The sequence below is a fragment of the Arcicella rigui genome, assembly GCF_034929435.1.
GTDB lineage: Bacteria > Bacteroidota > Bacteroidia > Cytophagales > Spirosomataceae > Arcicella > Arcicella rigui.
Window position 1 is genome coordinate 1 of the sequence record NZ_JAYFUM010000026.1, and the last position, 57,671, is coordinate 57,671.

Genomic DNA, 57,671 nt, shown 5'->3' on the forward strand with positions numbered 1-57,671 from the left:
ACAAAACCAATCCAGAACTGGGGAATTATTATCAACCAATTTTACCTTATTTTTGACCAAAGAATCAAAAACAATTGAAATTCAAAAAACAACTTACACAAAATATGGGATAGTGTCATTATTTTTGTTAAGCCTTCTCTATTACAAATAACACTATCTTTCTAATAAACAATAGGTTACATTTATATGAAAACAAATAATTGAAAGAGTCAATTCAAGTAATTATGACTTGACTCTTTTTTCTCATCCAAACCCTTATCGTAAACCTTCAATACTTCCTTGTTAGTTCACATCACAATTTTGCTGACTTACAGAGCTTCTCTTCAAGATTGCAAAAATATTTTGTAAGCTTAAAAAACTTCTTTGTAAGCTTACAGAGCCATTTTGTTGACTCAATTTTTTCAGATTAAGCTTACAAAAATATTTTGCATCCTTACAAAATTCCTTTGCAAGGATGCAATAAAATCATGTAAACTTACAATACTTTTTTGTTTGTTTACAATACTTCATTGTTGTGTTACAATGAAACATTGTAATACTACAAGAACACCTTAGAAACCTCATTTGAGGGCAGATTAAATTATCCAAGTTAAAGTAATATCAATAAATCCTTCCTTTTATTGATAATGAAATGAGCTTAAACTGAGACAAACAGCCATTGACAAAAAACCTTGCTTTTGTCTTTATCATTAAAGCTCAATATTTTGTAAATACATCTCAAGCTTGTAATATTGTAGCCATTTAAGACTTAAACTCTGAATCAATTTCCTTATGAGAATTTCTACATTCTTAGTAGCCTTCTTTTTGATTTGCCAGAACCTATTGGCACAAACTCAAAACCCAACTTTTAGTTGTGGTGTAAATGATAGTGTGTTACCAGACAGCATTATCAAAGCCATGCAAATGACTCCTTTTTGGCTACAACAAAAACAAGCCAGAAAATCTGCTGAGGAATTTTATGTTTGTAGAATTGCGGTTGAAATAGATTCGGATACTTATGAAACCTTTGGCAGAGATAGCAACTTTGTTAAACATGAAGTAATAAAAATGATTGAAAAAATCTCTAAAGTTTATGAAGCAGAGATTCAAACACAATTGGTTGTTACTTTAATTAATATTAGAAAAGACCCAAAAACAGACCCATATAGGGGTGAAAGTAATATTTACAATCTACTATCCACCTTAAAAAAAATTAAAATCAATAGTCCATACAAAGAGACAAGCTTTGATAAAGTTGTTTATTTATTTACCAAGTCTGTAGGTGGTGGAGCTGGAGGAGTAGCTTCTTTCACAGGTCATTGTATTGCTCCTTTAAGTACAGCCTATACAATAGCCCATGAAATTGGACATACTTTCGGTTCACCGCATACGCATAATTGTAATTGGCCGGGTGGTATGCTTGATTATTGTGCAGCAGATGAGGCTGGTTGTAATAAACCTTTTGCAATGGCTCGTAGCAAAGGCTCAATTATGAGTTATTGTTTTCAAGGATTTACTTTTCATCCACTTTGTCAGGCTTTAATGAATGAACACGCTAAGAACAAATTGCCTAAAATGGCTGATATTAGTAATACGCCACCAGTACTCTCAAGCACAGAAGATAACAAAGCGTACATGGTGTTCAATCCGGTAGTTTTTGCTGAAAGTTATCAATATGAAATTTCACAGTCGGCAGATTTTACCAAAATTCTTGTTTCAGATACTACTTCTCTTCCTGAAATATATTATAATAATTTCAAGAAGAACAATATTTATTATATCAGAGTAAAAGCAAAAAATAGACTGGGAGATTCGCCTTGGTCTAATATTGTTACCTTCAACATTCCCAATAATATATTAAATACTCCTGTACTGCTTACTCCTAAAAATAATTTTTTGAGCATTTCACGAGATAAAGATATTTCCCTTTCTGTTGAGCCAGTAGCAGAAGCAAAAAATTATGAAATAAGTCTTTCAACTTATCCTGAAGCTGATTGGTATGTAAATAAAACTAAAGTTTTTCCTGCAACCCAAAGTATTTTTTCGATAAATGCCAATAAAGACAATTTACAAAGTTGGATTTTTTCGTGGAAAGTAAGAGCTGTAAACGATAGTACAACAAGTAGATGGTCAGAAGCCAGAAGGGTTAATATTTTAGATAGTGAATATAATGTAGTCTTTCCTTTTGCAAACATTAATAATATGCCTCTCAACTTTCCTTTCACTTACTCGACTATTGGTTTGAGTTACGATACGAAGGTGACTGTGTCAAAAAATCAAGATTTAAGTAATCCTGTTTTTGAAAAAATCTTTGAAAAAAACATAAATGATGCTGTTAAAAAAACAGTATTCTTAGAAAGCCTTTCTCTTGATACTCAATATTACGTTAAAATAGAAACGCTTTATCCGAATGTTGATAATTTGAATGAATTACCCGAAGGTGTTGCTAAAAGTACAATAAGAACATTCAGAACAGGCAGTGACCCAGCTTTAAAGCAATTAAAAGTTTACAGCAATCTTCCGAATTTAGGAAGTTTTTCCTTTTCCACCATTCAGCCATCAAGCACTTATATTTTTGGCTATTCTGATGCTGGATTTATCAAAATCAACACTGATAGTATCAAAGCTGAACTATTTACACACCAAAAAACAAATGGAATAATGGGTGATTTTATAGAAAAAATGGATGTAGATTCTTCTGGAAATGTTCATGCTATATTCAGATTAGCCAAGTATGGTGAAGGTAGGCAAATAGCTTATGCCGATAGGACATTTGATCCAAAATCCATGAAATTGCTTTCTTCAAACGAATTTGTCCTTAATAATACTATTAGGTATATTGGTAATTTTAATGCCAACAATAATTTAATAAGCGATAATAGTAAAATAGGAAGAATTGTAAATGGAAAAGTAGAAGCTTTTTCTATGGCTGACGGCAAGAATAATTCTGGGGTATTCATAGCAAATGGTTCAAACATTTGGTTTTATTATCTCAATAATGAAACTAAAAGATATGAAATACAAGTGTATAATTTTAAAACACAAACAACAAAACTGCTGCCTACCGACGAAGACTTTACTCAGAAAATTATTTTTTATAAAATAGATAATCAAGGAAATTTGTGGGCATCGCATAGAGAAGGGATTAGCAAGTTTGATGGAAATAATTGGACAACCTATTCTTTAGAAAATCCTTGGTCTGGATATATTTCAAATTTTAACTTTGACTCACAGAATAATCTCTATGCCATTAATAGAGAATACTTTACTGGAGTAAATAAATTATTTAGATTAAAAAACAATGCCTTACAAGAGTTAATAAAACTACCCACTCTTTATTCTCATCAATTCATTATTGATAATTTAGGGAAAATATGGATAAATCATACTGATATATTACTCCGTTTTGACCCATGCAAGGAAATATCGAAACCATTAATAAGCAGTAGGACAAAAAATATTCAATATGGAGAAACGACGAGTTTAGAGGCAAAAGGATGTAGCAATGTTGTTTGGAACTGGAAAAATGCAGAAGAACAAGTACTCAATAAACTGATTACTGGAAATACTCAGCTAAAGGTTTCGCCCAAAAGTAGTACTACTTATTATGCGAGTTGCTATGACGACGGATGTGCCAGTCCCGAAGCATCTTATGACCTACGTGTAATTCCTAATCTTTATGTGAATAAAATAAATAAAACGGCAGTATGTTTGAACGATTCCCTTAGCATTAATCCATTAATTCAAGGTGGTAGCGACAGCGATACATACTCAGCCACATTGACTTCATCTGTCTCGAAAAATATTTATCCTTTCAATTTGACTAATCAGAACAAGACTTTTATTTTCAAACCAACTGCTACCATGCCTTCTGGAAATTATTGGTTAAAATTAAAAAATACAAGCTTCGGAATTGTATCTAAAGATTCCATTGAAATTACCCTAAATACCCTACCCAAAGTTGAAATCACAGGACCCAATAATATTTGTGAAACTCAGTATATAGACCTAAAAGCAACAGCTATCGCTGAGAATGAAATCGTTGAATATCAATGGGAAATTGGAGGAAAATCAATCAAAGGTAGTAATTTCAGTTCTATGGGTGTTGGTGATGCAGGTATTTATACAGCAAAGGCGATAGATAAAAATCAATGTTCTGGTACTTCAAAACCATTTGTGGTAAGTATCAGTAAAACACCAATGGTAAAAATAGAAGCTCCTAAAAGTATTTGTACAGGGCAAAAAGCCATCCTAAAAGCTATTGTTAGTGAAGGAACTTCACCCTATCAATACGAATGGGGAGGAAATAATTTACCAGCCAACACCAAAGAAAGTACTATAACGATTGCGATGGGAGGTCTTTATAATGTTACCATCATAGACTCCACAGGTTGTAAAAGTATGATGAATTTCATACAAATTAATCAATACGAATATCCTGTTATAAAATTAAGTAAAGAAGGCTCAACCGACTTATTACCTAATGCAGAAGTAATTTTTACCGTTGCCAAAGATACTGTACTCAGAAATTATCAATGGAACAAAGACAATAAAGCCATTGAAGGGGCAAATAGTAATGTATATAAAGCCACACAAGCGGGTGTTTACACGGTTTCGGTAAGTAATATCAATAATCTTGAATGTACAACGGTTTCAGATGCCATCGTGGTTAATCTGGTTACAAGTAATGAACCTAAAAGTATTGTAGATAATTTGGCTGTGAAGGTATTCCCTAACCCTAATGATGGCAACTTTACCGTTGAATTTACTTCAACTGACAATAAAGCGACCGAACTCACTATCTATGATTTATTTGGGAAAGTAATTGTGAAGAAAAGCATCAAAGTAATAGGCAAACATTCAGAAGTATTCAATCTTTCTGAACAAGCAAGCGGAGAATATTTCTTGATGATTCAGAAAGAATCGTTTAAGGAAACTTTAAAGCTGAGGAAAAAGTAAAATAAGCTTAAAATAATCTACCAATAGAATCTCTACGTTCTTGCTACTAACCTTTGGAATTGGGTTAGTAGTAGGAACTATTAGGCTTTAAAATTATTATAAATGTCTTCTTCATAAAATTGTCATTCATCTTATCAAAGGTTAATTTAGTATCAAAAAAAATACATCCCCAAAATCATAAAACACTCCTATGAAAAAACTTCTCCTTTTAGTTTTACTTGGACTAACCCAAATCAGTTTTGCACAAAAACAGTCCGTCAATTGCGGTGTAAACGAAAGCGTTTTACCCGAAAGCACTATCAAAGCAATGCAAATGGCACCTACTTGGCTTAAACAACAACAAGCACGAAAATCTGCCGATGGATTGTATGTTTGCCGAATTGCAGTAGATATAGATTCGGAGACGTACTTACATTTTGAAAAAGATACCAGTTATATCAAACAAGAGATATACAGAATGGTAGAGAGAGTTTCTAAAATATACGAAACTGAGATTAATACCCAATTGGTTGTTACTTATATTAATATTCATAAAGATACCAATACCGACCCTTACAAAGGAATGGAAAACATTTTTGGTCTCCTTGAGATATTAAATCAACAAACTAATGAAGGTTCTTTAAAAAATATAAGCTTTGATAAAGCTATATATCTTCCTACCAAACAAATTTATGGTGCAGATGGTGTGGCTGCTGAAAAAATTAATGTCTCTCCTTGGGGTAAGACCTATACATTAGCACATGAGTTGGGGCATAACTTCGGTTCACCACATACCCAAAATTGTAATTGGCCCGGAGGAGTCATTGACTATTGTTATCCTTCTGAGGGTAATTGTTATACAGGTGCATTGGAATTAGTGAAAGGTACAATTATGAGTTATTGTGGACTTAAACCCACTTTTCATCCACTTTGTAGAGCATTAATGCAGCACTATGCTGAAAATAATTTAACCAAGATTGAATCTTTATCGTCTATTAAGCTTGTTCAAAGCATTAAAACTGTTGATAATTATTTCACTTTTGCTCCTATTATTTCAGCGGAAAGCTATCTTTATGAGATTTCTGAGTCCAGTAATTTTTCAAACATCATTACTTCTGGTACATCTGATATTAATAGCATTGCTCTTCAAAAAAGACAAAAAGGAACAACTTATTATATCAGAGTTAAAGCTGTAAATAGACTCGGAACATCTGGATGGTCAAATACCGTGGCTTTCTCAATTCAAAATAGTACGCTGGCTTCTCCTTTGATTAAAAGCCCAAAAAATAATGCTTCTTTTGCAAATACTGACCCCAATTTCCGTGTTGATTTTGAACCCGTAGAAGGTGCAACAAGCTATGAAATTAGTGTAACAAGTCATGATAATATGAGTTGGGGACGCGACTATTTTACAATAACTACCAGAGTATTTTCAACATCAGATAATTATTTTTTAATTGACCATAATATTTTTGATACTGAAAGAAAATCTATTTTTTGGAAAGTAAGGGCAGTCAATAATAATACAAAAAGTACTTGGTCGGAAGGAAGGAGAGTATTTTTGACTGACTATCCAACTCAATTGGCGTTTTTCTATAGGGGCTATACATTGCCTACATCATTTCCTTTAAATTTTTACACCTTAGACAATAACTATCAATTTAAACTTACTGTTTCTGAAAATGAGGATTACAGCAATCCTGTTTTAGAAAAAATCAAAAATCCATCGGATGAATACTTTGCTTTTGAAACAATAAATATTGACAAATTATCCCCTAATAAAATATACTACTTAAAATTTGAAACGATTAATCCTGAATATGACAAATTAAATGACATTCCAGCTGGATTGATGAGTACAACGATAACGAATATCAGAACTGATCCTGAACAAGCTAAAACTCTATGGAAATTTATTAATGAAGAAAATATCCCAAACTTTGGTAAAGATTATTCTACATTACATTTTTCGGGGAATGATCTTTATAGAACAAGTGAAAAAGGCATAGTAAAAGTAAATATTAATGATTTTTCTACTAAGGTTTATAATCGTGAAAATACAAATGGAAAAATCGGAAACGTATTTATGGGTACGGGATTGGATTCGTTGGGCAATTTTTGGGCAATCAATAGAATTGCAAAGAATATTAATTATATAGGTGGGTTTCCTGCTGATATCTACACCCTAAACAATTTTGAAAAAGGGACAATGAAACTATTATCATCTCAGGAATTTGAAGCTGGTCAGGATTTTTTCGGTCCTTCTTTATTTGATCCAATCAACCAGTTTGTAGGTGATGGACTTCGTGTAGCTAAAGTTGAAAATAACACTGCAAAAGTTTTCTATACCTTTGAAATTAACGGTAAAGCTACTGGTTACACATACATGATAGCAGATAAGTCTTTTATATGGTTTAAAGCCTTTGATGGCGAAAATAATAGGCTAATTATAAAACGCTACAATATCAAAACAAAAGAAGTTGTACAGTTTGATAATACCACAAATCAAGAAATTCCATCATCTCCTTTTGGTGGAATAAAATTAGACAAAAAAGGCAACTTCTGGATTTATACTGAAAGTGAATTAGTGAAGTATGATGGAAAACAATGGATAAAATATACCCAAAATGATTTTCCTTTTGGATATATAGAGAATATAAGTTTTGATAAAAATAATATCCCCTATGTAAACTCAAGCTTCGAAGGTGCAGGTAAATTAATTAGATTAAAGAACAATATTTGGGAACTGGTAACTTTATATCCATCTCATTCTTCAAATGATATGCAAATAGATGATTTAGGTAGAATCTGGTTTATTAACCCCGGTGGTGTAATGCTTGTTGACCCATGTGCTTTGGTTACCAAACCTGAGCTTTTAAGCAACAGTGGTACTATCATAGACTATGGCAAAACGCTTAGTCTTGAGGCTAAAGGTTGCAGCAATGTAGTTTGGAATTGGAAAAATACTGAAGAACAAATTACTAATAAATTGATTTCAGGAAATAATAAATTAGAAGTTTCGCCTAAAAGCAATACTACCTATATCGCACGCTGTTATGATAATGGTTGTACTGGTGAAGAGACAACATTAACAATGTCGGTTCGACCAAATTTATTCACTAATAAAGTAGAGACAAACGAAATTTGTTTGGGCGATACCATCAAAATATCACCTAAAATTGTAGGCTCACTTGATGCTAATGTTCAATTAAATGCCACATTATCTTCGTCACAGGCTAAGTATAGCTTTGTAACTACCAAGAAAGGGACATCTATTTCTTTTGCACCAAGTAATAATTTACCAAGTGGAAAATATTGGTTAAAAATAAGTGTCAATTCTCTTCAAGCTATTTCTAAAGACTCCATAGAAATAACGATTTCTAATTTGTACACAAGTAATATTTCAGGAATAAATAATTTTTGTACTGGACAATCTACTTCAATTTCTGTCAATAATACCGATGCTACCAGTTTTCAATGGTTTGAGGGAATAAAGGCAATTGGCAGTAATTCTAAAACCTTATTGGTCAATAAAGCTGGACTATATTCAGTAGTATTAAAGAATGATAAAGGTTGTACTGCTACGTTAACGCCTTACAGTATTACTGAAAATTCATTACCAATAATCAACATCTCAGGCGATAAAAGCTTGTGTGAAGGTAGTTCTAAAATACTAAGTACCGCTGTTAAAGGTGGGCAAGCTCCTTATACTTACGAATGGGAAAAAGATGGCACAGCCATAGCTGATAAAACAAATAGCATTACCGTTTTGAAAGGAGGAGCTTATTCTGTTATTACTAAAGATGCCAAAGGATGTGTAGATACTTCGGGGATTCATTTAATCTCGGAAATCAAACTACCCAAAGTAACCATTTCCAAAAGTGGCTCAACCGACTTATTACCTAATGCAGAAGTGATTTTTACCGTTGCCAAAGATACTATCCTCAGAAATTATCAATGGAATAAAGACAATAAAGCCATTGAAGGGGCAAATAGTAATGTGTATAAAGCCACACAAGCGGGTGTTTACACGGTTTCGGTGAGTAATGTTAATAATCTTGAATGCACAACGGTTTCAGATGCCATCGTGGTCAATCTGGTTACAAGTAATGAACCTAAGAGTATTGTAGATAATTGGGCTGTGAAGGTATTCCCTAATCCTAATGATGGAAACTTTACCGTTGAATTTACTTCAACTGACAATAAAGCAACCGAACTCACTATCTATGATTTATTTGGGAAAGTAATTGTCAAGAAAAGTATCAAAGTAATAGGCAAACATTCAGAAGTATTCAATCTTTCTGAACAAGCAAGCGGAGAATATTTCTTGATGATTCAGAAAGAAAATTTCACTAAAACAATAAAGTTATATCAAACAAAAACCCCTTAAAAAGGGCTGAGATTTTGATTTTGTAGTGATACCATAAAGTAAATCGCCCATTATATTTTAAGTCAATATAATGGGCGATTTCACATTTTAGCGAACTTACCAAGAGCCGAGAATTTACAAATAATAAGTAACAATCTTAATCTTTCAAAAAAAATCAATACGCTATTCTCCAAGATAAGGGTCTTTTATTTTCTTTTTGGCATAACTGATATGCTCAAATTTCACCTTACACATTTTACCGGTGGGCGACTGAGCCAAAAAGCCTACTTGTAGATTTTTGGTAGTATCAAATTGAAAATGTCTAACTAAAAACCATTTTTTACCATTCAATGAGTAGTAGAGTGTGATTACGTTGCCAGCTTTTGCTACTTTGTAAAATACTTTATTACTGTTGATTTCAACAGAATTACAGTCATCAGAAATATTTTTGGTAACTACGCTCACGACTCTTCTTGCTCCTGTATAATCTCGTTCAAAGCAAAATTTCACCCAGTTACGACTGTCTTGTTTCAAAACAATTGCTCCTCCATCCCATTTATTAGCAAAACTATGTTCAATAGAAGCAATAAGGACAAAATCTGGGTCGGCACTAAAAAGTAATTTAGGGGCATTATCTGTATTATAGGTAACGTTGGGGTCTCTGAACATATCCGTTTTTTCACCCGCAACAATCGTCAGTCCAGATTTATCCATAAAAAATTCTTTGGGCTTATTTTCCCATTTCAATAAATGCGGAATCGACTCAATTTTTATATCACCATTTTGTTGTCCGAAACTATGTTCTACAAGCGTCAGCAAAAGTGAGCCAACTGAAAATACAATGAATAATACTCTGTGTAACATTGAAAATAAATGATTTTGGTTGTTTAATTGAAACATTGACGATGTTTTAACTTTCAATTTTCTCTATTGCAAGCTACTTAATTCTTAATTACAATACTCTCTCTTTATCCAGAAAAATACTTTTACCTTTTAATTAAGTAATCGTGCAAAATTAAATTGGACTTTAAAATAAATACTATAACAATCTAAAATTCAGTATTTTAATTCACAACTCGACACTCGCAATTCAGCACTCATACTTAAGCTATTCGCTTACCTAAAATTTTTAGTCCACATTCTTGTCCATCAAGTAAAGCTATGTTAGGTAAATTTGCCCACTCTTCAAACCCGAAATATTTGAAGAGTTTCAAGCTCGGTTCATTATGTGAAAAAATAAAACCAAGGATAGTCTTTACTCCAAAATTGGGTGCTTCGTCCAAAGAGTATTGAAGAATTTGCTTTCCCAATCCTTTTCCTCTTTGCGTTGGGTCTAAGTAAATACTTATTTCTACGGTAGCATCATAGGCAGGACGACCATAGAATGATTGAAAACTTACCCAGCCAATGATATTTTTTGCGGTATCTTCTATTACCCAAAGCGGGCGATTGGTAGCATTGTGTTCATCAAACCATTTTTGTCTGCTTTCCACCGAAACTACTTCGGTATCGGCTGTGACCATCCTTGAAGCAACCGTAGAATTATAAATAGCAACAATTACTGCTAAGTCCGATTGATTGGCTATTCTAAATATCAAATCTGCCATAAACTATAATATATAATAATGTTAAAATGCCCAAAAACATGTCAGTTTTTGGGCAAATAAGGTTTATCAACATGAATATTCAAATTTATTAAAATAATAGCCAATTATAAAAAAGTATAAGCGGAGGATAAACCAATCACCCCTACTTGTCGTAGTGTTTCACTAAGCAGTATGTTTTGAGATTTTAATAAGTCTGATTAAATTACAGACTGACGTGTGATTGGCTACTTTTCCATTTTTTTTCTCTCAGCCCGGTATAGTGGGTACTTCAATTTTAAGATTTCCTGTTCCTTTTGCAAAGGTAATATTCAAATAGAGCTTTCTTTCCTTTGTAGAAGTTGAATTCATATACTCAGCTTGCTCAAGACCTATTACTTTACTCAATTCTTTATACAATTTGTCAATTTTTAATTCTTCAATTTCAATTGCCATACTTAAAGAAATATCTGAAAAAAGATGGAAGTCAACAATGTCTCCGTATTTCGAAACTGTATTCTGAATTTTATTAATGGCAATATGTCTTTCATCATCACTAAATCCTGCCCAAAAGATATTCTTCATTATGTTAATCGTAATTTATTATTTGCTAATGGTCTTTTATGCTTAATACTAAATACAAGTATATTTTAGATTAGCCAATGGTATTATACACCTCAAAACGTATTTGAGCGTTATGCTCTTTATTGTTTTTGGGTCTTAGGAGAACCTAAGAGCAGTTGATTTGTTCCTAAAGCTAAATTGTCAGTGGAGACACTGACAACGGCAATAACACAAATGCCCAATTTATTATTAAAGTTCATCAGAAGCACAAAGCTTCAAGTTTGCACATCTGCCCGCATGACGCAAAACCCATGTTATGCCTCGTTATTTTTTCTATCGTCATTGAATTTTCAGTCTTAAATAATAGAAGTCACTTGGATTGGGTTGCCCCCTTTTATTCATATACTTGTCAACAGCAGCAACTTTTAAGATTATAGAATTGTCCGTTTCCCAAACAAAGTCCTCTGGTACCCAAATTTGCTGGTCAAGTTCAATATGCTTTGATAAAGAAATCGGTTCTACTTGATTATTTGGGTTTCTGTCAATACGCCAAACTTGAATGCCATTTGGAACTCCTTCAAGTCCATAAGTCATAGATAAATTGGCTATAAACTTGTCTGTCGGTGAAATTGTTGGCGAACTCCAAGTTACCGTTTGTCTTCCTGTTCTTTTGTCTATAAGATAATATTCAGAGTGTTCCCAAAAACTGCCACCAACAATATAAAACCCTATTTTTTCAAATTGTCCAACGTAATTATATTCCCTAACTTCAGAGTCATCTGTGTTTAACAAAGTGTCTCTAAATGTTACAAATGGCTTCCACTTTTCGTCAACTGGTAATTTGATTTCTCTGTTTACTTTTCTAAAAGTTGTCGTGTCGTATAGCGTTTTATCTACGAATGACCTTTTTGCTTTATTAAAGTCGTCTGCCGTTGCTTTTGTAATGGAAAAAGTCTGCAAACTGTCACTATATGTTGTATTGCTTTCAGTCAAATTACTATCAGCAGATTGCGAATTTTGTCCGCAAGTAACAAGTAAAAAGGTCAATATGATTGTTAGTTGTCGTGTCATTTTATAATGAGGCGTAACGAGTGTATAACCGCCATAATCCGATGTCTGTAAATACCTTATGACGGTTATATAGCATGTATCAGAACCCGTTTAGTGTTTATAATATTTAATTTTATTGCATTAAAACTAAATATTTATTTATAAAAATCAAATTTACATAAATGACTATTTATTTAGTCAAAACCTTATTTATGATGTGCATATACATTTTTATCGTCTTTAAATTATGGTATATTCTAAAAGACTTTGTCTTAAAAACTTAATAATCAAAGGTTTGTCTATTACTGGTCTTAATAGCTTTAATAGTTGCCAGAAAACACCCTCTTTAACTAATTGATATTGCCCTCTAATATTTGTATTTTGGGGTCTTTGTCAAGCTTTTTAATTAAGCTGACTTTATTTAATTTTCTTATAATTGTTTAGATTTTGTGTAGAAATAATCTTTTGCAATACCTTAAAACCAATTAACGAACTCTAATACTTTTCAAATTCTCTATAAGACCACTTTGAATAAACTATAATATTTTCTTACTATTCTATAAGACCGCTTTAGGTAAACTTTAATGCCTTCTTACTATTCTATAAGACCGCTTTGAGTAAACTATAATGCCTTCTTACCATTCTATAAGACCACTTTGAGTAAACTATAATGCTTTTTTACCATTTTATAAGACCGCTTTGGGTAAACTTTAATGCTTTTTTACTATTCTATAAGACCATTTTGGATAAACTATAAAACAATTATTTTGCTCTTTAGGTCTATTTAGAATGGTCTTGAACTATATAAAATGAGCTATCAAACAATTGCTTTGTTTGATAGCTCGGTCTTTGTTAAGTCTCTAATTCAATCAAGGTTTAGGCTTTTTCCCTCTTGGTTTTGATTGTCCAGCATAAAATTGTGCTATTCTCTTTAATACTTCCGTTACCGAACCATCCATTTTTTCAGCGGCTTTCAACAATCTATATACATCATCTGCCGCTTTCATGGCGTCTCCACTGGCAGCTTCCATAGTATCATCTACTCTATTTAATAAATCAGCAAGTTTAATTCTGATTGTCCATAGTTGATTAATTAAATCAACATCTTTTACAAATTCAGGGGTATCAAATTCGAGTGTAAGCTTAGTTGGATACTGTTTTGCCGATTCCAAACAACAGTTTACGTAATCGATACTCTTAGGCCCCATTTTTCGTTTGGGTCTTTCAGCGTCAGACAGGCTAATCAAAAAAGGCATTTTGCTTTTTACTTCATCAAGTAAAGCGAGGGCTGCGGTTTTATCTGCTTCAGGCAAAACGGCAGAAATTTTGTTTGAATTACTCATGTTACTGTAGATTTATGAATTTAAAATAGATTATAATAAGCTTTTCTAAAATAGGTAGCCTTGTATTATTGGTGTTGATAATCAGTTGCTTACTAAATACTTAGCTAATACAAACATATAAAAAAATGTGATAATTTCTAATTATTTTGCTTTCATTTCAAAAAATTAGAAATTATCACATCTGTATATGCTTACTAAAGCTTAAAAAAGGATAATACAAAATCATTTTAAAACCGTGGTGGCGGTGGTGGTGCTTGTGGGTCTCCGCCTATGCCTTGTAGTGGTCTTGGAGGATGATTTTGTGGTGACATTCTTTCTAATACTTGGTCAATCAATTTATCTAACAATACTTTTTGTTCGGCTGTACAAATGCTATTGCGTACTTTTCTAAAATGATTGAGTGTTACCATTTCTTTTTCTATCGCCAATTTAGCCAATTGTTCAGTCAAAGCTTTTTCCTTTGCTGTGTCGGCAGGTACGGCAATTAACTGAAAAAAAGCTTGTTTAGCCTCTTTAGTTTGCTCGTTAATTTCCTGAATACGCTTCCGATGTTCACCTATCAAAACGTCATATTGTTTACTTTGCTCTGCTGTAAACTTTAAGTTTTGTTCTACGAACTTTGTTAGTTCTTGTCCGCCCGAATGCGGTGGTTTACCAAACCAGACAATTCCTAATAAAACGATATTCATCACTGCCAGAATACCGATAATCCATCCATATTTTTTCATGCTTAATATACATTTTGTGTAGGCATAATACCCACAGATACGCCAAATTCTTCCATACTCAAAGTACTTGTTGAATCATCTTTAAAAAACATTTTTGAAATAGTGAAAATATTTAAACCAACAATTAGCATACAGGTAGCCACCTTTGCCCAAGTCCATTGCCAAACTTCGGTAGTTATCGAATTTTCATTTTGTTGGGCTATTCTATTTTTGATTTTAGCAAATAAAAATGGATTAGCTGGTACTTCTCTGAGTCCGTCTAAGCTATCCATTGTTTTTCGGATTTCGTCTTCAATATTTTTCATAATAACTTCTTAATTTCTTTTGTAAATTTTGTTTTGCTCTAAAAATCAATGATTCAACCGATGAAACACTCAGTTCCATTACTTCGGCAATTTCCTGATAACTCAGACCATCCACTTTGTGTAAAGTAAAAGCTACTCTTTGTCGTTCAGGCAATTCTTCCATTTTTTCAAAAAGCAAAGAAGCACGTTCTTTATTTTCTAATAAAACGCCGGGATGTTCAAAAACCGTTGCCGCAGGCGAATGAATTTGTTCTTCCATGCCAAAAATAGAAAGTAAAAAACCAAAACGCTTTTGTCGCTTTTGCTTTCTGAGGAAATCCAAAGATTTATTCACAGCGATTCTATACAAATAAGTACCCACTTTTGCCTCAGCCCTAAATGAGGCAATGGATTGATATATTTCTATAAAAACCTCCTGAGTAATATCTTCGGCTTCTTCGGTATTCCGCAGAAAACCCAGACAAGTATTGAATACTTTGTCTTGATACTTTTCTACTAAATAACGAAAGGCCAACTCATCGGCATTTTTTAACCTTTCAAACAGTTCTGTTTCTTTCATTTAGGGCAATTGAATCATTCGTTCTTTAGATGTTATCGTTGCGAAAAAACTTGCGTTGAAAGTATATTTTTTTTGATAAAGATTAAATCAATTTTGTAAATTCCCAAAAACTATGACTTCAACCCTCATTCCTTCAGCTAATTTTATGAAATATTTTAACTATTTTTTGCCCTCGTTGGAGTTATCTCCAACGAGACGAGCGTCAGCAACAAACCAACCTTCCCCTCGTTAAAATTTTATCCAACGAGACAAGTATCAGCAACAAATCAAATTTTAATACTACAAACTTAATCCTATGAATCATCACTATATACAGTTTTTTACAGCCACAATTTTATGGTGGAAGCCTTTACTCAAACCTGATAAGTATAAGCAAATTATTATTGATAGTTTGAAATTCTTGGTTGAAAATAAGCGAGTAAAAGTATATGGCTTTGTGGTTATGCCAAATCATATTCACATAGTCTGGAAAATCAATGAAAACTATTTATTAAAAGATGTACAACGAGATTTTTTGAAATACACAGCTCAACAAATCAAATTTGATTTAATAAAGAATCATCCTGCTGTTTTATCCCATTTTGAAGTAAATCTAATAGACCGACAATACCAGTTTTGGGAAAGGAATCCATTGAGTATAGACTTATACTCAAGAAAAGTCATTGAACAAAAGCTATCCTATATTCATGCTAATCCATTAAAAGGAAAGTGGCTACTGGCAAGTAGTCCTGATAAGTATTGGTTCTCATCTTATCGTTTCTATGAAATGAATATTGATGATTTTGGATTCTTAACTCATTATCTTGAGGATAGTTAATTGGCGAGTTGCTGACGCACGTCTCGTTGGAGATAACTCCAACGAGGGCGGAAAAGCCAGAGGTATTTTTTGACAAAATTATTTATTTCAATTTGCTACCAATATTTTACCCACGTTGGAGATAACTTTAACGAGGACGGTTAGTTCCGTTAGGAACGGTATATCGGTAGCATAATCTTGTATCCCCCTCTCCAGCCCCATCGGGGCGAAATATGTCGCCCCGATGGGGCTGGGAATAAACAAACAATATTCTTCTGCTACCAAGATTTTGTTCCTAACGGAACTTTTAGCCCTCGTTAGTTTCTCTCTAATATATGAAAAACGCCAACAAGGGCAAAGAGCAGAAATCTACTCAATCCAAGTAGCTCTACTTTCTTTAATAAGCCATTCTTTCCCCTTTTTCTCAAGTGTTGCCTCCCCTCCTTGATAGCCAACTCTAAATTCAACTTTTGCTTTAGTCATGGTATTGTTAAATACTATATTTCCTACACTTGGGTGCGTATCAAGATGCCAATACCCACCCCAATGTCCATGAAGTACCGGGATGAAAGAGCGTATTTTTTCATACCTCTTTTCACTATTACCTTTAGGCATTGAGGGATTCATAAGATTTCTCTCACCAAGTTCAGTAGATTCTGACCCTAAAAAATCGTTCAAAGCTTTATCGTACTCGTCTGTTAAGTACAGAACTTTACTCTTGTCCAAATCAATAGGAGGGCGAAAATTAATTATTGAATCCCGCTTTGCGAAATTCATATCTGTATCCTCTAAACTTTCAGTGATAAGTACAGCGTAGTATATTTTGTTTTGAACTGCTACAAATTTACATTTTGAATTAAGCTCATTTCCCCATTCCCAATCTCCTAACTTCAGTAAATCAAGTGGTTTATAAAGGGCTTTATAAACATTGAATACATTATTGATTGTATCATTTTGGAAAATAAAATCTAAAGAGTTTGGCTCAATTTCTTTGTTCCAATCACTAAAAAACTGGTCAAATCCATCAGATAAAGAATCTTCATCAGATGATTTTAGTCTGTCTGTAAGCTGTTTAGCTGTATAAATTGGTGTATAATTGTCATCAACTATTGTGTTAGAGATGGTATAGTCTTTGACATTAGGCTTTCCACAGGCAATAATACTAACAATAAGTGCTAAGGCTAAAAAGTGTTTCGTAGTTATTTTCATGGTAGTTCTTATTTATGAAATTGTGTTTAAGCTAAACAATTATTATGTTTTTGCAAAATACTTATTAATAAAAAAGCGGTCAAAAACTTAAATTTCTGACCGTTTTTTGATGGATTTTTATATCTGAAATATGTATTAATTAGGCTATTTTCTTTATCACTTTGGCACAAATAAAACCTCCTCCTTGAAAAGGTTTACTGGCTGATAACTTTTCAAATTCTTTTTCAGTAGGAAGACGGTACTCAATGGATTGTTTTGCTAAAGCATTCGCCGCTTTCATGGCTTTGTAGCTATTGGGTTTTGAGTGATTTTGTAAATAAGTACTCACAACACTACGCCATTCACAATAAGCCTGTGCTTGCTGAAAACTAACCCCATAAACTGCTTTCTCAGCATCAGAGGTTTTTACAGCTTTCCAATTATCGGGAAGTAATGAAATTTTGTGCTGCTGTACAAATGTGGGGTCGTTTTGTGTGAATTGAAGAAATTCCGACCAATTTTTGTTTGAAACAGGTTTACTGTCGAAAATAACTTGTGCATTCGACACAAAGGAGACAAACATGGCAAGGGCAAAGAGTGTGTATTTCATAGAGCTATTATGTTTAAAATTTACTCATTTATCAACGTTCGTTTTGCCTCCGTATTGCCATAGTTTTTCTTCTAATTTTTTATAAATCCTCCAATCGACTCAAATACATTTCAGCTTGTTGTAAAAGTTCCTTTTTTTGTTGTGCTGGCATTTTATCAAGCGTTACGTAAGCCATGCCAATGCGTGGATTTCGTTGAAGTTTACTTCGGTTGCGTTCGTAAAAATGCCAATAAAGTGAATTGAAAGGACAAGCCTTTGCTCCTGTTTTTTGTTTGTTGTCATAAAAACAAGAGCTACAATAATCACTCATTTTATCAATATAATTTGCCGAAGCAGTATAAGGTTTTGAGCCTACAATTCCACCATCGGCATATTGGCTCATGCCACGAGTATTGGTGATTTCTACCCACTCAATCGCATCAATATAAATGCCCAAATACCATTCGTCCACTTCATCGGGATTGATGCCTGCCAGTAAACAAAAATTTCCTATTACCATCAATCGCTGAATGTGATGGGCATAAGCCATATTCAATGATTGCCCAATACAATGTTTGAGACAATTCATTTTTGTTTTGCCTGTCCAGAAAAAAGAAGGTAGTGAGTTTTGATGTTCAAAGAAATTCAACTGTTGAAAAGCTGGCATTTGATGCCAATAAATGCCTCGCATATATTCTCGCCAACCAATAATTTGTCGTACAAAACCTTCAATTTGGGCAATGCTGATGCTGTCTTGGTTTGCTTGCCAATGAGCTACTGCCGTTTCTACAATTTCTAAAGGCGAAAGTAATTTAAGATTCATCGAAAAAGACAAACGGGCATGATATACCGACCAGTATTGCATCGCCATCGCATCTTCGTAAGTGCCAAAATTGGGCAAGCAATGTTCTACAAAAAAATGAAGTAATTGCAAAGATTCACTTCGGGTAACTGGCCAAAAAAAATGTTTGGCATCCACCGAACCAATGGTTTGAATACCTTGCTTTTGTAAAAGTACTTCAATATCCGACACATCTCTATCGAACAAAAGTGGCTCAACAGGACGGTGATTTTTAGGAAGTTTTTTACGATTATCTGCATCATAATTCCATTGTCCCGTAAGCGGTTCTTTGCCATCCATCAAAATACCGTATTTTTTACGCATCATGCGATAAAAACTTTCCATCAGAAAAGTCTTTTTACCTTCGAAAAAATCGGCTAATTCATTTCTACTACTCAAAAAATGTTCGCTGTCATATACTTTGGTCGGAATACCTAAGCTATCAGCAAACTCCTGTAATTGCTTGTCAAGACGATACTCGTCGGGCTGTTGGTATTCAAAACGACTAATGCCGTGCTGGGCAATTAGCCAAGCTAAATTTTGGGTAAGCGATTGGCTATTCTGCTCGTCGTTGAGGGATAAGTACTTTAGCTTAAAACCTTGCTGTTGAAGATTTTCGGCAAAAAGACGCATAGCCGTAAAAAAGCCCAACACCTTTTGTATATGATGCCGAACGTAGTCGGTTTCTTGTCGCATTTCCATCATGACGTACAGTACATCATGTTTTTCCTCTTGAAACCAAGTATGTTTTTCATTGAGTTGGTCGCCCAGAATGAGTCGAAGAACCATATTGTTTTGATTAATATTTTATGATTTTAACTCTGTGCAGGCTGTATTGTTTGGAAATAAAACTCCCATTCAAGCAATTACTTGAATGGGAGTTTATGAGTATCAGCTAAAAACAACTAAAACGACAAAGGCGGGCCTACTACTTTCATATCGTGGTCAGCAAATATTTTTGCTCCTTGTTCGGGCGTTGGTGGGGCGGTCAAACTTCCGAGTACTCTGAAAAAATCTTCCATTTTACCCGATGGCTGAAAAAGAAAAAACATTTTCCCTTTTTCTGATAACTGAGCAAAAGTATGGGGAATGGTTCTTGGTAAAAAGATAGTATCGCCAGTGGTTAAAGTATGTTTATCTTCGCCAACTTGAAAAAGATAAGTACCTTCAACGATAAAAAATATTTCGTCTTGATTGGGGTGAACGTGCAATGGTGGGCCTCCTTTTTCATTGCCTATATATTCAAAAACCGTCAAATCACTATCAGTATCTTTCTGCGAAACCTTGATATTATTTGGGCTTTTGCCTCCTACCAATGTTTTTTCGCCAAATCTACTTTCGCTTGCTTTTACCACAAAACCTTTTTTAGGTCGCTCTGATTTCTGTGCATTTACGGTATTATTTACCAAGAGAGCAGGAATTGCCGTAGCGGTTGTTAATAAAAATTGCTTTCTTTTCATGTTTGTATTGTTTAATGTTACAATACAAATCTCAGCCGAACAGCCCATTTTTTAGTGGTAAAAAAACGACATTTTAATAAGTGTCTGATTCTCCAAACTTTCTTTCAGGCGATGCACTATCAAGTAAGTGAAAACCCGTGGGCGTTTGATTGGTAAACGCTTTGTAGTCTTTTACTAAGTGTTGGTAATCATAGTAGCCACAACGCAAGGCAATAGAAAGCCAGTCTAAGTGAGGCTCTTTATTTTTGATTCTAAAAGCGTTTTCAAAGCGAGCAATTTTACTAAAATAACGGGGTGAAATGCCCATTCGCTCTATAAATTTTCGTTCATACTGGCGTAAACTCAAGCAGGATTCTTTGGCGAGCCATTCTATATTTAACGTTTTTTCTGACTTTAATATCAGATTACTTACTTGGTCTAAACGATGAAAATCTCTGATTCCTTTGTTTACTTGTTTCCATAAAAAAGACTCAACTATTTGAATCATCTGGTTGAATCCAGCGGCATCACTTAGTCTATCGTTTACTTCTTTTAGTGAATTGCCAAAAATGGTTTCGGCATCGACATAACAATTATTAAGTTCTTGAGCAGGAATTCCTGTTAAACGATACAATCCGCCCGGACTGAAAACTACTTGAAAAACTAAAAAGTCTTTTCCCACAAATCTATTGGTTACTTCACTTTGCTGACCAATCAAGACCGTTTTTAAGTTGTTGATTTTAGTACCAGTATTAGCATATTCTACCGTTTCGGTATCTCGTGGATAAAAACTCAAGCAATGCTCTGGCTTAGGCGGATAAGGTTTGTAAGGAATGTTGGTAATATCTTTAAATACAAAATGAACGATTCTATATACACGAACAAAATCGCATAAACTCGGACTTGGAGCAAATTGATAGAGTACCATAGCATTTTTTGTATTATCATAGTTGGGTCTATGAGTAAAAGTACAAAAAAATGGAATTGGTTGAGGAAATATTTACCTGAAAATCAACTACTAATGAATTAGTAAATGCAGTTTACTTGATATTTTTTAGCAATAATTATTTTATTACGTAATATCATTGCATTCTAATCATAATCAACTCATTTTAAAATAGTTAAAAGGATTTTTATTATTTTACTTGTTCATTATTTTTGCTTTTTGGGTTAGAATTAGTTTGTCTTCCTTAAAAATTGAAAACCCTGCTACGGTAGAATATTCTTTACCCATGACTTCTATATAACATTCATAAGTATATTTTCCATTCTTGAATTGATAACTATGATTACCACCACTTCCATCAGGTATAAATTCACCTTTTAGAATTAAAAGGTCTGGTTTATCACTCATTTTGCTCCCTAATTTCCATGAAGCATAGCGATATATACCATCTTTTACTTCGTCTATTCTTATCAGAAATTTTGATGTTTGGAGAATATAAATAGGACTTTTGAAATCTTTGATGGATTCATGAAGTTGTTTTTTGTCTTGATTAATTAACTCTTCCTTAATTTTAGCTTCTGCTTTTGATTGATAATTAATGGCAATCAGTTTCCCTTCATAGCTTAACCATAAATCGCCATTTAATAACATTATACCACGCCAACCCACGGGTGACCAATCCTTTGAAGGATTAGAGTTGAGAATAATTTTCGTTAGATTATCATCAAAAACCTCCTTATACCTACTTATAAACTCCTGTCTGTTTTTGATAGGAGGAATTGGCGTTTCTCTAACTATCGGAAATGAGATTTTAGAAATTAACTTTTCTGTTTTATGATTTTTAATACAATCAATAAAATCGTTTACAACCTTGAGTTCTTCTTTAGTCATATCTTGACCAATAGCAGTAAGAATATTCAAAGTCAGAAAAAATGTAAGTATGACTTGCTTCATTTGAGTTTAAATTGTTTTTAGATATTTGATAATCATCACACACTTAACTTACACTACTATTCCAACTATTTTTTGTAACAACAATACCAAGTACAGCACTTAACAGTCCGCCAATCATACCGCCATTAATTGAGCCACCGACCCAAGCAAATCTCAGCATTTCAGTCTTGTCTGATGGAGCAAGTGGAATGTGAGCCATAAAAAAATCGGGACTTAGTAAGGCAAGAAAAATACCCATAAATCCACCTATTAACCAACAAACGAAAATGACGCATATAATTTTTAAGATTTGCCTTAAAGCAAATCTGTATGAAGCCTCTCCTTTAGTGATAAGCCCAAAACCTGTTGTAAAAATCAAGGAAAAAATCACCCCGTAAATTAGCCCTTCAAACATTCCTTGAGCAATACTTGCTGTCCAAATGTCAGGAAATTTCCAGTGCATAATTGCCTTAAAATAGTAAGGACTTACAATACCATTTATCATATTGGTAATCGCTCCAATCAATCCACCCGACAAAATACAAGTAATAGCAACAAGAAAGATTTTAAAAAAATTAGACTGTTTGGTAGTTGTTTCCATAGTTGATTTAAAGTTTGTGGTAAATCTATTTTCTTGTTTTACTTCTATTTAAGTACTCATTGAAGCATTCTCGCAATATATTGATTCAAATCATGCTATGTCCAATTTCCTAAAAGTAATCATTTATTTCTTAAAAACAGATTACAGTCAAAAGCCCATAAAAAAACAGACAGGTTTATCAAAACCTGTCTGTTTACAAAAACTACCCAAAATACTATTTATAAATCCTGATATAATCTACTTCCATACTCGACGATACAAAGTTGGGGTCTATTGCTCCGCCAAAAGTACCGCCCATGGCCACGTTCAAGATTAAAAAGAAATCTTTATTAAATGGTAAACTACTGGTGTTGGTGAATGTGTAATAAAGTTTGTCATCAACATACATTTTGATTGCCGTTGCCGACCAATCTACTGAGTAAACATGGAATTCTGAAGAAGCATTGCTAATAATGGTTGAACCGCCATCAGCATTTCCGCCTGAATGGTTCGGGTGGTGCATTGTGCCATAAATTTTGTTTGGCTCATTGCCTTTGTGTTCCATAATGTCAATTTCGCCACAAGCAGGCCAGCCCACAGTTTGTATATTACTTCCCAACATCCACAAAGCTGGCCAAGTACCTCCGCCCGTAGGCAATTTGGCACGAATATCTACTCTGCCATAAGTGAATGAGAATTTATTCATCGACAACATTCTGCTCGAAGTATAATTAAAACCGTTGTAGGTTTCTTTTTGTGCCGTAATTTTCAATACACCGTCTTTGACAATTACATTTTCAGGACGATTGGTATAATATTGTTTTTCGGCATTACCCCAACCATTATCTCCATTACCAAGGTCGAAGCCCCAAACGGCTGCGTTTGGCGTTCCATCTTTGTCAAATTCTTCCGACCAAAACAATTTTTTCTCTGTCGTTGGGCCTTCGGCTTGTTTTGGTTTCAATTTCATAAACCAAGCGTTTCCGTCTGCACCGATACTTCTCAAAGTCATACTATTAGCAGAAATCGACAAAATCTCATAAGTATTTCCGCCAGTCGCAAAGTTTACGATACCATTGCCCGGCACTGAAAATTGAATACGAGTAGAATTTTGTGCCGTCGAAGCCGAAGTGGCATTCATAAAAGTAAGATTTTTTGTCCCTGCCGTGCTGATGTCATAACAGCCATCCGCTCCGCTCAAACCGTAATAAGCCATCGCCGCAGCAATGAAAGAAGACTGACCTTTATTATCCACCGTCAGTGTAACGCCATTTCCTGCTTTAGCAAAAGTAATTTCGTCATCATACAAACAAGCTGGACGAGTATTAGGGTCAGCAGCGTACCAAATAGGCGAAAAAGCGTCTGCTGGGCCTACGCCAACATGCCCTAAAGCGTCTTTGTCGTTCACCCAAACTTTTGAAGCATTATTAGTCAATAGCGTAATAAGATCCGTAGGAATTTCAAAAGCTACATACACTTTTACTTTTTTACTAATGGTTGAAACTTCACCGCCCGTACCGATGGCACTTACAGTAATGGTATATTCAGAAGTACCGGGATTGGCATATTTATAAGTAATTGAACCCGTAGGAACAACTTCTGTTTTGCCGTCGCCAAAATCTATTTTATAAGTAAGAGCATTGTTGGCGGTTGTCGTAACTATGACACTACCTGTACCATTTCCGTTTGGATTGTTGGCATCTACGCCAACTACCGATGTTGCTAATGTTAAGTTGGAAGGAGCAACCAATGCCCCAAATGAATATTCTGCCTGTTTGCAAGCACTAATGCCGATAGCGGTTGCAAGAAAGACAAAGAAAAGAGATGTTATATTTTTATACATGATTTCAAATATTAAAATTAATTAAGAGAAATATCATCAAACAAATAAGTGAAATTGGCAGTACCGTCGCCCATAATGCCTAAATCAAAAATCAAGACTACTTTTTGATATGATTTACCAGCATTGATAGCACTGAAATCAAAAGTCAGTTCTTCCCAAGCGTTGGCTTTTGTAGTAGTAACTTCTTTTTCAAAACTGATACCTCCGTCTGTAAGATTTTCTACTTTCAATAATACCTTCGCTCCTACTCTTGGCGAAAACACTTTCATTTTAAAAGTCTTTTTCGATGAAAAATCAATCGGATTATCTAAAGTAAGGAATGAACCTCCCCAAGGCTGTCCTGCGTTTTTCACCATCTGAGCTACTTTTGAAGAAGTATTAATACCACTTAATTTCGGGTTGTCGATAACTGTAACACTTCCGCCATCAAAATTCAAAAATTCATACTTCAAACTTGCTGATTCAAAACTTAAAGGAAGTGCCAAAGTATTGTTGGTGGTTGTTGCAGTTGCCAATTGTACATCGTCCCAATAAAATACTTTGCCGTTGCCTGCCGTTCCGAAGTCGAAGAAAATAGAGGCTTTTTGATAAGTATTGGCTAAATTCAAAGCACTTGTTCCTGTGGCTTGTTTTGAAAAATCAAATACCAATTCTTCCCAAGCTTTTGCAGACTTAGTCAGTACTTCTGTTTCTACCGAAATATTCGGATTGGCACGGTCTTCAATTTTTAATCTAATAGGAATACCTGCCGCTGGCGAATATACTTTGATACTCATTTTAGGATTCGCAGCCGTCAATTTTATTGCCGATGCAAAACCGTCTGGCGTTCCAATTGTCGTTCCTGCCCAAGTTTCAGCACCTGCTGGTTTGGTGGTTATTTTTACTTTATTGCTACTGTTTGTAGGGTCTGTTCCGTCGATAGTACTGTTATTTCCAAAATCCGTTACGGTATAATTTACGCCTGATTCATCAAAAGTAACAGGTAAATTAATTTGCGAAAGCACGGATACTTTGCCCAATTTGATGTCATCAAAATAGAAAGTAAAGTTATTTGAGCCATCGCCCATTGTTCCTAAATCAAAAATCAACACGATATTTTGATAAGTATTGCTGGTATTAATTGCCGAATAATCGAAGGTTAAAGTTTCCCATTCGTTAGCTTTGGTAGTGGCTACTTCTTTTTCAAAATTCAATGCACCGTTTGAAGCATTTTCTACTTTTAATAATACTTTCGCTCCTACTCTTGGAGAAAGTACTTTCATCGTAAAGGTTTTATTGACTGAAAAATCCATCGAACCGCCCAAAGTAATTAAGCTACCTCCCCAAGGCTGACCTGCATTTTTAACCATTTTACCCACTTTAGCAGAAGTATTGATGCCTCCTGATTTTGGATTACTCACAACCGTTACATTTCCACCGTCAAAATTGCTGAAAGTATAAGTTTGTCCTGCTGTTTCAAAATCTAAAGGTAATAATACTGGATTCACGAGTACCATGGTTTTGCTTACTTCTGCCGTGGCAATTCCTCCGCCTACTGCTACTACTTTAATAGTATAATTACCCGCAGTGGCATAAACGTGACTAATAGTTTCGCCTTCTAAAAACGACTGCGGTACTTCTTTATCTACATCGCCAAAATAGACTTTGAAAACCGTTTCGTTGGTAGCTTTTGCAGTCACATTTACTTTCAATGGATTTGCTGGGTCGATAGTAGTAGTTACTTCTAAATTTTCTGGTCCTTTAAATGAAACCGTTAATTGCTGTGTAGCTTCACTGGTTTTTCCAGTAACACTTTTGCCTACAATTTTTACATTATAAACCCCTTCGGCATATTTATGCTTGATACTTCCGCCCGACTCTACGGTTACGGGCGTAGCAGTGGCATCGCCAAAGTAAATATCAAAAGTAGCAACGCCTTCGCCATTGGGCGTGATAGTTACCAAACCGGTATTGTCTTGTGTAATATCAAATAATGCCGAAAGTTTGGCAGGTGCTGAGGCACTTTCTATAAAAGATATGTCGTCGTAAATCTTGCCATTACAGCCGAGCATAACAGCCAAGCAAGCGACGATTGAAAATATTTTATGTATTGTTTTCATAAGAATTTCTTTTGGGATTTTGAGCGAATAAACTCGCTTTGTACTTAATAACCAGCATTTTGCGTTAAACCAGACACATCAATTTCTGTCTGTGGAATCGGGAACACTTCGTTTTTCCCTGCTACAAAACCTTTTAGTTTACTGCTGGCTTGTCCTGTTCTTACTAAATCAAAAAAGCGGTCGCCTTCCATGCCAAGCTCCAATCTACGTTCTGCCCAAATCGCTTCTTTCAAAGTATTTCCTGTGGCAGCAATGTTATGATTATTGTCGCCAAATGCTCTTTGACGTACTTTATTCAAATAAATTTGAGCCGTTGCATCATCAGGACTTGCCTTTCTATTCAAAGCTTCGGCATACATCAAATAAACATCCGCCAAACGAATGATTCGCTGATTATTCAAATAATTCAATTCTATTTGTCCGCTACTTTCGCCTTTTCTTGGCAAGTATTTTTGGTTGTATAAACCTGTATTTTTAAAAGGAGCTACTTGATAAGTAATGCCAAAATTGGGGTTTGCTGCTTTGTAAGCCTCGATGTCTAAACAAGTAACATCTTTTCTTTTATCGCCATCGGTGTAAGCTTTGGCTAAATCTTGAGTTGGCAAATTCGTACTCCAACCAGCCGCATAAGGACTCGAACCTGTCAGCCCTCTGATACCGCACTGTTGTACTGCATAATTTCCTTGTCCTCTCGTAACGCCGCCCCAGTTGTAATAAGGAGAAGCATTTGAATATTGAATTTCAAAAACTGATTCAGCACCATTTTCACCAGACTGCAAGAAAATTTCACCAAAGTTCGCTACCAAAGAAAATGGCCCATCTACAACACTTTTGAGTACAGGAACAGCCTCAGCAAATTTGTTTTGATACAAATACACTTTGCCCAAAAGTGCCTGAGCAGCATATTTTGTGATTCTTCCATTCTTAGGATTTGCCGTAGTCAATGAAGCAATTGCTGTCGTTAAATCTTTTTCAATTTGGGCATATACTTCTGCTTTTGTGGCTTGTTTCAAGGTTTTTGAATCTGCAATCCCTAATTTTTTTTCAGTAAATAAAGGTACATTTCCGAATACTTTTACCAAGTTGAAATAGTAATAAGCTCTTAGAAAAGCGATTTCTCCATAAAGTGCGTCTTTGCCCGAAAATGCAATTACTTCGCCTGCTGGGTTGGCATCTTTGTACTGAAACAAATAGTTGGCACGGTTGATGCCTTCATAAGAAGCTTTCCAGATTTCTGCCAACGTACCGTTTTGAGCCGTCAGCGTAAAATCGTCAATATTCTGCAAATCAAGCACATCAGAGGCATTTTCGCCACCCGCCACCGCATTATCAGAAGCGATGTCGCCGATAGGAACTACTTGATTGAGCCATTGCATTGGCGTATAAACGCTTACCGCCATACTTTGGTAATCTGCTTCCGACTTCAAATAATCTTGGTCGGTTACTTTATAATCATCTTTGGGGCTGTAATCAACCCATTCGCTACAACTGGCAAAAGTCAAAGCCAATAGCACAAAGCCGAGAATGTTTTTTATGTTTTTCATTGATATTATTTTTTAATGCTGGAAAGCTTTAGGCTATGAGCTGTGAGCCTTGAGCTATGAGCATTTTCTATTAAAGCTACTATTACAAAAATTTCTTTACTCAAAGCTTATGGCTGTGAGTTTTGAGTGGTGAGCTATGAGCTGTAAGCCTTGAGCAATGAGTATGTTTTATTTTCAAACTACAAATACAAAAAGCTCAAATCTCATAACTAAAGGCTTATAGCTTACGGCTATTTCAAAATTTCACATCCAAACCAAACGACCAAGTTCTTGCTTGTGGATATACCCCACGGTCAACACCAGTGTCTAAAACGCCACCCGGAATTTCTGGGTCGTAGCCAGAATATTTCGTGAAAGTAAAAGCATTTTTTACCTGTGCGTACAGACGAATTTTACTGATAATGCTATTGCGGAAAACCGATTTTGGCAAAGTATAGCCAATTTGTATATTCTTGATTTTCACGAAAGAACCATCTTCAACGTAGCGGTCAGAAACACGAATATTGCTGTTGGCATCTACAAAAGTAAAGCGAGGATTATTGGCATCGTTGGTTGTGCCTTCGCCCGTCCATCTACCCAAAACCGACCTTGCTTTGTTCGAGTAAATCGCATTTCTTTCATAGGCACGGTAAACATCATTACCCACCGAAGCATAAGTAAACATATTGAAATCAAGATTTTTGAAGCTCAAGCCCAAATTCCAACCCATCGTAAAATCTGGGAACGGATTGCCAATATTAGTTTTGTCTAAATCTGTAATTTGTCCGTCGCCATTCACATCTACGAAACGAATATCGCCCGGTACTGCTCCCGTTTGTTTTGGAGCTTCAGCAATTTCTTGTGCGTTTTGAAACAAACCTGCTGTTTTGAAACCATAGAAATACCCCGGAGCAAAACCCTGCTGAAAACGAGTAGCCGACTGCGACTGTCCGTTGAAGTAATAACCACCCGGAATAATCGCTGTACCGTCTGAATTGGTAGCGGTAACCAAATTTTTAGAAGTCGTGAAAGTAACATTGGTATTCACTTTCAAATCTTTTCCAATGGTAGTATTGTAGCCCAAATTCAAGTCGATACCGCTACTTTTGGTTGAACCAATATTAGCAGTTGGAGCAGCAGCCACACCTAAGTACAAGGAAATAGAAGGCGTAAATAATAAACCATCAACGGTTTTATCGAAGTAATCAGCAGAAAGTGACCATTGATTATTGCCAAAACGTACATCAAAACCAATGTTTGATTGTATCTGTTTTTCCCAACGCAAAGTAGTATTTGAATATGACCCAACCGTAGAACCAGTCGTGAAATTATTTCCGAAAGTATAGCCATTACTGTTGGCATCGCCTGCATAACTTGGGCCGCCCGAAATAATACTTACATATTGTGGATTTACATTTTCGTTACCAATTGAACCATAACTTCCTCTGATTTTCAAATAATTTAAAAAATCAAGATGGTAGAAATCTTCATTTGAAACCACCCAACCCAATGAACCAGCATAGAAATTTGCAAATTTATTGTCGATTCCGAAAGCATAAGAACCATCACGGCGAGCCGAAAAGGATACCAAGTACTTGTCTTTGTAGTCATAGTTTACTCGACCAAAATACGATAAATTCTTTCTAAAATATTGGCTATTTCCCATGTTTACGGCATTGGTATTGGTTGCCGAATTGATGCCCGTAGCCGAAGTAATGTCTGCAAAAGTCCAAGAATTAAATGGCACATCCTGACGAGAACCATTAATTTCATCTCCTGCTACTTTTGACAGTGAAAAACCTGCCACAGTTTCAAAATTGTGAACAGCATTTACTTTAAAATTATAAGTAGCGTAGTTTTCAAAAGTGAAAGTATTGTCTGTTCTTTTCGATTCATAAACGCTATTATGACGGTCGGTAACGGTTGAGCCGTCGGCATTCATTGTATTTTCTACGTTGAGTGGGCCGTAAAAAACCAAAGGCGTAAATGATTTAAAAGTATTGTTCCAATTGGTATAACCAAAACGAGAAAACAAAGTCAAGTTTTTGATTACTTCATATTGCAACTCTAATTTTCCGTAAAATTTATTGCCATTACTCTGGTTATAATTGTTCTCTAATTTGGTTAGAGGATTAAATATTTCAGAAAGTAATAAATTACTGAATCCGTATTTTCCCACGGTATTGGGTACTGTATTCAACACCGAAACCGTTGGGTCGAAATTCAAGGCACTACCAATAATAGAATTAAAGGAGTTTTCTTGCACGCCTACACTTTTGATATTGACATAACTGGTATTGGCAAGGAATTTTAATTTAGGAGCAATATTAAAAACCAAGTTTGTGGTAAAGTTCAAACGGTTAAAATTGGAGTGGTCGCCTCCGCCTACGATACCGTCTTGCCCCAAATATCCACCCGAAAGAAAATACTGTACATTTTCGCTACCGCCTTTTACCGATACATTGTGCGATTGCAAAGGAGCATCTTTGAATACTTGTTTCTGCCAGTCTGTACCAACGCCCAATTTTGATAAATCCTTAAAAAGAATTCCACCACCAGAAACAGTACTTCCTTCGTTCAAAATCGCAGCGTACTCGGTGGCATTCAACACCCCGATGGTTCTCATTACTTGTTGTACACCATAATTGCTACTGTACGAAATCTCCGCTTTTTGATTTTTCGCTCCGCTTTTGGTTGTTACCACAATTACGCCATTACCGCCTTTTACACCATAAATAGCCGTAGTAGCGGCATCTTTCAACACGTTGATAGATTCAATATCGCCAGAATTGATGGAATTCAAATCGTTCAAAGTTTGTGGTACTCCATCAATAATTACCACGGGGTCTGTTCCCGAAAAAGAAGGAATCCCACGAATCAACACCGTAGGTTTTGAACCGGGCGAACCATTTGAAATCACCGTAACGCCCGAAGCACGTCCTTGCAAAGCATCTTCTGGTCTTACAGGTCTTAATTTTTCAATGTCCGCTCCTTTTACGGTTGAAATCGCACCCGAAACATTCGTTACTTTTTGCGTACCATAACCTACTACCACTACTTCGTTGAGGTTTTTGGTATCGGCAACTAAAGTAATATTGATAACAAAACGATTACCAACCGTAATTTCCTGACGGTCGTAACCTACTGAACTAATGATTAATACCGATTTTTCACTGGGAACAGTTAGGGTAAAATTTCCTTTGCCGTCGGTAGTTGTTCCTAAAGTAGTGCCTTTGATGGCAATACTTACACCTGCTATGGCTTCGCCTGTTTCGGCATCTGTGATTTTCCCTTTGATATTTTGTTCAACGCTCGTAATATCAAAATCTGCCATTCCTTCGATTTCGAGGGCGGAGGAACTTTTGGGCGTGGCTCTTTTGAGCAATATTTTTCGTCCAACTACTTCATAATTAATTTTTAGAGGTTGCAGTAATTCCGCCAAAACCGTAGAGAGTTTTTCTTTGTTGGCAACAATACTTACTTTACGGCTCGCCATAATCAACTGCGGGCTGTACATAAATTTTACGTGTGCCTCGGTTTCTATCTGCTCAAGAACTTTCTCGACTTCTTGAAGATTGCTATTGATACTCACCTTTTGGTCGAGTATTTCTTGTGCATTCGTAGTGGCAGCATTGGCAAACGAAATACACAAAAAAGTAATAATGGTCTGGAATAAACTGATTCGCATGATCTTAATCGGAATCTTGTTAAATTGTCGATTTTTTGACATAATTTTGGATTGTTGGTTTGACGACTGACAAAAAGAATCCCCTCATCAATAAAATTGATGATTCAAAGCCTGAGAACTTTTGGGGATGTTAGGTCGGTGATGTTGGTAGCATCATCGACTTTTTTTATGGCAATGTTTGAGGATTTTTTAAAATTGTTTTTGTTGTTTGATGTTTGTTTTTGGTTTTAAAAATTACGTTTTGAAAATCTTGCGTGACATAAAACATTTGTGTCACGCTGTCTATTTAATTTGGTTATGGTGATACTTAGTTACAGCCCTTGCCTTCTATAAAAATTTGTCCATCTTTTTCGGTATAAGTGGCTTCAATTACTTTACAGATAAGATTGATTTTTTCAAAAAGTGGCTCATCGCCCAATTCTGCCGTGAGCTGGCAAGAAGCCATCAAGTTTTTATCATAAATAATCTCTATGCCATAAGATTTTTCTAAAGTGGCAAATACTTCATTCACAGGTATTCTTTTGAAGACAAAATTCTCACGCTGAATACTTGGCAAAGCTACTATTTGTGGCACAGACAATATTTCTGGCTTGGCAAATTGCCATTTTGGACGAATAAAAGTGACTTGTTGATTGGGTAAAATCAAAATGCCTTGTAAATCTTTACGTTCTTTGTAGCTTTCTGACTTTGCATCTTTTTGAGTAAAAACCGATACTTTTCCTGATTTTACAAATACTTGTACATTTTTATCACTTTCAAAAGCTTTGATGGTAAAGCTTGTTCCTAATACTTTGGCTACTAATTCGTTGGCAAAAACAAAAAATGGTTGATTGGCATTTTTGGCTACTTCAAAAAAAGCTTCACCCGAAAGTACTACTTGGCGTTTTTCGCCTGTGAATTTTTCGGGATAGCTTAATTTACTTTTAGGTTGAAGAATAACCGTACTTCCATCCGACAAAGTAATAAGTTGAGTATGGTCTGAATTGTTTTCAGTTTCAATGATTCCATTTTTTTCACTAATCTGTGCCACTGCTTCTTGATAAATCGGCGAATCATGCTTCGTGAATTTTGCATTAATCAACCAAGCAAAAGCCGCCACCAATAGCAACGAAGCCGCAATACTTAGTCTTCTGAACAAAGGAGTACGCCAAAAATCAACTTTAAGGATTTTTCTCTCTTCGGCAGCATCAACAATTTTGGCAACCGCCTCAGCGATTTCCTCCTCACTAATTTCGTCTTGTGCATTTCTTATTGCCAAAACTATATTTTTAGCCAATTGAATTTTTTCAGTTTGGTCTGGATTTTCAGCTAACCATTTTTCCCAGAAAGCACTTAATTCAGGCGAAGGATGAAGTATCCATTTCCTGAAATCAGTATCCAAAGCGAAATCATTGGCAGTATATTTTCTGTAATCTAACATAGAAAGTTTTGCATTATTCTGTACTTATATAAAGAAATAGCCGATGGGTATGTTTACATACTCAGTTGAAGGAAGATTTTTTTTTGAAGTGGACTTGAGGACTTGAAGACTTGAGGACTATATGAATTGGAGACTTTAAGATTTAGGACTTTAGGACTCTGGATCTGAAGACTTTAGACTTAAAGATTAGAGCTATTGAAATTTAAAAGATGATAATACTTGTAATTTGATGGCAAAAAAACAAATACAAAGGTCAGAAGGCTTAAAGACCTAAAATCTTCAAATCCAGTATCCTAAAGTTCTAAAATCAAGAGTCATAAAGTCCAGAATCCTAAAGTCTTCAAGTCCATAATTCTAATTCCTAAAGTCTCCCAAAACCCAAAACAAATACAAAGCAAGAAACCAATTTTGTTTTAAATTTTGAATGGAGCGATGAAGTAGATTTGAGGCGGACTGACGATTCATTTCCATGATTTCGGCAATTTCTTCGATACTCAAACCTTCATAAAATTTTAAGAAGATAATTTCTTGTTGGCGTTTGGGTAAAGACGTAAGGATAGATTTTAGTTTTGCTTCATTTTCATAAAATAATTCTAATTCTATGATTTCCGATTCTGGATTAACGCCCTCGCTAATGGGCAAATCAGTATCCAAATCGTCAGCGATATTTCGCTTTTCTTGGTTGAGTTTTTTGAAAAGATTATTACGAAGAGATTTTAATAAATAAATCGTCACGAATGGAGACGATTGCAGTTTTTCACGATGATCCCAAAGAAAAAGAAAGAGGTCTTGGATACAATCTTTGATAAGTTCTTTGTCTTTGGTAAACTTTGTAGCATAATTATAAAGCACTCGATAATGGCTGTTTGCAAGTTGCCCAAGTGCCTGACTATCACCTTCTTTAAAGGATTTCCATAGTGCTGTATGATTGTTATTATGCTCCATTTTGAAAGAAAAGTATTGCAAAATACTGCAAAACAATCAATAAATACTACAATCTATACAAATCAACCAAAATTGATACAGGTCAAAGTAGCGTGCAGTATTAACCCAAAATGGCGTTGAATGTTTGATAAGAATTGATTTCGTTCTGAAAAAAAGCATCAAAAAGGGTTCACCTCAAATACAATTTGTGACTAAAACCCAAAATTGTATTGAAGTAAACCCGATTTATTTATTTGAAAATATATCTAATACCTAAGCCGTAGCTTAAAGAAACATTTGGACGAAAATTATAATTGAATTGATTGAAATTTCCTTCCACAGAATCGCCATTTCCAATAGTGTAATATTGATGAGTATTTCCCCAAGAATAGCCCAAACTGGCAATGTTCGCATTCAGCAGATTGGCAGTAACACTAAATCTATCGTTGACATGATACATGAATCCACCACTACCATACAAATTTAAGTTGACCGAGTTGCCCACATTTTCTGTAAATCTAATAATCCCATTGCTTTGTGGTGTTGATGTGTAATTTTTGGTATAGCTAACGCCACCCATGATTCTACCATATACCCCAAACTTTCCGAAGATACTTTTGTAATACTCTTTTCCTTTGGCAAAACTGATATTTAGAATATTGTTTTCATAGGGACTATTAGTGACTTTAATTAAATCTAAGGAAACATTCATTGAATAAATATTGGCAACATTTGGTGAGGTGTACTTTCCCCAATCTACCCCAATACCATATCTTTTTTGAGGTATAAGATCTTGCTTTAGAGGGTGATTAATGTTCAATGAACCTTGAACAAAAGTATTACCAGTACTAAATTGAGCTTTTGCGGTGATATTTGCGAAGAAGATTATCGCTAAAATTGAGAGTATTTTAATATTTGATTTCATTTTTTGGGAAGGTTTAGAAGGTTTTACCGATAGAAATTGATAATGAGTTTACATTCATAACACTGTTAAGTTGAAGTTCTGTGGCGATAGAATTACCATATCTTTTTTGATACGCTCCAACATTTATCAAAGAAGTTTGTCCATTGATGAACCACTTTTTATTGACAAAATAACGTAAACCAACATTCAAGCCTGATTCAAGCGAAAAACTATGATAGGATAAATCTTGACTACCCGTTTGGAAACCATAGCTTCCACTGGCATACACTTCTCCAAAAAGAGCAAGCGATTTGGTCAAAGGCTTAAACTTGGCTACAAAATAACCACCACCAACGGTATGATAATACGTTTTACTCTTGGTTTGTCCGCTACTGATATGATAAGTAGAAGCATCTAAATTATAATTGGCAAACCAACCTTTGGCAAGGTAATTTTCTGTAAAAACACCTCTTTTAAAACTTAGTGAAGACCTATTGCTGGAGGATTCTTCGTGATAAGAATAAGGAGTCACAATTTTGGAAGCACTTACATTTCCCGAAAATGCACCTTCGAGTTGCCAATACTTTGTACCTGTTTCATACTGAGCTTTAGAGAGGAAACTTACCATGAACATCATCATCGTAAGCAGGAAGAGTTTTTTACTGAGCATAGTGATAGAGATTTTTTAAATTATTATTGTTTTACTTAACGTCGGCGAAAGTAGTAGCCACACAGACAGCAAACAAGTAAGCAATAGCCAAAATGACTATATTTAAGAGTATTTAACACTTTTAGGTGCTGAAAATGATTTTTTACCGTAAAAAATGTTAGACAGTTTTTGTACAACCCATTTTGAACACTCTATAATCAAACAAAAAAAACGGTTGCGAATTTTACAATTTGCAACCGTTTTTTACTTATAATTTTAATAACTACACTAAAACGTAAGGTAATTTTATCATAAAAATTGTCCCAGCTTGTTCTTGACTACTGAGACTCAATTCGCCGTTGAGTTGTTGGGTAAATTCTTTTGCGATGTCTAAACCAAGACTAATATTGTGTGGTTGTAAAATATTTTTGGTTTTAGGAGAAATGGCTAATAGCTCTCTTTTTTTTGAATCGGGAATGCCAATTCCATAGTCTTTAACACTGATAAGGAAGTGATGCTCGAAATAACTTAAATGTATTTCAGGATTTTGGGCAGAATGTTCAGAAAATTTGAAGGCATTTTCGATAAGTTGGTTTAGGATTTGTCTCAAAATTAATCTATCTGAAACAATCTGTTTTTCGCTCGGAGGAAGAAAAAGTTTGATTCCTCTATCCTCATACACTTCATCAAATTCATCGGCAATTTTTTCAATAAACTTTTTAATCTGAATCATTTCTTTCTTCACAAGTAATTCGCTCTCAATTGATTCATCCAAGTTCAAGGAGTCTGTAACAATATTGGTCAATCTGTGTACTTGTGACACAATATTATTCAAATGGATAAAGGCTTTATGGCTTAACTCCGCATCGTGGGTTTGCCCAATGTACATATTGAGTAATTCTGTTGAGCTAAGAATAATGGATAGTGGTGTCCTAAATTGATGAGATACTTCTGACAAGGCATGAGACTTCATTCGATTCAAGTGTTTTTCTTTAGCCAATTGTAACTCGGTATTTTTGATAGTTTTAATGCAGGATTTCACAATGGTATTTAGGTTTATGTATGTGTGTGTTCAAAAAATGTTCATTCTTTCAATTTTTGGAAGAAACGCTTATTTCAGAAAAGCTTAATTTATATCACTCTACTAACAGTAATTTCGACATCAAACTCATTTATTCATATTTCAAGGAAGAAGCACGATTGATATTTTGATGTAAAACTTAAGCAATCATTTTTAAGTGCAAACTATACATAATAAGCGAGCTACACAATAGCTATAAGTAGTTAAATACACCCACAAATCAAATCTAATATTCATAAATGCTTGTAAGTTGTTAGCTCCAATGTTAATTTTTGCACATAAAATTGGATTGTGATAATTATTTGCTCCTTAGTTTACAAAAAATGACTCCCAATCTAAACTATTTCACTTCAAGCCTCAATAATATTACTCAAAGGTTTTACAGTATAATTATCTCAAATCATTTTATAAAATTTCAACATTTATCCAATATAAGTAAATAACAGTAATCAATATGCCACAAGAAAAGCTTTCAAAGACCCAAGTACCTCATCCCGTTGAGGACTATATGTATGCCATTAATGCAAACTATGAATTTATATTTTTCAGTAAAAGCTTTGCCGAATTGTACAAATCAATTCATTCGGAGTATCCAGAATTGCACAAAAAAAGTTTGATTTTTTCAAACCCAATCAAAGATGTAGAACTTTTATCGCTGTCAAGCCGATTAAAAAAATCATTTAAAAAGGCTTTGAATGGCAAGTCTTTTCAATTGATGAAAAAAATCAATACAAAAGTTTTTACTGAATTTTATTATCCCATTTTTGATTCAACCAACAAGGTGGTCGGATGTGTGGTGCTGGGAAATCAATTAATAGAGCATAATAAATCTAATACGGAACTACAAAAAATAGTAGTGGAGCTGAACAAAGAACTCAAAAAGGAAAAAGAGAAAAATCAGACCTACTCAAAATTGGTAAACATGACCTACCACGAAATTAAAACGCCAATTTTTTCTATTCTTTCAACCTTAGAAACCGTTGATGCTTATATTTCAAATCAACAAAATGATAGTCTAAATTTTATCAGTAAAAAAATGCGTGTAATTCAGTCGGAAACAAACAGAATTGCCAATATGATTAATCATGAACTAAGTATCGACAACAGTATTTTCCTGAAAAGAAATATTATTAAAGAAGAAGTTGACCTTTTGAAATTGATAGAGGCTATCATCGAAAGACAAAACAGGCTTCAGAAAGACAACCGAAAAGTGGAACTTAGTGTAATTGGAGAAAAAAAAAAATCTTTGCCAATCCACAGCATTTAATTCACATTATTGATAATCTTCTTTCAAATGCCTTCAAATATTCTTATAACAAACCCAATCCAAGAGTAGTGATTTCATTTCTAAAAGATGAATTTCAGATTTTGGTCTTGGATTCAGGCATTGGCATTCCGCACAATGAACAAGCATATATTTATGAACCTTTTTTTAGGGCAAAAAATGTTGGTTCGATTCAAGGCAACGGACTTGGTTTAGAAATTGTGAAAGATTTAGTTTTACTGAATAATGGCTACATCAATTTTGAAAGCAAAGAAAACCAAGGTACTTTATTTAGTGTAGGTTTTCCATACATTTAGACCTTCACGTTTGTTACACTTTAAGCATATAAAAGTCACTTCGTTTCTTACAAAATTTTGTATGCTACCCTGTTATTTTCAAGTTTTCTCATCATTTCTGTCTCTTTTTTTCCTCTAAAAAACGAAATAAAGACAGCATTGAAATTTTAATTATTATTAAAATATACAATAGGAAAAAAGCTTATTCAAAAGGAACTGCCTTGTATATAAGTATTTAGCAAATAAAATTCTAAGTATTTTTTAGTCAACGATTAACATAAATCAAATTAACTATAATTAGTAATTGTTTACTTTAAAAATAATACTGAAATTTGTGAGGCTAATAGCAGCGACTAACACACAAATTCAACATTAAAGACCATTTAATCACTATGTTAAAACAACCTGTAACCTTTTTTTTGTATAAAACTACCTGTTTTGTACAAGCCAGAAAGCTCGCCCAATTTCTCACACAATGCCCTCAAAAAACTTCTCTATTTTCCTTAAAAGCTTTACTAATGTGATTTCATAATTAACATAAAACTTTTTAGTCAATAAAGTTTTTGTCAGGAATACTGTTATCTGTCGAATCTATGTTCGATGATTTTCTGTTTTACATAAAATTCAGATAGTAGAAATTGGCAATTAAATCAAACAAGTATATGAAAATACCATTAGGAATTATCGAAGATGATATTGTACTAAGAGAAAGTATTGAATCGTTTTTCTCTGCCTACTCTCAGATAGAAATTGTATTTTCTTTAAGTAGTATCGAAAACTTTCTTTATAATGAAAAAAGGATAAAAAAAGCCCCCAATATAGTTCTGATTGACATTGCTTTATCGGGGCTATCAGGAATAGAAGGAATTAGTATTATTCGTAGTTTTTACCCCAAGACAAACATCATTATCATAAGCGGCGTATGTAACGAAACTTCAGTTTGGAAAGCCGTGATGGCGGGTGCAAATGGCTATTTGAAAAAGCCTTTTTCTCTGAAAACAATCATTGATAAAATAGAATTACTCACCAATAGTGGAACACTTATTTCGCAGGAAGTCGGTGAAGTTTTGTACTCATTTCTTTCTAACAAAAAGAAAGACAAGCAGATAGCTATTTTTGGACTTTTGACAAAAAGAGAAATTGAAGTGGTAAATTTATTACTGCTTGGATTTTCGTATAAGAAAATCGCAGACAGTTTAAATGTAAGCTATTATACCGTGAATGCCCATATCAAAAACATTTATGGAAAACTAAAAATAAATTCAAAGGATGAACTAATAATATTATTTTACCAATAACAAAGGCTTTCACTTTCTTGGTAGAGTATAAAGTTTAGAACTTCGCCTTTATAGATACTAACTAATTACTAATTATTACTAACACACACAATCATGTCAAATCTTACGCAAAATTACTTCCCTTTGTTGGGAATAATTGGTCTGTTGTTTTCTTTTCAAGTATGTATGCTAATATATTATTTTTCAAGGAAATCAGATAAAAACCAATGTCCCGTATGCAACAACAAACTGAGTGGAACAAGAGTACCAAGACCCTTTCTGGTAAAGCTATTCTTATCAATTTATATTCATGACATACGCTATTATAAATGTTTATCTTGTTACAATCATTTTTTCATTAATCCTTCAAGTCAAGAAAAAACTAAAGTTGAGCAAACTGATTCAACTCAACACAAAATTTAACCTCAGCGTTATTTTTTATTAAAATGAAATTCTATAAGTATGGCTGAATTTTCAAAAACATATAGTCAATAACGTTCTTTATCTTATCCTGTCTTTGTATGAATGTTAGGAAGTACAAATTCGTAAGCAAGAATATATAGATATTTCAAAAAAAAGAGCATGCCAACGATTGTTAGCATGCTCTTTTTTATGGGAAATTATTCCTACAATTAGCTTTGCGTGTTACTTCTGTACTTTAATATCAAAAGTAATCGACCCAGCCGTACCTACCACAATATCTGTGATTTTCACCAATCCTTTTTTACCTCTACCATTCGAGAAAGCATATACTTTATCTTTTTCAACAACAATAGATTGGTTTGTAGAAGGAATTGTTAAAGCGGCTAAAGCGGCATCATTTACAGTAGCGAAATCTACCGAAGAAGGTGCTGCCACAAAATAAGTAGCCGACCCTCCGCCTGTGTACGAGCCTGCACAATCAGTAGAAGCACCAGCAGCAGTACTTAATCCAAATGAAGTACTTCTGGCAGGGTTCGACATTAAAGTTGATTTCAAAGGAGAACCTACCGAAGCATAAGTAATATCAACATATTTAATGTTTGAATCTAAATCACATACTTTATAAACGTCACCTGTTGCCGAAGTTACTCTTGAACCAAGAGCGTTTGTTTGAGCTCCTAAAGTAATGCCTGGCCAAGAAGCGATTTGTGCTTCAGATGAAATATTTACTACCAAAGTTTTACGAGTAACGTTTGCCGAAGTGCTGTTGGCATCAGTCGATGTGTTATCATAAACATCAAAGTGAATATACACTTTACCCGAACTTGGCGAAACTGTATAATCAATCGTTTGAGTTTGTTCGTCTTTGTTTTTCAATTTGATTTCAAACAAAGGCGTAGCATTCTTAGCTCGATAGTTAGCTTGAGTTTCTACAAAAACACGTAAAATACGTGGCTTTCCGCCAGTAGGTGTTTTTTTAATCAACAAGGAAACGTTGATGTTGTCGGCGTTGGCAGCTACTACCGAAGGATTCGCATTCAAAGCTGGGTCGGTAAAAGTAACATCCAAACTTCCCGTTGCCGCAGGCAAAGAATTATCAACAGGAGTTGGTTGAACGTCTGGCGTAACACCACAAGCAGCTACAATGGCTACTAAGATAGAGAGGAACAAATAAGAAAGTTTTTTCATGATTTTAAAAAATAAAATGTAAGGGTTATTAAATAGTACTTCAAATAATACGTAGATAAAAAATTAAGTCACTCAAAAACACAAAAACCTTCTGAATAAAGCAACTGTCAGGCGAAAAATTCCAAATGATGAATCTTTATAAAATTATACTTCTGTTTGATTATTTAAGCTTTAAAAGAGAAAAATTAAAGTAATATTAAAAATTTATTAATTTACTTATTTTCAATAAATTAAAGCTATTTATCTCAACTAAAATAAAGAGCTTCTTTTGAAGTTTTAGTTGACCATGCAAAAATACAAAAAATCATATTAAGAAACAGCATTTACTTGAATTATATACTGTCGTAGCCAACGAATTCGCTACGGTAGTTAGGGAAAATTAGCCCAAGATACCTACAATAAATCCTTGTTGAATTAAAGTAAAAGTATAAATTCGTTAAAATTCAGAGTCAAAAATCTAAAATCATTATCCATTTTAGCAATCACAAAAAACGCTTTTTTTATGAACATCAACTTAAATAATTATGAAAAACAAACTTTTGATGCCATTGTAGTAGGTTCGGGAATTAGTGGCGGATGGGCTGCTAAAGAACTTACAGAGAAAGGTTTAAAAGTGTTAGTATTAGAAAGAGGAAGAAATATTGAGCATATCAAAGACTATAAAACTGCCCTAACCGACCCTTGGAATTTTGAACATGGCGGAAAACCTACTTTAGATATTATTGAAAAACATCAAATACAAAACAGAACTGGTTTTGCTATTTCGGAAGCTACGCATGAGTTTTTTGTAAACGACAAAGAAAACCCATATCTCGAAACAAAACGTTTTGACTGGATTCGTGGCTATCATGTGGGTGGGCGTTCTTTGATGTGGGGACGAGTTTCCTTGCGTTGGAGCGACCTTGATTTTGAAGCCAATTTAAAAGAAGGAATCGGCACAGATTGGCCCATTCGTTACAAAGATATTGCTCCGTGGTACGACTACGTAGAGAAGTTCGTAGGCGTTTGTGGCAACAAAGACGGCTTAGCACATTTACCTGACGGACAGTTTCAACCGCCCATCGACTTTACTTGTGCCGAAGAACATTTCTCGAAAGAAGTACATAAAAAATTCCCAAATCGTTATTTAATTCACGGTCGTGGGGCTCATATTACGCAACCAACAGCCGAACAAACAGCTTTGGGAAGAGCTTCGTGCCAGTCACGTGATATGTGTATGCGAGGCTGTCCGTTTGGGGCCTACTTTAGCTCACAATCAGCTACTTTGCCTGCGGCAAAACGTACTGGCAACCTAACGATTCGTCCACACTCTATCGTAAATTCAATTATTTATGATGAACAAAAAGGCAAAGCCAAAGGCGTAAGAGTCATTGATGAACGCACGGGCGAATGGATGGAGTTTTTTGCAAAAATCGTTTTCTTGAATGCTTCTGCTTTGGGTTCTACTTTTATTTTATTGAATTCTACTTCAAAACGTTTCCCGAATGGCATGGACGACAGCGGTCAGTTGGGGCATAATGTAATGGATCATCATTTCCGTATTGGAGCTTGGGGAGAATTAGATAAATTTCAAGATAAAGTACAAGTAGGCAGAAATCCTGTGGGCGGCTATGTACCAAGATACCGAAATATTGGTAAAGACAAACGAGATTACTTGCGTGGTTTCGGCTATGAAGGCGGAGCAAGACGTTCGAGAAAGTATGTAGACGAAGATGCTTTTGGGGCTGATTTCAAAAAACAGCAAACAGAATTTGGCAATTGGAGTATGGATTTGGGAGCTTTCGGTGAATGCTTGCCTTATTATGAAAATAAAGTAGAACTCTCGAAAGAAATTACTGACAAATGGGGACAGCCAGTATTGAAAATGGATGCGGAGTTCAAAGAAAATGAAATGAAAATGCGTGTAGATATGAAAAACGATGCCGCAGAAATGTTAGAAGCAGCAGGTTTTAAAAATATCAACACTTTCGACGACGCTACTTATCCCGGACTGGGAATCCACGAAATGGGGATGGCTCGCATGGGACATACGCCACAAAATTCGGTACTGAACAAATGGAATCAGGTTTGGGCTTGTAAGAACGTTTTCGTTACCGACGGTGCGTTTATGACTTCGGCATCTTGTGTAAATCCGTCGCTTACATATATGGCAATGACGGCACGTGCAGCCGACTATGCCGTGAAAGAATTAAAGAAAGGAAATTTATAATTAACCCAAAACAATCCAATGAAAACAATTTCATTCATCGCTACTTTATTGATAGCAATTAGTGTAGGTACTCGTGGTTTCGCACAGGACACACCCAAAAAAGGCATCCAAATTTTATCATACAATCACGTGGGTTTAGCCGTGAAAGACTTAAAAGTAAGTGCTAAATTTTACAGAGAAATCATAGGACTTTCGCCAGTGGATGTGCCTGATAATTTAGTATCTATCAGAAGATGGTTTAAAATCGCTCCCGGACAGGAACTTCACTTACTTTTGGGTAGAGAAAATCCCGTAGCCAATAACGATAAAAATGGAGCTCACTTTTCGCTTTCAATTCCTTCTAATTCTGCTGATGGCATTGAAGTATTTTTGAAAGAAAATAACATTCCATATCATCGTCAAATGCGTTTTGATGGAGCATTTCAAATTTACGTTACCGACCCAGACGGCTATGTAATAGAATTGAATGAGCCCAAAAAATAGCGTTTAGAAATTCATTTTTAGAGAATTGAATTAAAATTATTTTCAATTCTGATTTGAATATTTACTTGACAATCAATTTCTAAATTCAAAAATCAGCACTCTTAATTCAGCACTCCAAACGTAATAGTCATTAGGTTTTCTAATGACTATTTTTCTTTTAAGGATGATAAAACAAGGCAAGGCTTTCAAATCATATCTATAAATTATGGAATTAATCTTGGAAAAATACTGTTATCAAAGCTCAATCTTTTCCAAAACTCAATTATTTTAAATTTATACAATGTCAAAAAAAACATATTACTCCCTAATATTGATTTTAGGTAGCTTAACCGCCCTTGCTCCTTTTTCGATTGATATGTACTTGCCCGGCTTCCCTGCCATTGCCAAAGATTTGAATACAACTGCTGCAAAAGTATCGCTTACCTTATCAGGATTTTTTATCGGAATTTCGGCTGGACAATTACTTTACGGCCCATTATTAGACCATTTTGGTCGTAAAAAACCACTTTACTTCGGCTTAACTATCTATATTATTACTTCTATTGCTTGTATAAATGTGCATAATATTGATAGTCTGATTGTACTTAGGTGTATTCAAGCACTTGGAGCTTGTGCCGCTACTGTAGCTTCAGTAGCCATGGTGCGTGACCTTTTTCCTGTACAAGATAGTGCTAAAGTATTTTCATTATTGATGTTAGTGCTGGGCGTTTCGCCCATGATTGCCCCAACCGTTGGTGGTATGGTAACGGCTACTTTTGGTTGGCAAGCTGTCTTTATTATTCTTACTGTCATTGGTATTATTTTACTCTTGGCGGTTATTCTTTGGCTTCCCAACAGTTTTCAGCCCGACGAATCGCACTCTTTGAAACCAGAACCTATCATTCGGGATTTTATTTCTGTGATTGTAGAACCTCAATTTTATACCTATGCCATCACGGGTGCAGTGGCTTTTGCTGGATTATTTGCCTACGTTTCGGGTTCGCCGATGATTTTTATGAATGTTTTTGAGGTAAACGAACAAGTATATGGCTGGATTTTCGCCTTTCTTTCTATTGGATTTATCGGAGCGAGTCAGCTCAACAATCTTGTTTTGCGTAGATTTAAAAGTGAAAAAATCGTTCAAGTTGCCCTAACGACCCAAGTAATTGTTGGCTTTATTTTTTTATTGGCTTCCTATAACGATTGGCTCAATTTAGGATTAACTATTTTCTTATTATTCTTGTTTCTATCTTGTATTGGCTTTGCCAACCCAAACATGGCGGCTCTTTCTTTAGCTCCTTTTTCAAAAAATGCAGGAACAGCCTCCGCTTTGATGGGAGCTTTACAAATGGGAATGGGTTCTTTGATTTCGGTAGTCATCAGTATGTTCGACGAACCTTCAACTTTCCCGATGGTAGCTTCAATGGCTGGTTCGGCACTTTTAGCAAATATCATTTACTTTCTTGGCAAGAAAACCATTAAAGAAACCATAGAAATGGGCGAAAATATAGATGCGGGTTTGGTGCATTAAGAATTAAGATTTTAGCTATGAGCTGTGAGATTTGAGATTTAATTGTTAGTTATGAAGTTTTCGGATTTCAGATGTCGGATTTCGGCTTTATTAAAGGATTTTTTAAGAAGTATTTTATGAAAAACAAAGTCATTTTATCCAAAATCAGAAATCCCAAATCCAATCCTAAATAGCCTTTAAACCTTTGTACAGTACTAATGATGATTTATATCTTAAACTCTTTTTCTTGAATCTTTTATCTTGAATCATAAATCTTATTCCCAAAGTCTTGTGTCTTTTATCTTGTCTCTTTCATCTAAAAATCCTAAAGTCTTAAAGTCCACAATCCTAAAGTCTTTCACAATGAAAAAACTTTTATCCTTACTCTGCTTAATCAATTCTTTTACTTCAATTGCTCAAACAGATTCAAGTTTGAAAGTAACCGAATTACAACCTGTTGTTATCAGTTCTTCTCGCTTTGTGGGGAAAGATATTCAAACGCCATTAGCTGTTACGGTTATCGACCAATCACGCTTGCAGACTGGGCAGTCCAAACTTTCATTATTTGATGCTTTGGGAGCAGTACCGGGCGTTTTTGCCATGAATTCTGAAAACTTCGCTCAAGATTTACGCATTTCAATTCGTGGTTTTGGTGCAAGAGCTTCTTTTGGTATTCGTGGTTTGAAAGTCGTAATGGACGGCATTCCAGAATCTATTCCAGACGGCACAGCCAAAGTCGGAAATTTAGATATGGGAATTATGGAACGCATGGAAGTAATCAAAGGGCCGACAGCAGGCTTGTATGGCAATGCTTCGGGTGGAGTAATCAGCCTCTTTTCAGAAACACCCAAAACTTTTTTTGCAGAAGCTCAAGCTACTTTTGGCTCTTTTGGTTTTCAAAGATTGCAATTTAAAACGGGGCAAGAAGTAGGAAAAATTACTTACTTTTTCAATGCTTCTCGCCTGACAAGTACTGGTTATCGCAATCATAGTGCTTTAGAACGGAATTTTTTCAATGGAAAAGTGATTTATAAATTTTCGGATAAAAGTAATCTAAGCGTTTTGATGAGCTATGTGGATAGCCCAAAAGCAGAAGACCCAGGCGGATTAACCCAAGCCGATATTACCAAAGACCGCCAACAAGCCCGACAAGTAAACATCGACTACAATGCTTTTGAGACCTTCAAACAAGCAAAAGTAGCCTTGATTTATGAGCAGAAAATTGGAGAAAAACACCTAATCAATGCTCGTGCTTTTTACTTAAATCGTGATTTTAAAAACCAACAAGCTTTTGAAGCAAACGGACAAATTGCCTTTAAACGAGATTTTTCGGGTGGTGGTTTTAGCTACCAGTTCACCGACAAAAAATATAGACTAAAAGCAGGTTTAGACCTTGAAAACCAAGAAGACAATCGCCAGCGTTATGATAATTTAAAAGGCGAAAGAGGAACTTTAAAGCTCAATCAAGTTGAATCTTTCAGAAATATCGGAGCATTCATTTTGCAAGAATATACTTTCAACTCACAATTCAGACTTTCATTAAACACTCGTTTTGATGATATTCAATTAAAAATTGCGGATAAATTCTTAACTGATGGCGACCAATCTGCCACACAATCATTTCAGCGATTCAGTCCGATGTTAGGATTTTCCTTTGCTCCTACCGCCAATCAATCCATTTATACCAATATCTCAAGCAGTTTTGAAACGCCATCTTTGAACGAATTATCGAATAATCCCTTGAATACTGGCGGTTTCAATCCAGATTTAAGTCCACAGAAATCAAGAAATGTTGAATTGGGTTATAAAGGCATTCTTAGTAAAAAAATCAGATTAGACCTTGCCCTTTTTGCCATTGAAGTAAAAGATGAAATTGTCCCTTACCAAATCGCAGGGCAAGCAGGAAGAACCTATTTCAGAAACGCAGGATTATCCAACCGAAAAGGCATAGAAACAGGCATTACTTATAAAGTTTTCAATGGTTTCACGGCTTATTTAAACTATACTTTTTCAGATTTTAAATACAAAGAGTACCAAACTACGGCTGGAAAATTTGATGGCAATGCTTTGCCGGGCATTCCGAAGCACAATATTTATGGAGAATTTCGCTACTTCAATCCAAAAGGCTTTTTTGGTATTTTACAGTTGAGACGTATCAATGAATTTTATGTGGACGATGCCAACACCACCAGAAACGACGGTTTCGTAACAGCCAATGTAAAACTGGGTTATCGCAAGCAAATGGCACATTTAGTTTTAGAGCCATTTATCGGTATTAATAATTTAACGAATACCGTTTACAATGCCAACGTACAAATCAACGCAACCGCCAATCGCTACTTTGAACCTGCTGCTGGAAGCTTTGTATTCGGGGGAATTAGTGTTAGGGGATTTTAGGGATTTTGGATGTGGGTTTTGGGATTCCGGATTTTTTAGATTGGGTTGATACAATCGGCATAAAGTAAGATATAATAGGCATCTTGTTTGATGAAATTGACATAAAGTAAAATGCAATGAACATCTTGTTTAATCAAATGCCAATAAAGTAAAATTCAACTGGCATCTTGTAAGATGCAATGGTAATAAAGTAAAATGGAATAGACATACAGTAAAATTGAATGAAGATATTGTTTAATGAAGAGGGCGTAAAGTTAAATTCAACTGGCATATACCTTGGGAAAAAGCCATGTTTAATAGTCGGTTTTGTTAAATTTTAAAAAAAATTGATGAAGCTCTTTTTTCCTAAATCATTGTAAAAAGATAAAAAATATAAATCCAAAGGATTTAAAGGTTTATAGAAAATCAAAAAATGAAAATTGTTGTTCGACCCCGAAGGGGTAATACTTACACATTTCTTTATATTTTTCTATAAACCTTGAATCCATTCTGGATTATCTCCAAAATTTCATCTTTGCTTAGTTCAAAAATTTGGTGACGCTTTTATACAATCAAATCCGAAATCACACATCCCAAATCAAAATCACCATTTCCTCAATACAAATTGCGTAGGTTTTTGTTTGGCGAGCATTAATAAGATACTTTCGTAAGTAAGTGCTTCTAATAATTTTGTAGCTCTGTAAGCTGAAATATTCACCAATTTGGCGTACTCTTTAGCAGTAATTTTATTGTTCTTTTTCAAGTACGTAATCAAGTACTTTACATTGGGCTGTTCTAATAATTGCTTATTTATTTCGTTCCCCGACTTCAACATTATCTGCGACATTTCTTTGGTCACGGGCGTAGTTTCGTCGTTGGCTCGTACATACACCGCACGAAAAGCTCTTTCATCAATGGCTTCATGTGGCTTTTCATTGGCTTCTTCGATGTTCACTATCAGCACTTTATACTTTCCATCTACCAAAACAGAGGAGTAAACAATATCAAGCGGTGGCGTTACTAAATCGTTGGCTGCTTGAATAATTTTACTCATTTCTTCAATTTCCGAACAACCTTTTATCGACTTATCATCGTTTACCCCAACGATGAGTTTTCCGCCAGAAGTATTGGCGAATGCCGCCAAAGTACGTGCAATTTTATAAGGACTTTCAATCTTGCTTTTGAATTCAAGCGTTGTAGATTCTTTCTGTTTTAAGATTTCTGTGAGTTGTTTTTCTGTCATTCCAATCATTTATGAGTAATTAATCAACAATTTCGGTAATTTTGGCGTATTCTAATCACAATATCGTCACAAACATTTTGAAAACAGAAACATTTCAGATTCCATTAAAGGCTTATTTGTTCTTACTCTTAGGCGTTTTTTGTATTGCTTGGTCGGCAATTTTCGTGAAAATGGCAGACGCTCCTGCACTTACTTCTGGATTTTATCGCTACTTTTTTTGCTTTCTTGGGCTATTACCCATCTGGATTTATAAAAAAATAGAAATCCCCAAACGAGCTACTTTTCTTTGGCTCATGTTTGCTGGGCTTTTGTTTGTGGCAGATATGAGCCTTTGGAATCTTTCAATTCTGCGTACTTCGGCTTCGGTTTCTACGCTTTTAGCAAACAATGCGTCGGTTTTTGTTGGCTTAGGCACTTTGATTTTTTTCAAAAAAACACTTCCTCGCAGCTATTGGATTGGACTTGCCGTGGCAATGGTTGGCGTATTTTTGGTAGCAGGTAAAGACTTCATCCAGAATCCTAATGTGGGGCTTGGTCACTTAATGGCAATTGGAGCGGCTTTGTTTTATGCGGGTTATATGCTTATTACCCAAAAAGTGAGAAGTGGAATGGATACGGTAAATTTTATGGGTTGGACTTTGCTTGCCTGTATCGTTTTCTCTTTTATTACTTGTTGGCAACAAGATTTAGAGATGATACATTTCAACCAAAAAACTTGGATTGCCTTTATCGGTTCTGGGCTAATATGTCATTTCGCAGGCTGGCTTTCTATCAATTATGCTTTGGGCTTTATTCCTGCTGCAATCGTCTCTCCTACGCTACTTATTCAGCCTGTGCTTACTTCTATTATTTCTTACTTTCTTTTAGGAGAAATACTAAGAACAGAACAAATCATTGGCGGAATCATTGTCCTGTTCGGTATTTACATGGTCAATAAAAGAAGTTGACTTTGTAATCTTTGTATCAACAAATGAATCATTCTTTTGGTAAGTTCTTCTTCGTGATTCAAAAAAAGTTGATACTCGTCCAAAGTAAAATGTCCTGTAATGATGCCTTCGAGGTAATGCTTGAATTTCATATCTTTCCGAATATTCTGGTCGATATAAATCAATTTATCTTTATCTGAAAGTTTAAAAAATAACCCTTTTCGTTGCTGACAATACTTTGTAAAAACTTGAATCAGTAAATCATTTTGCAATTTTAGAATGGGTCTTAGCGTATCATTCTGAAATTTCTCTAACGTTGTTTCTGCTTGTTTTTCAAAAATGAGAATGGGTCGTAGGTTTTGTAGTTGAGTATCTCGGTTCATATTTTATAAAACTTGTTTCTGCTAAAATTGTTTTAAATAAGACAATTTTGCGATAAGATGTAATTCACGCTGACGAGCAATTTCGTTTGTCGGAATCCTTGTAAGACCGTCATTTGATAGCTGAGTGCGATAATCATTGAAACCTCTCTGATTGAAAACTAAGTACAAAAACGACAATGGTTGGTATTCCCACGATACTCTGACGTTCCAAACATCAAATTCATTGGTTGAATTATACTGATAAAAACCAATCAACTGTACTCTTGGATTTAGGGCAAAGCGTCCAGAAATGGTATAAAGTTGATTATTCCCCGACTGTTTTTGAACCCCTAAATTATCGTAAAAATTATTGGTAAAACGTCCTTCCATCGAAACGTGAGGAATCGGGGCGAGTCTAAAACCTGCCGTAACCGTCGTTAATGAACCATTATAATACTTCCCAATTTCTGTATTGAACGAAAAAGAAAGTTTTTTAGAAGCATCGGTTTCTATTACACCCATCACACGGTCGTAACGATAAGTGCCACTTGGAATTGTGACGTTAAAGAACGAAAGTGAATCGCTGCCATCGGAGTAGTCAATTAATTGGTAATAGTGATTCGTCAGAACCCCAAAAGCTCCCCCATTTTGAAAAGAAAACCAAATTGGGTTAGTATTAATATTTTGTTCAATCATTTTACCAGTTGTGGCTGAAAAATAATTGACATAAAAACCACCCGGCTCAAAACTTCTGATATAGCTTGGCAACCATTTTCCACGATTTAACCAGTAAAAGCCTGCCGAATTTTCTATCACATCTGGGCGAGCCACAAAACCCATTTCGGGATTAAAGGCTTTTGTATTAATATTTTGTGTCAGCCAATATACCCATCGAATTCCTCGGTGATTCAACTGATAGTGACCTGCAAAACCAGCTTTATCTTCGCCCGAAGTTTTTGAAAACATTGCCATCGAATTAATACTTGTACTTTCATTAATTCTGAAAAAACCATCCGTCGAAGCCGTTAAATTATAATGGTTGGCATCGTTTTTCAACGTAGCAATCCCTCCTATTCGGTTTTGTTTTCCAATGTTTTTTGAATATCTACCCACTAAAAAATCCGTAGCATAAATTTCTTCATTTGCCTTTTGGCGAACGTACAAAAAGCCTAAATTACTCTTTAACGAACGGTTCACCACTCTTGCACCCAACTGAATCGGAACAGGATTTCCGTTGGCATCAAGTCCAATTTGACGACTAAAAAATGGCTGAATCCTCTGCTGACCACCCGAATACTCATCAATTGGGCTAAGTCCTGCGGCAAATAATGAAGCATTTTCTAAAAAAAACTGACGACGTTCTGGAAAAAACACCGACAAACGAGAAAGATTATTTACTTGTCTATCAGCATCGGCTTGGGCAAAATCGGTATTATAGGTTAAATCAAGTACTGTATTTGGTGTAATTGCCCATTTGATTTCTCCGCCAGCTTTTACTTTTGAACCATTCGTTTTATCATAAAATTCTGAACCGTTGTACCTATCTTCCGAAATCAATAAATAAGGTTGAAAACGAATATTAGTTTTAGAAGGCGGTGGCTGAATACCCGTTAGTTTCCCTGCATATTGCATTCGAGCTGGCGAAAAAGAACGTGGCAAAGCCGACCAAATAGTTTGTTCATTGGTCATTCTTCGCAATCTAAAAAAATTTACACCCCAAGTTTGAACGTCTTTGGCTTTTTGGTAGCGAAGTGTTTCCCAAGGAATCGCAAACTCGGCTACCCAAGCTGTATCAGAACGAGAAGTACGCACCCGCCAAAGACCGTCCCAATCTTCATCAAAATCTTGGTCATCAAATGCCAATAAATCTCTTTGCGAACCATAAGGATTCGTCATAAAAATCATAGCATTTCGTTCGTCATTAAAACCATCTAATGAAATTCCGATTTGGTCGCTTCGTCCATAAGTAAAATCTCTTTGCAGATTTGGCACACGTAGTGCTTTTTTTCCCATTGGCTCATGCAAAATAGCCGCAACATACAAGTAGTCAGCATTATACAAGAGTTTAAAAACAGATTTTTGAGAAGCAGGCTGTTTCTGAAATGGCTCTACCTGTACAAAATCGGTAATGGTATGGGCAGAATGCCAAGCAGGTTCTTCTAACTTTCCATCGACTTTTAAATGGTGATTAATAAAAGTTGCCTGAATGTTTTTTTTGATGGAATCTGGAGAAAAGATATCTTGAGAGAAAACAGTTGTACCCATAAAAATGAGTAAACAACAAAACAAGTAACGCATAAAGAGGTTTATTAAATTTAAAGAGGTTAATAAAATTGCTGCAAATGAACTGTAATTTTGTATCAGTATTTTTTTTAAATATTAGTCTTTAAAGAATACTTGTAATATTAAGTAAAAGAAAATCTAATGGCATTCAGTAAGCTTTCAGTTTTGTGAACTTTTAATTTTATTCAGTGAACAATTCCTAAAATATAGCACCGCCCGAAAGATTAAAACTCTAATTTAGAATTGATTATACGGCACTTTTACTTAAATCTCTTATCCGAAAATTCTTAAAGTCAAGTATTTTGCTTATCCAACATTTGATGAATGAGACTTGTTGCATCTTTCATTTACTTTGCTGGATAAAATTTGATAAAAAAATTAGGGATACAGCAAAGCCACATCCCTATACCCCTTAACCAAATTAATTATTATTTTTACTTAATAGCTACCTTGATAAAATGCTTTTTTAGCCCCTAAGATTATAAAATAATACTAACATAGGAGCTTAAAAAGCAGTGTTATAGTTATGTGATGATGAAGTAGTAATTCAAAAAAATTACATTTGGCAAAGAACAGAATCAATCGACGGTTTCTGAAAAAAATTCGCTAATTCCCTGATTTTTTTCGACCAATCACATAAAAAAAACGCTGTACAACTCAGCAAATTTCTGGTGTTGTTTATCTAAATTGCATGAGAATACTGACAATATTTTTTAAATTTGACAACAAACTTTATCTCAATTAATCATTCACGTGCAAACATCCGCATCTCTTTCACGTAGTACCACTTTTCTTGCAGATTTACCCGCCCGCAGTCTGTTAGGTCAAAGATGGGTGTATCATTCTCTCTTTTGGACAGTCCTGAGCTTATACAATACGCTGTATTTTGGCTTCATGCTGAACAATTACACACAAGCTGTTTTTGAGTTTTCGGTAAAATTTCCGTTTTACTTAGTCTTGGTTTATGGAAATATTTATTACCTCATTCCCAATTTTTTGCTCCCCGGCAAGTACATTCAGTACTTTGCTTATTTGATTTTGGCTACATTGTTTTCTGTGGCCGTTATCCAAACACTCATCAATCATTTAATTTATATTAATTATTGTCCAGTGGGTTATCATCCAAATGTTTTGTTTGACCCAAAACCTACTGCCAAAAGAATGTTTGATACTTTTTCAGTTTTTGGAGTAACAAGTGGCATTAAACTGACTAAAGATTGGATTGATAACCAACAAAGAATCAAAGAATTAGAAGGACAAAGTGTAAGAAATGAATTAGAGTTTTTAAAATCACAAATTCAGCCTCATTTCTTTTTTAATACTTTGAACAATCTGTACTCATTAACCATCAAGAAGTCGGATTTAGCACCCGAAGTAGTAGTGAAGCTTTCTGGCTTAATGAGCTATATGTTGTATGAATCAGACAGCCAAGAAACGACTTTAAAGAAGGAAATCGAACATATTCAAAATTATTTGGATTTAGAAAGTCTCAGATTTGGCAAACGTCTGCATCTGGATTTCAAAATCGAAGGAGCTATCGAACAGAAAAAATTACCTCCGCTTTTATTGCTACCTTTCATTGAAAATGCTTTCAAACACGGAACATCGCATGAAACAGGAGCTTTAGATTTAAAGATTTCATTAAAAGTACTCAACGAACATCTCCTTTTTGAAGTAATAAATCCTAAATTCGACAACCAACAAAGTCGTAAAAAACACAAAGGATTAGGCTTGAAAAATGTAAAAAGACGATTAGATTTATTGTATTCAGATAAGTATGAACTAACCATTCAACCATCTGACAAAGAGTACTTTATATCATTATTCATTCCTTTAAATTAGGCAAATGAAATTAAAAACACTGATTGTAGATGATGAGCCATTGGCTTTGGATGTTTTAGAAACGTTTATCGAACGCATTGACACGCTTGAGCTGTATGGGCGTTGTGAAAACGGTATTCAGGCCTTTAATTACTTGAACAAAGGTGAAATTGATTTACTTTTTTTAGACATAGAAATGCCAACCTTAGATGGCATGGAATTATTAAAAAGTCTTCAAAATCCACCCAAAGTAATCATCACTACGGCTTATCGTGAATATGCCGTAGAAAGTTTTGAACTAAGTGTTGTAGATTATTTGGTAAAACCTATTCCGTTCCAACGCTTTGTAAAAGCTGTAAACAAAGTAATTCCGAAAGAAAAAGAAATTCCTACGCCAAGTAGTCAGTCAATCAGTTCGTTTCAGATTACTGAAAGAAATGAAAAACCAGAGGCTATGTTTATCAAAGTTGATAAACGCATCGTAAAAGTAAATTTTGCGGATATTTTATTTATCGAAAGTCTTAAAGATTACATCCGTATTCATACGGTTTCGGGTGCTTATGTAACCTATCAAACCATGAATGGAATTTGCGAAATTCTTCCTTCTGAAAGTTTCGCTCGAATTCATAAATCTTTCATTGTGGCTATCGACAAAGTAACTTCTATTGAAGCGGGAGATTTGGTAGTGTGCGGCAAAAGCTTGCCAATCGGAAGAAGCTTTAGAGATGATATTTTAGAGAAAATATACAAAACAGGTATTTTGGCAGTAAAGTAGCTTTAAGCTATGAGCTTTGAGCTATCAGTTTTTAGAGCATTTAGCTAAAAGCCTATGGCTCATAGCTAAATGCTCATAGCTCACAGCTATAATCTAAGCAACTGTCGAACTCATTACTTCAGTTTGCTTACGAATTGATTCCAAGTGAACCAATTTGAATAATTCTTCCACAAATTCAGGATATAAACCTAAACCAGAAGCTTGTTTAGCACGGTCAGCGTGAACTTGTTTCCAACGGTCAAGTTGTAAAACAGCTACATTGTTATCACGTTTGTATTCGCCCAATTTCTCAACGATAGCCATACGAGCTGCCAATACTTCCATTAATTCACGGTCGATATTGTCAATTTTAGCACGCATTGCTGCTAATTCGTCAGTAAATTCAGCACCATAGTTTGCATGACGTACTTCTAATTCACGTAACATTGTTCCTAAAGCTTCAGGAGTCAATTGTTGTGAAGCATCAGACCAAGCAGCGTCTGGGTCACGGTGTGTTTCGATAATCATCCCGTCGTAATTCAAATCAAGAATTCTTTGAGATAATTCCATCAATAACGCACGTTTACCAGCCATGTGCGAAGGGTCTCCGATGATTGGTAATTGAGGGAACAAACGTTTCATCTCAACGGCCATTTGCCACATTGGAGAGTTACGATATTTTGTTTCCTGAGCATTAGAGAAACCACGGTGAATAGCACCTAATTTCTTAATGCCTGCTCCTTGTAAACGTTCAAAAGCACCCACCCAAAGAGCTAAATCTGGGTTTACAGGGTTTTTCACTAATACAGGAATATCTACACCTTTAAGGGCATCAGCTAAATCTTGTACATTGAAAGGGTTTACAGTTGTTCTTGCACCAATCCACAATACATCAACACCATATTTCAAGGCAAGTTCAATGTGTTCTGGCGTAGCAACTTCAATTGCTAAAGGTAAGCCAGTTTGTTTTTTAGCTTCTACAAGCCATTTCAAAGCTGGTTCGCCCATACCTTCAAAACTTCCTGGACGAGTACGTGGTTTCCACACACCTGCACGCATAATGTGTGCATATCCTTCTGCTTTAATTCTGTTGGCAGTCTCCAATACTTGTTCTTCTGTCTCAGCTGAACATGGGCCTGCGATAATCAAGGGTTTGCCGTCAGTATTAATCCATTCCTGCATCGGCACTACATCTAAATTTGCGTTCATTTGGCAAACGGTATTAAGTAAAATCAACTCCTTTTTAAATCTTTTCCTGTATAATTTTCTTTGAATGTGTTACATTATGGAAAATTAAAAAGGAATTATTCAATAGCAGTTGACAAATTTCAAAACATTATTTTATTACAAATTGTATCGTTATAAGATTTAACTTCAAAAAATTAGGTATTTATCATCAATAAAACCCGTTTAGCACTTAAAAATCAGGTGCGATAATTGGAACGAAAAAAATTAATACGACAAAACTTGTTTTTGTATTATTCTAATATGCTATATTTGCACGTTTTACTAAAGTAAGTACTGACGCTCTAAATCATATTAAACTGATTAACATTCAATATATTATCATTCAGTTTTAATTTATATACGATTATTCGTCTGTAACATGACCAAAATGCAAGCCACATCAACCCTTATGAAGTCAACAAAAGTTAGTTTTGAAGACACTTCAATCGCTTTTTCGTCGAAATCTAATTTACAATTGAAAAAGATTTATCTAATCTTTGCCAGTATGAACCAGAATTGGCTTGTAAAGTTAGGGACTTTTTTTATCAAACTCTTTATTTTTCTTCATTTTCCGATAAAAAAACTTATAAAAGTTACTGTTTTTGAACAGTTTTGCGGTGGAGAAACACTACAAGAATGTAACAAGACCATAGAAAATTTGGACAAATCTCATATTGGGACAATTTTAGATTTCTCTGTGGAAGGTGAAGATAGCGAAAAAAGCTTCGATGAAACTACCCAAGAAGTATTAAAAACTATCGAGAAAGCCCACAACAACTTGGCCATTCCTTTTGCGGTTTTCAAAGTTACAGGCATTGCCAGCGTAGAATTACTTGAAAAAGTACAGAACGAAGACGAGCTAAACAATGATGAAAAAGCAGCCTTCGAAAGAGTAAGAGAAAGAATGAATATCCTTTGTGGAAAGGCTTATGCTTTGAACGTTAGGATTTTTGTTGATGCAGAAGAATCTTGGATTCAAGATACCATTGATACACTTACTTATGGTATGATGGAGAAGTACAACAAAGAACAATGCTTGATTTATAATACTTTCCAGATGTACCGTAAGGATATGTTGGAAAACTTGAAACAAGCAACACAGCAAGCTCGTGAAAATAATTATTACTTAGGTGTAAAATTAGTTCGTGGGGCATACATGGAAAAAGAACGCCAACGTTCACACGAAGAA

43 protein-coding genes (1 of these 43 running past the window's edge) are annotated in these 57,671 nt (G+C 34.9%); 14 read left to right on the forward strand and 29 right to left on the reverse strand.

The window, feature by feature from the left end; translation table 11 throughout:
- The first annotated feature begins 771 nt into the window (after positions 1–771).
- Both VB248_RS19155 and VB248_RS19160 read left to right on the forward strand, forming a co-directional pair.
- Positions 772–4,938: a M12 family metallo-peptidase gene (locus VB248_RS19155; RefSeq protein ID WP_323298437.1), complete on the forward strand. Its 4,167-nt coding sequence runs from the start codon at positions 772–774 to the stop codon at positions 4,936–4,938.
- A gap of 190 nt (positions 4,939–5,128) precedes the next feature.
- On the forward strand, positions 5,129–9,307 hold the full coding sequence (locus VB248_RS19160; RefSeq protein WP_323298438.1) for a M12 family metallo-peptidase: 4,179 nt from the start codon (positions 5,129–5,131) through the stop codon (positions 9,305–9,307).
- Positions 9,308–9,469: 162 nt separating this feature from the next.
- Here VB248_RS19160 and VB248_RS19165 read toward each other — a convergent pair whose 3' ends face one another.
- The 8 genes from VB248_RS19165 to VB248_RS19200 all read right to left on the reverse strand — a co-directional run bounded on the left by VB248_RS19165 (position 9,470) and on the right by VB248_RS19200 (position 15,418).
- Positions 9,470–10,150, reverse strand: a complete 681-nt coding sequence (locus VB248_RS19165) for a DUF1349 domain-containing protein (RefSeq protein ID WP_323298439.1) — start codon at positions 10,148–10,150, stop codon at positions 9,470–9,472.
- Between the two features lie 239 nt (positions 10,151–10,389).
- Entirely contained in the window at positions 10,390–10,893 is a 504-nt protein-coding gene (locus tag VB248_RS19170) for a GNAT family N-acetyltransferase (protein WP_323298440.1), read from the reverse strand.
- A 246-nt stretch (positions 10,894–11,139) separates the two neighbouring features.
- Complete coding sequence (locus tag VB248_RS19175) at positions 11,140–11,454, reverse strand: hypothetical protein (protein ID WP_323298441.1); 315 nt, start codon at positions 11,452–11,454, stop codon at positions 11,140–11,142.
- A 318-nt stretch (positions 11,455–11,772) separates the two neighbouring features.
- Positions 11,773–12,504, reverse strand: a complete 732-nt coding sequence (locus tag VB248_RS19180; protein WP_323298442.1) for a hypothetical protein — start codon at positions 12,502–12,504, stop codon at positions 11,773–11,775.
- Between the two features lie 848 nt (positions 12,505–13,352).
- On the reverse strand, positions 13,353–13,826 hold the full coding sequence (locus VB248_RS19185) for a hypothetical protein (RefSeq protein ID WP_323298443.1): 474 nt from the start codon (positions 13,824–13,826) through the stop codon (positions 13,353–13,355).
- A gap of 227 nt (positions 13,827–14,053) precedes the next feature.
- Positions 14,054–14,554 carry a Spy/CpxP family protein refolding chaperone gene (locus VB248_RS19190; RefSeq protein ID WP_323298444.1) on the reverse strand — a complete coding sequence of 167 codons (501 nt, stop codon included), beginning with the start codon at positions 14,552–14,554 and terminating at the stop codon, positions 14,054–14,056.
- 2 nt (positions 14,555–14,556) lie between these two features.
- Complete coding sequence (locus VB248_RS19195; RefSeq protein ID WP_323298445.1) at positions 14,557–14,859, reverse strand: hypothetical protein; 303 nt, start codon at positions 14,857–14,859, stop codon at positions 14,557–14,559.
- The gene (locus tag VB248_RS19200) at positions 14,846–15,418 is read right to left on the reverse strand and encodes an RNA polymerase sigma factor (protein WP_323298446.1); all 573 of its coding nucleotides are present in this window, start codon (positions 15,416–15,418) and stop codon (positions 14,846–14,848) included. Before VB248_RS19200 ends, VB248_RS19195 begins: the two co-directional genes overlap by 14 nt.
- Before the next feature lie 295 nt (positions 15,419–15,713).
- Between VB248_RS19200 and VB248_RS19205 the strand changes: the two genes are divergently transcribed.
- On the forward strand, positions 15,714–16,235 hold the full coding sequence (locus VB248_RS19205) for a transposase (protein ID WP_323298447.1): 522 nt from the start codon (positions 15,714–15,716) through the stop codon (positions 16,233–16,235).
- Positions 16,236–16,583: 348 nt separating this feature from the next.
- On the opposite strand, the gene VB248_RS19210 is transcribed toward VB248_RS19205, so the two are convergent.
- The 16 genes from VB248_RS19210 to VB248_RS19285 form a co-directional block, all read right to left on the reverse strand.
- Positions 16,584–17,423, reverse strand: a complete 840-nt coding sequence (locus VB248_RS19210) for a hypothetical protein (RefSeq protein ID WP_323298448.1) — start codon at positions 17,421–17,423, stop codon at positions 16,584–16,586.
- A 139-nt stretch (positions 17,424–17,562) separates the two neighbouring features.
- Positions 17,563–18,012 carry an SUMF1/EgtB/PvdO family nonheme iron enzyme gene (locus VB248_RS19215; protein WP_323298449.1) on the reverse strand — a complete coding sequence of 150 codons (450 nt, stop codon included), beginning with the start codon at positions 18,010–18,012 and terminating at the stop codon, positions 17,563–17,565.
- A gap of 79 nt (positions 18,013–18,091) precedes the next feature.
- Complete coding sequence (locus VB248_RS19220; RefSeq protein ID WP_323298450.1) at positions 18,092–19,621, reverse strand: cryptochrome/photolyase family protein; 1,530 nt, start codon at positions 19,619–19,621, stop codon at positions 18,092–18,094.
- Between the two features lie 116 nt (positions 19,622–19,737).
- Positions 19,738–20,292, reverse strand: a complete 555-nt coding sequence (locus tag VB248_RS19225) for a cupin domain-containing protein (RefSeq protein WP_323298451.1) — start codon at positions 20,290–20,292, stop codon at positions 19,738–19,740.
- Between the two features lie 73 nt (positions 20,293–20,365).
- Positions 20,366–21,199 carry a helix-turn-helix domain-containing protein gene (locus tag VB248_RS19230; RefSeq protein WP_323298452.1) on the reverse strand — a complete coding sequence of 278 codons (834 nt, stop codon included), beginning with the start codon at positions 21,197–21,199 and terminating at the stop codon, positions 20,366–20,368.
- Positions 21,200–21,412: 213 nt separating this feature from the next.
- The gene (locus VB248_RS19235; protein ID WP_323298453.1) at positions 21,413–22,171 is read right to left on the reverse strand and encodes a hypothetical protein; all 759 of its coding nucleotides are present in this window, start codon (positions 22,169–22,171) and stop codon (positions 21,413–21,415) included.
- A gap of 43 nt (positions 22,172–22,214) precedes the next feature.
- Positions 22,215–22,751, reverse strand: coding sequence for a hypothetical protein (locus VB248_RS19240; RefSeq protein ID WP_323298454.1), 537 nt, complete (start codon positions 22,749–22,751; stop codon positions 22,215–22,217).
- Positions 22,752–22,965: 214 nt separating this feature from the next.
- A complete protein-coding gene (locus VB248_RS19245; RefSeq protein ID WP_323298455.1) occupies positions 22,966–24,573 on the reverse strand; it encodes a family 16 glycosylhydrolase in 1,608 nt (535 codons plus the stop codon).
- Between the two features lie 17 nt (positions 24,574–24,590).
- A complete protein-coding gene (locus tag VB248_RS19250; protein WP_323298456.1) occupies positions 24,591–26,672 on the reverse strand; it encodes a hypothetical protein in 2,082 nt (693 codons plus the stop codon).
- A gap of 44 nt (positions 26,673–26,716) precedes the next feature.
- The gene (locus VB248_RS19255) at positions 26,717–28,216 is read right to left on the reverse strand and encodes a RagB/SusD family nutrient uptake outer membrane protein (protein WP_323298457.1); all 1,500 of its coding nucleotides are present in this window, start codon (positions 28,214–28,216) and stop codon (positions 26,717–26,719) included.
- Between the two features lie 235 nt (positions 28,217–28,451).
- Positions 28,452–31,883, reverse strand: a complete 3,432-nt coding sequence (locus VB248_RS19260; protein ID WP_323298458.1) for a SusC/RagA family TonB-linked outer membrane protein — start codon at positions 31,881–31,883, stop codon at positions 28,452–28,454.
- 307 nt (positions 31,884–32,190) lie between these two features.
- Positions 32,191–33,303 (reverse strand): FecR family protein, encoded by a 1,113-nt coding sequence (locus VB248_RS19265; RefSeq protein WP_323298459.1) that lies wholly within the window; start codon positions 33,301–33,303, stop codon positions 32,191–32,193.
- Positions 33,304–33,657: 354 nt separating this feature from the next.
- Positions 33,658–34,248 carry an RNA polymerase sigma factor gene (locus VB248_RS19270; protein ID WP_323298460.1) on the reverse strand — a complete coding sequence of 197 codons (591 nt, stop codon included), beginning with the start codon at positions 34,246–34,248 and terminating at the stop codon, positions 33,658–33,660.
- Positions 34,249–34,477: 229 nt separating this feature from the next.
- Positions 34,478–35,152 carry a hypothetical protein gene (locus VB248_RS19275; protein ID WP_323298461.1) on the reverse strand — a complete coding sequence of 225 codons (675 nt, stop codon included), beginning with the start codon at positions 35,150–35,152 and terminating at the stop codon, positions 34,478–34,480.
- Between the two features lie 13 nt (positions 35,153–35,165).
- Entirely contained in the window at positions 35,166–35,801 is a 636-nt protein-coding gene (locus VB248_RS19280) for a hypothetical protein (protein WP_323298462.1), read from the reverse strand.
- Between the two features lie 262 nt (positions 35,802–36,063).
- Positions 36,064–36,822, reverse strand: coding sequence for a sensor histidine kinase (locus VB248_RS19285; protein ID WP_323298463.1), 759 nt, complete (start codon positions 36,820–36,822; stop codon positions 36,064–36,066).
- A gap of 493 nt (positions 36,823–37,315) precedes the next feature.
- Here VB248_RS19285 and VB248_RS19290 point away from each other — a divergent pair, with 493 nt between their 5' ends.
- The 3 genes from VB248_RS19290 (at position 37,316) to VB248_RS19300 (ending at position 39,719) form a co-directional block, all read left to right on the forward strand.
- On the forward strand, positions 37,316–38,128 hold the full coding sequence (locus VB248_RS19290; RefSeq protein ID WP_323298464.1) for a sensor histidine kinase family protein: 813 nt from the start codon (positions 37,316–37,318) through the stop codon (positions 38,126–38,128).
- An 8-nt stretch (positions 38,129–38,136) separates the two neighbouring features.
- The gene (locus VB248_RS19295) at positions 38,137–38,442 is read left to right on the forward strand and encodes a sensor histidine kinase (protein ID WP_323298528.1); all 306 of its coding nucleotides are present in this window, start codon (positions 38,137–38,139) and stop codon (positions 38,440–38,442) included.
- A 641-nt stretch (positions 38,443–39,083) separates the two neighbouring features.
- Entirely contained in the window at positions 39,084–39,719 is a 636-nt protein-coding gene (locus tag VB248_RS19300) for a response regulator transcription factor (protein WP_323298465.1), read from the forward strand.
- A 624-nt stretch (positions 39,720–40,343) separates the two neighbouring features.
- On the opposite strand, the gene VB248_RS19305 is transcribed toward VB248_RS19300, so the two are convergent.
- Positions 40,344–41,309, reverse strand: a complete 966-nt coding sequence (locus VB248_RS19305) for a hypothetical protein (protein WP_323298466.1) — start codon at positions 41,307–41,309, stop codon at positions 40,344–40,346.
- Positions 41,310–41,811: 502 nt separating this feature from the next.
- Between VB248_RS19305 and VB248_RS19310 the strand changes: the two genes are divergently transcribed.
- The 4 genes from VB248_RS19310 (at position 41,812) to VB248_RS19325 (ending at position 47,887) form a co-directional block, all read left to right on the forward strand.
- Positions 41,812–43,518, forward strand: coding sequence for a GMC family oxidoreductase (locus tag VB248_RS19310; RefSeq protein WP_323298467.1), 1,707 nt, complete (start codon positions 41,812–41,814; stop codon positions 43,516–43,518).
- Between the two features lie 18 nt (positions 43,519–43,536).
- Positions 43,537–44,001 carry a VOC family protein gene (locus tag VB248_RS19315; protein ID WP_323298468.1) on the forward strand — a complete coding sequence of 155 codons (465 nt, stop codon included), beginning with the start codon at positions 43,537–43,539 and terminating at the stop codon, positions 43,999–44,001.
- A 280-nt stretch (positions 44,002–44,281) separates the two neighbouring features.
- Positions 44,282–45,511 carry a multidrug effflux MFS transporter gene (locus tag VB248_RS19320; protein WP_323298469.1) on the forward strand — a complete coding sequence of 410 codons (1,230 nt, stop codon included), beginning with the start codon at positions 44,282–44,284 and terminating at the stop codon, positions 45,509–45,511.
- A gap of 342 nt (positions 45,512–45,853) precedes the next feature.
- The gene (locus VB248_RS19325; protein WP_323298470.1) at positions 45,854–47,887 is read left to right on the forward strand and encodes a TonB-dependent receptor family protein; all 2,034 of its coding nucleotides are present in this window, start codon (positions 45,854–45,856) and stop codon (positions 47,885–47,887) included.
- Positions 47,888–48,470: 583 nt separating this feature from the next.
- Here the strand turns inward: VB248_RS19325 and VB248_RS19330 are convergent.
- On the reverse strand, positions 48,471–49,109 hold the full coding sequence (locus VB248_RS19330; protein ID WP_323298471.1) for an AlbA family DNA-binding domain-containing protein: 639 nt from the start codon (positions 49,107–49,109) through the stop codon (positions 48,471–48,473).
- Positions 49,110–49,186: 77 nt separating this feature from the next.
- Between VB248_RS19330 and VB248_RS19335 the strand changes: the two genes are divergently transcribed.
- Positions 49,187–50,056 (forward strand): DMT family transporter, encoded by an 870-nt coding sequence (locus VB248_RS19335; protein ID WP_323298472.1) that lies wholly within the window; start codon positions 49,187–49,189, stop codon positions 50,054–50,056.
- On the opposite strand, the gene VB248_RS19340 is transcribed toward VB248_RS19335, so the two are convergent.
- Complete coding sequence (locus VB248_RS19340; RefSeq protein WP_323298473.1) at positions 50,032–50,418, reverse strand: glyoxalase; 387 nt, start codon at positions 50,416–50,418, stop codon at positions 50,032–50,034. The two genes, VB248_RS19335 and VB248_RS19340, sit on opposite strands and share 25 nt — an antisense overlap.
- A 21-nt stretch (positions 50,419–50,439) precedes the next feature.
- Positions 50,440–52,695 (reverse strand): DUF5916 domain-containing protein, encoded by a 2,256-nt coding sequence (locus VB248_RS19345; protein ID WP_323298474.1) that lies wholly within the window; start codon positions 52,693–52,695, stop codon positions 50,440–50,442.
- Between the two features lie 738 nt (positions 52,696–53,433).
- Between VB248_RS19345 and VB248_RS19350 the strand changes: the two genes are divergently transcribed.
- The gene (locus tag VB248_RS19350) at positions 53,434–54,522 is read left to right on the forward strand and encodes a sensor histidine kinase (protein WP_323298475.1); all 1,089 of its coding nucleotides are present in this window, start codon (positions 53,434–53,436) and stop codon (positions 54,520–54,522) included.
- A gap of 4 nt (positions 54,523–54,526) precedes the next feature.
- Positions 54,527–55,276, forward strand: coding sequence for a LytR/AlgR family response regulator transcription factor (locus VB248_RS19355; protein WP_323298476.1), 750 nt, complete (start codon positions 54,527–54,529; stop codon positions 55,274–55,276).
- A gap of 93 nt (positions 55,277–55,369) precedes the next feature.
- Here the strand turns inward: VB248_RS19355 and VB248_RS19360 are convergent, their stop codons facing one another.
- Positions 55,370–56,464 carry a chorismate mutase gene (locus tag VB248_RS19360; protein WP_323298477.1) on the reverse strand — a complete coding sequence of 365 codons (1,095 nt, stop codon included), beginning with the start codon at positions 56,462–56,464 and terminating at the stop codon, positions 55,370–55,372.
- A 427-nt stretch (positions 56,465–56,891) separates the two neighbouring features.
- On the opposite strand from VB248_RS19360, the gene VB248_RS19365 reads away from it, so the two are divergent.
- Positions 56,892–57,671: the 5' portion of a proline dehydrogenase family protein gene (locus VB248_RS19365; RefSeq protein WP_323298478.1), read on the forward strand. It continues 420 nt past the right edge of the window; only the first 780 of its 1,200 coding nucleotides appear in the window; it begins with the start codon at positions 56,892–56,894; its stop codon lies off the right edge, out of view.

Coding starts and splice junctions, on each gene's coding strand:
- VB248_RS19275 (WP_323298461.1), bottom strand. CDS start 35,152: ATGAAATCAAATATTAAAATACTCTCAATTTTAGCGATAATCTTCTTC.
- VB248_RS19300 (WP_323298465.1), top strand. CDS start 39,084: ATGAAAATACCATTAGGAATTATCGAAGATGATATTGTACTAAGAGAA.
- VB248_RS19330 (WP_323298471.1), bottom strand. CDS start 49,109: ATGACAGAAAAACAACTCACAGAAATCTTAAAACAGAAAGAATCTACA.
- VB248_RS19165 (WP_323298439.1), bottom strand. CDS start 10,150: ATGTTACACAGAGTATTATTCATTGTATTTTCAGTTGGCTCACTTTTG.
- VB248_RS19200 (WP_323298446.1), bottom strand. CDS start 15,418: ATGAAAGAAACAGAACTGTTTGAAAGGTTAAAAAATGCCGATGAGTTG.
- VB248_RS19240 (WP_323298454.1), bottom strand. CDS start 22,751: ATGGAAACAACTACCAAACAGTCTAATTTTTTTAAAATCTTTCTTGTT.
- VB248_RS19230 (WP_323298452.1), bottom strand. CDS start 21,199: ATGGTACTCTATCAATTTGCTCCAAGTCCGAGTTTATGCGATTTTGTT.
- VB248_RS19290 (WP_323298464.1), top strand. CDS start 37,316: ATGCCACAAGAAAAGCTTTCAAAGACCCAAGTACCTCATCCCGTTGAG.
- VB248_RS19185 (WP_323298443.1), bottom strand. CDS start 13,826: ATGAGTAATTCAAACAAAATTTCTGCCGTTTTGCCTGAAGCAGATAAA.
- VB248_RS19210 (WP_323298448.1), bottom strand. CDS start 17,423: ATGAAAATAACTACGAAACACTTTTTAGCCTTAGCACTTATTGTTAGT.
- VB248_RS19170 (WP_323298440.1), bottom strand. CDS start 10,893: ATGGCAGATTTGATATTTAGAATAGCCAATCAATCGGACTTAGCAGTA.
- VB248_RS19155 (WP_323298437.1), top strand. CDS start 772: ATGAGAATTTCTACATTCTTAGTAGCCTTCTTTTTGATTTGCCAGAAC.
- VB248_RS19260 (WP_323298458.1), bottom strand. CDS start 31,883: ATGCGAATCAGTTTATTCCAGACCATTATTACTTTTTTGTGTATTTCG.
- VB248_RS19255 (WP_323298457.1), bottom strand. CDS start 28,216: ATGAAAAACATAAAAAACATTCTCGGCTTTGTGCTATTGGCTTTGACT.
- VB248_RS19280 (WP_323298462.1), bottom strand. CDS start 35,801: ATGCTCAGTAAAAAACTCTTCCTGCTTACGATGATGATGTTCATGGTA.
- VB248_RS19325 (WP_323298470.1), top strand. CDS start 45,854: ATGAAAAAACTTTTATCCTTACTCTGCTTAATCAATTCTTTTACTTCA.
- VB248_RS19310 (WP_323298467.1), top strand. CDS start 41,812: ATGAACATCAACTTAAATAATTATGAAAAACAAACTTTTGATGCCATT.
- VB248_RS19180 (WP_323298442.1), bottom strand. CDS start 12,504: ATGACACGACAACTAACAATCATATTGACCTTTTTACTTGTTACTTGC.
- VB248_RS19305 (WP_323298466.1), bottom strand. CDS start 41,309: ATGAAAAAACTTTCTTATTTGTTCCTCTCTATCTTAGTAGCCATTGTA.
- VB248_RS19190 (WP_323298444.1), bottom strand. CDS start 14,554: ATGAAAAAATATGGATGGATTATCGGTATTCTGGCAGTGATGAATATC.
- VB248_RS19315 (WP_323298468.1), top strand. CDS start 43,537: ATGAAAACAATTTCATTCATCGCTACTTTATTGATAGCAATTAGTGTA.
- VB248_RS19250 (WP_323298456.1), bottom strand. CDS start 26,672: ATGAAAACAATACATAAAATATTTTCAATCGTCGCTTGCTTGGCTGTT.
- VB248_RS19265 (WP_323298459.1), bottom strand. CDS start 33,303: ATGTTAGATTACAGAAAATATACTGCCAATGATTTCGCTTTGGATACT.
- VB248_RS19320 (WP_323298469.1), top strand. CDS start 44,282: ATGTCAAAAAAAACATATTACTCCCTAATATTGATTTTAGGTAGCTTA.
- VB248_RS19160 (WP_323298438.1), top strand. CDS start 5,129: ATGAAAAAACTTCTCCTTTTAGTTTTACTTGGACTAACCCAAATCAGT.
- VB248_RS19235 (WP_323298453.1), bottom strand. CDS start 22,171: ATGAAGCAAGTCATACTTACATTTTTTCTGACTTTGAATATTCTTACT.
- VB248_RS19270 (WP_323298460.1), bottom strand. CDS start 34,248: ATGGAGCATAATAACAATCATACAGCACTATGGAAATCCTTTAAAGAA.
- VB248_RS19215 (WP_323298449.1), bottom strand. CDS start 18,012: ATGAAATACACACTCTTTGCCCTTGCCATGTTTGTCTCCTTTGTGTCG.
- VB248_RS19345 (WP_323298474.1), bottom strand. CDS start 52,695: ATGCGTTACTTGTTTTGTTGTTTACTCATTTTTATGGGTACAACTGTT.
- VB248_RS19195 (WP_323298445.1), bottom strand. CDS start 14,859: ATGAAAAATATTGAAGACGAAATCCGAAAAACAATGGATAGCTTAGAC.
- VB248_RS19360 (WP_323298477.1), bottom strand. CDS start 56,464: ATGAACGCAAATTTAGATGTAGTGCCGATGCAGGAATGGATTAATACT.
- VB248_RS19355 (WP_323298476.1), top strand. CDS start 54,527: ATGAAATTAAAAACACTGATTGTAGATGATGAGCCATTGGCTTTGGAT.
- VB248_RS19225 (WP_323298451.1), bottom strand. CDS start 20,292: ATGAAAAGAAAGCAATTTTTATTAACAACCGCTACGGCAATTCCTGCT.
- VB248_RS19175 (WP_323298441.1), bottom strand. CDS start 11,454: ATGAAGAATATCTTTTGGGCAGGATTTAGTGATGATGAAAGACATATT.
- VB248_RS19245 (WP_323298455.1), bottom strand. CDS start 24,573: ATGTATAAAAATATAACATCTCTTTTCTTTGTCTTTCTTGCAACCGCT.
- VB248_RS19220 (WP_323298450.1), bottom strand. CDS start 19,621: ATGGTTCTTCGACTCATTCTGGGCGACCAACTCAATGAAAAACATACT.
- VB248_RS19205 (WP_323298447.1), top strand. CDS start 15,714: ATGAATCATCACTATATACAGTTTTTTACAGCCACAATTTTATGGTGG.
- VB248_RS19340 (WP_323298473.1), bottom strand. CDS start 50,418: ATGAACCGAGATACTCAACTACAAAACCTACGACCCATTCTCATTTTT.